This is a genomic window from Candidatus Manganitrophaceae bacterium, from assembly GCA_016200325.1.
Taxonomy (GTDB): Bacteria; Nitrospirota; Nitrospiria; order SBBL01; family Manganitrophaceae; genus Manganitrophus.
Genome location: JACQEZ010000013.1, coordinates 1 through 56,973 on the forward strand (window position 1 = coordinate 1; position 56,973 = coordinate 56,973).

Genomic DNA, 56,973 nt, shown 5'->3' on the forward strand with positions numbered 1-56,973 from the left:
ATTTTGGTAACCGGGGGAGCGGGGTTTTTAGGCTCGCATTTGTGTGAAGCGCTGCTGGGGCAGGGGCATGAAGTGCTCTCGCTGGACAACTACTTCACCGGCAGCAAAGAGAACATCGCCCCTTTCCTGCAGCATCCACGCTTTGAGGCCATTCGCCACGACATCATCCATCCCATCGATTTAGAGATCGATGCCATCTACAACCTTGCCTGCCCCGCCTCGCCTGTACATTATCAGTTCGATCCGGTTCGCACCGTACAAGCCAACGTACTGGGGGTGACGAACATGCTGGAGCTGGCCAAGCGGACCAAAGCGCGCATTCTGCAGGCATCGACCTCGGAAGTCTACGGAGACCCCAAGCAGCACCCACAGACCGAAGGGTACTGGGGACATGTCAACCCCATCGGCATTCGAAGCTGCTATGATGAAGGGAAAAGAGTAGCCGAAACCTTGATGATGGACTATCATCGGCAGTATCGGATCGATATTCGCATTGTGAGAATCTTCAACACCTATGGGCCGCGCATGGCGCCGGATGACGGCTCCTTCTGTTATGTCAGCGATATGATCGACGGACTGAATCGAATGATGGGAAAAGCGAATTTTATCGGCCCGGTGAATCTCGGGAATCCGGAAGAGTTTACCGTCTTAGCATTGGCCGAGAAGGTCATCGCGCTGACCGGGAGCCGATCCAAAATCGTCCATAAACCGCTCCCGCAAGACGATCCAATCAAGCGCCGCCCCGACATCACCCTAGCAAAGGAAAAGCTGAAATGGGCGCCCCTGATTCAAATCGACGAAGGCCTGCAGAAGACGATTTCCTACTTCGATAAACTCCTCTCGGAAGGGAAGTGATGCGCTTACAGAACATCCTTCTCTCTCGGAGAGGTCGGCGGTCTAAAATGTGGGGGCTTCTTCTCTTCTCGCTTCTGCTGATGATCTCTTCGATTGAAGCCGGTGAGACGATTTCAATCCCTCCCGTCTCGCATCATCTGCCGAACCCCGCTTTCGCGCCGGGCGAGCGGCTTGCGTATGAGATCAATTATATGGGAGCGGTCGCCGGAACCGCCGTCTTGGAGGTCCTGGAGAAGACCCAATTAAAGGGCCGGGAGGTCTACCATGTCGTCTCGACGGCTCAGTCGAATGATTTCGTCTCCCTCTTTTATACGGTGGATGATCGGGTCGAGTCGTACATCGATTGCGAGGGACTTTATTCTCACTACATCAAGTTAAAGCAACACCAGGGAAAGAAAAAAAGGGAGAAGATCATCTCGTTTGATCAGGTGCAGCATCGGGCGGTCCAATTGAAGCGCGATCAGCAGAAGGTTTTTGAGATTCCGCCCCAGGTTCAAGATTCATTGAGCTCGCTTTATTATTTCAGGATCAAGAGCCAGATTGAGGTAGGGAAGTCGGTCTTCATCGACGTCCATGAAAGCGAGAAAAACTGGAAATTGGAGATCCGCGGGTTGGCCCGGGAGCGGGTCACCACGCCGGTCGGCACATTCGATACGATCAAAGTCCAGGCGATGGCCCAGTATGAAGGGATCTTCCTAGACAAGGGAGACGTGTTTATCTGGTTTACCGAGGATGAGAAGCGGATTCCGGTCATGATGAAATCGAAGGTCAAAATCGGAACGATCACCGCCGTCCTCGCCTCGAGAAGGGATGGAAACGCGACGAACACCGTCCTCTCGAAGATTGAATCGAACGGGCCTCGCCTTAACAAATAGTTCATTTGCTCCTCTTCTGCGACTTCCCCTCGCTTCTCTTTATTGATATATTGATCTGATGAAAGCACTCTGTCCGATTTGTAAAAAAACGGTTGAATGGGAAGGAAACAGACATCGCCCGTTCTGTTCCGAACGGTGTAAGCGGGTCGACCTCGGCCAGTGGGCCAGCGGCACCTATCGCATCCCTTCCCCCCCGGAAGAAGAAACCGAACCGTCGGGCGAGACCGACGAGGAAGAGGGTTCTTCCGAGGGGAAAAACGGCAGACCCGGTTCGTGAGGGGCAGGACAGATCACGGAACCGCTGCCGGGATCACCCTTCCCGTTGATTTCAACGGATCGATCGGTTATAATGCCGCTTGTTTTCTCTTCAAGACGGGACATGCCGAAGGTTACCTTTTACCCATATAATAAAAGCGGAGAGATTCCGGAGGGAACGAGTCTCCTCGATGCGGCCGAAAAGCTCGGTCTGGAGATGCGCCACGACTGCGGTGGGTTTGCGACCTGCAGCACCTGCCGGGTCTGGGTGGTGGAAGGGATGCCGAACCTGACCGAGATCGACCTCGACGAAGAAAACATGCTCGAGGAGGCGCATCTGCCGCAGCCGTTCCGTCTGTCGTGTCAGGCAAAGATCAAAGGGGAGGTTGCCGTCCGCGTCCCCAACGAAGAGATGGAATGGAGCCGGGGAGCGCTTCGGGAGCTGGAGGGACATCCTCCCGCCATTCGGGAGATCATCCGGATGATCGTGGAGAAGCGGGCCCGGAGCCAGGGAATCTTGGTGATCCTTCCCGACACGGCGGTCCCCTTTGTTGCAGAAGCGAGCAAAGAGGTCGAGGCGATTGCCGACGATCCGGTCGGTCTCGCCGCGATGGTCAAACAGCTTTTCGAATCGGCTTAAATCACAATTAGACATCGCTTCCCGACGATGTCTCTTCATGCTATCAGGAGTAGAGCGCATTTCTTCGACCGTTCCAGGAAAACCGGAAAACAAACCGTCCCCATTCGGCCGATTCGATACCTGGCTGGGATTGAACCGACTTGACTTTCCCGTTCCCGAACATGGTCGCTCCGTTCTCTACTCCTTCGGCGGGATCGTCTTCATCGGCTTCGTGCTGATGGTCTTGACCGGCTTTATCCTCTCGCAGCTATACAATCCCCTCCCGCAGCAGGCCTATCAAAGTCTCGAGCAGATCCAAAAGATCGGCTGGGCCAGTTATCTGCGCGCGCTTCATTTCTGGTTTGCGCAAGGGGTCCTCGCCGTCCTCATCCTCCATACCACACGCGTATTCGTCACCGGCGCCTACAAGCAGCCCCGGCAGGTGACCTGGTGGATCGGCGTGGCGCTGTTGGCGACGATGATGATGGGATCGTATTTCAGCGGGACGGTGCTGAAGTGGGATCAGGAAGGATCCGACGCGCTCGGCCATTACAAAGAGCTGCTCCGGATGCTGGGGCCGCTCGGCGCGCTGATGACCGAATGGCTTCCCGGCAGCACCGTGATGAATCTCCGGGTCTATGTTTCCCACATCACTATCTTTCCGGTGATCATCGTTCTCCTCATCGTCGTGCATTTTTATCTGATCCATGTTTTGAACCTGTCGCCGACCTTTTGGGGGAAGTGGTCGAACGCGCCGTCCGTCCCCGAGCCGGAGGTGCGGGGGAAATTCAGCGAGCATGCTCGGACCATCGTTTTGGCATCGGTTTTCTACTATGGCGCCCTGGCGGTGTTGGCGATTTTTTTCCGCGCTCCCTTGCTCGGCGCCCCGTCGGGACAGGAGGCGGCGATCAAGCCCCCCTGGCCGTTTCTCTGGATGTATTGGTTCGAGAATGTCTGGGGCATCGGCGCGGTCCTCTATATCACCACGGCGCTCTTCGGTTTTCTCCTCTTGGTTCCCTTGATCGATCGCGGACAGGAGCGAAAGCTCGACGCCCGGAAAGGGATCTTGGGCCTCGGCGGCCTCATCGCCCTCGCTCTGTTCGGCCTGACCCTTTATGGTTGGATCATCCCCCCCCAACTCCATCAACATTCGCACTCCCATGAAGAGGGTGCCGCGGAGGGGACAATGGATCATGAAGAGGAAGACCATCATCACGATGAAGGCGATCATCCCCACGCGCCCGCCGCTTCTGAATCGACCTCCGAAGATCATCATCATGATGACGCTCCGGCCGATCACCACGATTAATTTCCTCCATTTGTGAGCTTCCTTTCATTCTTTTTTCATTCCTTCCCGATTCGTTGACTTCTATTTTCTCATTGTGCTAGGTTTAATTTAATCTAATTAGGGAAGCCGGTTCGAAAGATTTTTAATCGGAGTCGCCGAGCGATCGGCGCTGTGAAGAGATACTCGATTCAGCAGGCGGCAGTGCTCTTCCTGCCAAGGAGAATGAAGATAGGTAAGAGCGAAACGAAGGAGGAAAGCTCCATGATAAACGGACGTGTCAAATGGTTCGACGCCAACAAAGGGTTTGGATTCATCACTCGCGATGATGGCGGCGATGTGTTTGTCCACTACACAGCGATTCAAGGTGAAGGTTACCGGAAGCTTGAAGAGGGTCAAAAAGTTCAATTCGATGTTGAACAGGGGAAGAAAGGCCCGCAGGCGGTGAACGTCAGCCTCGCTGCATAGCGGAACGACAATGAAAAGGCCCCGGGGAAAAACCCCGGGGCCTTTTTTGTTTTTAACCACCGCCCTTGACCTCCGTGACAGTATATGATAATAATAATCACTTTATTCAAAACCAACAGAGGCCTTGTGATGTTATCGGAGAAACTTCAAGAGGGATTGACCTTTGATGACGTCATCCTTGTTCCCGCCCGCTCTTCCGTCTTGCCGCGCGACGTCAACCTTCGGACCCACCTTACACGCCACATCGAGATCCAGATTCCGATCCTCAGCGCGGCCATGGATACCGTCACCGAATCTCGGCTTGCGATTGCCGTGGCGCGGGAGGGGGGCATCGGCATCATTCATCGCGCCCTTTCCGTAGAGGCGCAGGCGGCCGAGGTCGACCGGGTGAAGAAATCGGAAAGCGGCATGATCGTTGATCCGATCACGATCTCCCCCGACCGGCATCTGCACGAAGCGCTGAAGCTGATGAATCAATATCGGATCTCCGGCATCCCGGTGACGCAGAGCGGCAAGCTCGTCGGCATTCTGACCAACCGCGATATCCGCTTCGAGAGCCGGATGAACCTGAAGGTCTCGGAGGTGATGACCAAAGAGCCGCTGATCACCGCGCCCGAAGGGACCACCCTGGAAGAGGCCAGGAAGATTCTCCATAAGAATCGGATCGAGAAGCTCCCGGTCGTGAATGATCGGTTCGAGCTCAAAGGGCTGATCACCATCAAGGATATCGAAAAGAAGATTAAATATCCGAACGCCTGCAAGGACAGGTTCGGCCGGCTCCGCGTCGGCGGGGCGGTCGGCATCGGCGGCGACTCCAAAGACCGAGTCGATGCGCTGATCCGGGCGGGGGTCGATTTGATCATCGTTGATACGGCCCACGGTCACTCGGTTGCGGTGCTCGACACGATCAAGGCGATCCGCAAACGCTATCCCGATGTGGAGATGGTCGGCGGCAATGTCGCCACCGCCGATGCAACGGTCGATCTGATCAAGGCGGGGGTCGATGCGGTGAAGGTCGGCGTCGGTCCGGGATCGATCTGCACCACGCGGGTGATCGCGGGGGCCGGAATGCCGCAGCTGACGGCGATTTCACAATGCGCCAAAGGGGCCAAGAAATATAAAATTCCGATTATAGCGGACGGCGGAATCAAATACTCCGGCGACATTACGAAAGCGATCGCCGCCGGCGCCCACTCGGTCATGCTCGGCGGCCTTTTCGCCGGCACGGAGGAGAGTCCCGGAGAGACCGTTCTGCTCCAAGGACGGAGCTATAAAGTCTACCGCGGAATGGGATCGCTCGGCGCCATGCAGCGCGGCGGAAAAGACCGCTACTTCCAGGAATTCGAGCCGGAGTCCAAGCTCGTTCCGGAAGGGATTGAAGGACGCGTTCCGTATAAAGGGACCCTCTCGGCGGTGGTCTATCAGCTCGTCGGCGGACTGCGGGCCGGAATGGGATATTGCGGGGCGCGAAACATCGGGGAGCTTCGCGAGAAGACGGAGTTCATCCGGGTGACCCATGCCGGGTTGCGGGAGAGCCATCCCCACGATGTGATCATCACGAAGGAATCTCCTAATTATGAGCGCGGCGGGGACGTGTAATGGCGTCCGCCTCCCCCGCGCCGCGACACAGGTCTGATGTCATCCGCCACGGCTAAAATCCTCATCCTCGATTTTGGATCTCAATATACCCAATTAATCGCCCGCCGGGTTCGCGAGAGCCATGTCTACTCCGAAATCGTCCCCTATCATTTTCCGCTTGCTCAGATCGAGGCGCAGCGGCCGGCCGGTCTGATCCTCTCCGGCGGACCGGCGAGCGTCTACGACAAAAATGCCCCTCTCTGCGATCCTGGAATTTTTAAGCTCTCCATCCCGATTTTAGGGATCTGTTACGGCATGCAGCTGATGACGCACCTCTTGGGCGGCCGGGTCGCCCGCGCGGCGAAGCGCGAATACGGCCGGGCCGATCTGTGGGTCGAAGAGGCGTCCGACCTCCTCAAGGGGCTGCCCGATCGAAACCCCGTCTGGATGAGCCACGGCGATCGAATCGAGACGCTTCCCCCCGGTTTTCAATCGATCGCACGGACCGACAACTCTCCCGCCGCAGCGATGAGAGACCCCCGGCGTCACTTCTACGCGCTTCAATTTCATCCGGAGGTGGTTCATACCGTCCAAGGGATGCAGATCCTTCAAAACTTCCTTTATCGGGTCGCCGGCTGTAGTCCGACCTGGGATATGGGGTCGTTCCTGAAGGAAGCCGAGAGTACGATTGCGGCGCAGGTGGGGGAGGGGCATGCGCTCTGCGCGTTGAGCGGCGGGGTCGATTCCAGCGTGGCGGCGGTCTTGGTTCAGCGGGTGATCGGGAAACGGCTCACCTGCATCTTCGTCGATAACGGGCTGTTACGAAAAGGGGAGGCGAAGCGCGTCCTCGACACCTTTAAGAAAAACCTCAAGCTCAATATTCGCTTCGTCGACGCCTCGGATCGGTTCCTCCGACAGCTCTCCACCAACAGCCACCCCGAGCGGAAGCGGAAGATCATCGGAAGAGAGTTCATCCGTATCTTCGACGAAGAGGCGAAAAAAGTCGGTCGGGTCGACTTCCTCGTTCAAGGGACCCTTTATCCCGACGTGATTGAAAGCGTCTCGGTGAAAGGGCCGTCGGCGACGATCAAGACCCATCACAATGTCGGCGGGCTGCCGAAGCGGATGCGGTTGAAGCTGGTCGAGCCGCTTCGGATGCTCTTCAAAGACGAGGTCCGGCGGCTCGGTGTCGAGCTCGGCATTCCGGAGGTCCTCCTCTACCGCCATCCTTTTCCCGGACCCGGTCTGGCGGTCCGCGTGTTGGGAAAGGTCACGCATGAAAAACTCGATCGGCTCCGCGACGCCGACGCCATCTTCGAAGAGGAGATCCGTGCCGCAGGATTGTATCAATCGATCTGGCAGGCGTTTGCCGTTTTCCTTCCGGTGCAGAGTGTCGGGGTGATGGGGGATGAGCGGACGTATGAGAACGCCATCGCGCTGCGCGCCGTGACCAGCCAAGACGGGATGACGGCCGATTGGGCCGATCTCCCGCACGATGTTCTCAAGCGGATCTCCAGTCGGATCATCAATGAGGTCAAAGGAATCAACCGCGTTGTCTATGACATCTCTTCCAAACCTCCAAGCACGATCGAGTGGGAGTAGGGCGGAATGACCGAGCGGTCCGTTGCCACGGCAGGCTCTCTATTGCTTGCGAAATAACCCGGTCTTTTCTCGTCTGACTTCCATCCCCGTTCGTTCCGTTATTCCGGTCACCCACCTCCTGGAATTGATTCAGTCGATGAAAACAGATTCAGGGGACATCTCCCGTCATTCGGGTGCAGGAACCCGATAAAGAGGGTTTCGGCTCACGTTGCATCGAAGGAGATGCATCAATAACAGGTCTCGCCTTTGCAAGCGTCTGCAGGGGGAAGAAGCGCGCCGGGTTTCAGTCGGTTGATTCCGCCCGCATCGAGAGGCAAGAGGCGCTCAGGAAAGCTCAACATGATTCAAAAGTCTTATCGGGCGAAGTTGATCTTTGTGGTCTTGCTCCTTCTCTTCTCCACGACGGTCTCTTTTTTCTTTCTCGACTCCCATATTGAACGGAGCATGCTGATCGATCAGATTCAGCAGCGCGCCCTTCTTCTCGGGAAAACCCTCCAGATTAATCTGACGCAGCTGATTTTAAAGACCCGCCAAACCGATCTGGCCCATATCTCGGACACGGAAAAAAATCAGATCCGCGATTTTATTAGGCAATTCGGGGAAGAAGAGATCCGCCTCGACCTCTACAATGAAAATGAGGGATTTCATGATCTCTTTATTTTCGACGAAGATCACCGGGTGATCATCGATTATCCGGTGTCGAAAGAAGGGCGGGTCCTCCCCAAAAGCGAACGGCTGAGCCGGCAAACCCTCGATAAACTCCAACACAATGAAATTTATGCGGAGATTAAGGAACTCCAGGGGGGGACCTACCTCTTTATTACCCTCGCCCTATTCAATGAAAAGGTTCCGTTCGGCTTTGCCAGAATCGAAATGGCCCTCGACGAATCGCTGACGCTGATCCGAAAAACCCGGGTCATCAGCCTTCTCGTCGCCGGGGGGCTTTTCTGTGTCGGGACCGGAATTGCAATCGTTTTGGCGAGGAACCTGACCTCTCCGATCAATCAGCTCGCCGAGGCGGCGGCCCTGATCGGGAAAGGGGAGTTCGGGCTCAAGCTCCAGGAAGGAAGGCGAGATGAGATCGGTCAGCTGATGATCGCGTTCAACCGGATGGGGGAGGACCTAAAGCGGTTCGAGGAGACCCGCAAGCGGATGGAGACGCTGGAGATCGCGAGCCAGTTCTCCGCCAAGATGGCGCATGAAATCCGCAATCCGCTCAACTCGATCGGCCTAATTATCGATCATGTGAGGGACTCTTTCCGACCGAGAGAGGGAGAGCGGGCCCAAAAATTTATCGGACTGATCGACGACATCAAAGGCGAGGTCGGCCGGCTCAATAAGATTGTCGAAGATTTTCTCCGCTTTGCCGGGCCGCGCCGACTGGAGCTGCAGTCGACCGATCTTCGCGAAGTCATCGGCGAAGTGGTCCGGCTCACCGAGACGGAGGCGTTGAATCATGGAATCGACGTCGAAGTACGGCACGATCCCTCGCTTCCGATGATCAAGGCCGATTATAGTCAGCTACGGCAGGCGATCTTGAACCTCTTCATCAATGCCATTCAGGCGATGCCGAGCGGAGGGCGGTTAAAGATATCGACCCGTCCGGAAGCCGTTCAGAACGGAAGGGAGGTGGTCGCGGTGGAATTCAAAGATACCGGCATCGGGATTGCACCGGAAAATCTTCCCCATCTTTTTGAGCCGTATTTCACCACCAAAGTAAACGGCTTCGGATTGGGATTGGCCATCGTCTCCAGGATCATCGAGGCGCACGGCGGGAACATCCGGGTCGAAAGTCAGCTTGGCGAGGGGGCGCGCTTTATCCTCACCTTGCCCATTGAAAGAGAGGCGGTCCATGTCTAGGCACCAAGTTTTGATTATCGACGATGAAAAGGTTCAAGCGGCGATTCTTCAGGAGATCCTCACCAGCGAAGGAATCGGCGTGACCGCTCTTTCCGATTCGGCCAAAGCGCTTGAGTTGGTCAAAGAGGTTGACTTTGATCTGGTCGTCACCGATTTGCGGATGCCCCGTATCGGCGGGCTGGAGCTGTTAAGAAGCATGAAGACGCTGAAGCCTTCGCTCACGGTGATCGTCATGACCGCCTATGGAACGATCGAGACGGCGGTTCAAGCGATGCGCGAGGGGGCCTATGATTATGTGACGAAGCCCTTTTCCAAAGACGAATTTGTCATGACGGTCAAACGGGCCTTCAAGAGCATCGAGATGGAGAATGAGAACCGCTATTTGAAGGGGGAGCTCGGTTTAAAATACCAGGCGGGGAATATTCTGGGGAAGAGTCAAGCGATGCAGAATGTCCTCCGGATGGTCCGCCGGGTCTCTTCGGACGACAAAGCGACCATCCTCATCACCGGCGAGACGGGGACCGGCAAGAGCGTCGTCGCCCGGACGATCCACTACAACAGCGCCCGGAAAGAGGAGCCTTTTGTCGAAGTCAACTGCGCGGCGATTCCGGAAGGGCTCTTAGAGAGTGAATTCTTCGGCCATGAGAAGGGGGCGTTCACCGGTGCGACCGCCCACCGGGTGGGGCGGTTTGAATTGGCCGACCGGGGTACCCTCTTTCTCGACGAGGTGGCCGAGATGAATGGACAACTGCAGGGAAAATTCCTTCATGTCGTCGAAACCCGCGCCTTTGAGCGGGTCGGCGGGACCAAGACGGTCAAAGTCGACGTCCGCATTATCGCGGCGACCAACCGGGACCTTCAGGAAGAGGTCCGGACCGGCCGATTCCGAGGCGATCTTTTTTATCGGCTCAATGTCATCCCGATCCATCTCCCACCGCTTCGAGAGCGGCTCGAGGACATTCCGATTCTGGTGGAGCACTTCTTGGAGAAGTTTCGGCAAGAAGGAAGACGGCATGTCCAAATCTCTCCGGAAGCGACGCAAAAGCTGATGGAATATGATTATCCCGGAAATGTACGGGAGCTCGAGAATCTCTTGGAGCGGGCGGTGATCCTTTGCGACGGCGGGATCATCAGTCCGGACGAGCTTTACCTGATGCCGAAAGAGAAGTCCGTTTCAGCCGAACCGTCGCCCCGGACCTTTAAGATGGTCGGCCGCCAGGCGATCGAGAATGCCGAGAAGGGGGTGATTCTGGAGGCGCTTCGAAGGCATCACTGGAATAAATCGCGCGTTGCGGAAGAGCTCCAGATAGACTATAAAACCCTCCGGTTGAAAATCAAGCGTTACGAAATCGACCGAGAATATTAGGGGTAGGGGCTCCCCTTCCGATTTTCGGTGCTTTCCACCCGAACCTACTTTGCCAACAGCAGATCTGCTTCGAAATTACGGCACTCGGCCACTCATTCCGTGAATCGAGGTCGGCATATCCCTTGCAAACAGTTGCACGATGTGGTCGTGAGAAAAATGCCTTCCTATATACAGCAGGCCGTTTGTGCTTTCGTTGTCCTCTGGGTGCTCCTCTCGGGTGAGGGTCGGGGGTTCGCGGAGGCGCCGACGTTACGGCTCACGCTGGAGGATTCAATCCGGCTGGCCCGCGAACGGAACTTCGCCGTTGCAACCGCGCGCTTGAACATCGCCGCGAGTCGGGCCGACCGAATCAGCGCCGGGCTCCTTCCCAATCCCGTTCTGAGCCTGAACGATACTTTTGTTGATCTTCAAATGCCTCGCAACGGCTCGCAGGTGACGGCCCGGATCGACCAGCCGATTGAGACCTTCGGGAAGCGAAGGTATCGGATCGAAGCCTCCGAACGTGCGGTCGAGTCGTCCGACTTTCAACACCGCCATCAGGTTCGGCAGCTCACACTGGAGGTGGAGACCACCTTCTATCGGATCTTGATGCTGCAGAAAAATCTCCGCCTGGCTGAAGGGAGCGCGGAGCGCTTTGCAGAGATCCTCCGGGTGAATACGCTCCGTTATCGGAAAGGAGATATTTCGGAGGCCGAGCTGATCAAGATCCGGCTGCAACAGCTCGATTACCAGAACGACATTCTCTCGGTCCGGTCGGAAATTCAGGAGCAGGAGAAGAAGTTAAAGGAGCTTCTGGTCCTCGATCCCTCCGCTCCGGTCGAACTGGCCGGGGAGCTGGAATATCAGGAGCGGAGGGTCGATTTAGAGAACCTTAAAAAAGAGGCGGTCCTGTCACGGCCCGATATGCAGGAAGTGGAAAGCGAATTGCGGCGGGTGGAGAGCGAAGCGAGGCTGGCGCGGGCGATGCGTTATCCGAATGTGTCGGTGGGGATGGAATACGATACCGTCGGTCCCGATTATCACGGCATGGTGGGGGCCGGGTTGAGCGTTTCGCTCCCTCTTTTTGATCGAAACCAAGGGGAGGTTCGAAAGGCCAATGTCCGGGTCGAGACAACGAGACTCTCCCGGCAAGAAAAGGAACATCAAATTCTCCTCGATGCGGAGTACGCTTATCGCGATTTTCTTCAGAAGCGCCTTCAGGTCCTCTTCTTCGAATCGCAGGTCCTTCGCGATGCCGCCTCTTCGAGGGAGATTGCCGAGCGGGCCTACACGAAGGGGGGGGCGAGCCTCCTGGACCTCTTCGACTCGGAGCGAACGTATAACACCACGCAGCGAAATTATCACGAAGCGCTCTTCCAATATCAAATCAGCCTCTTTCAACTCGATTTTGTTTCTGGGAAGGAGATTCTTCGATGAAGCGAAATGATCTTGTTATCCTGTCGGTTTTCCTCGGAGCGCTCCTCTTGCTCTTTTTGCTCTCCTCGTGCGGCCGAACCCCGGCAAGCACCGCTGCCGGCGAAGAGCTTCCCGTGGAGGAGAAGAAGCCGCCCAAATTGACCGAGAGCGCCGCCAAAGGGGTGATGATCCGAGAGGTGGTCTCCCGGCCGGGCCGGATGGAGATTCTCGTCTCCGGAAAAATTCAATATAAAGAAGATCGGGTCAGCAAGGTCTCTTCTCCGGTATCCGGCCGGGCGTCCCGGATCGTCGCAAAATTAGGAGATCGGGTCTCCGAGGGGGCCCCGCTGATCGTTATCGAAAGTCCGGATGCGGTCTCGGCCTACTCCGATTTCCTTCGAGCCCGTTCCGACCTCGCCTTTTCGGAAAGGGGTTTTCATCTGGCCGAAGATCTCTTCGAGACCAAGGCGATCTCTCAGAAAGATCTGCAGCAGGCGAAGAACGATTATCTCAAGGCGCAGACCGAGCTCAACCGCGCCAAATCGCGCCTCGTGATGTTTTCGCTCGATCCGGAGCGAATTGCAGAGAGCGGCAATCCCTCGGCGCAGGCGCTCTTTGAGTTGAAGGCGCCGATCTCCGGCGTCATCGTAGAGAAAAATATCACGCGGGGCCAGGCGGTCGGGACCGATCCGGCACAGATCCTCTTTACCGTCGCCGATCTTTCCACTGTCGACTTTGTCGGCCAGATTTTTGAGAAAGATGTCGCGCGGATCGCCCTCAACGCGGAGGTGGCTGTGACGGTCGACGCTTATCCGAACGAGCGGTTTATCGGAAAAGTCCGATATATCGGCGATCAGGTCGACCCCGCCACCCGAACCATTCAGGTCCGAGGAGAGGTTCCGAATCCGGGCGGACGCTTGAAGCCGGAGATGTTTGCGCGGATCGCTGTTCAGGCCGCCTCCGCGGAGAAGATCGTGACCGTCCCCTTCAGCGCCGTTGTGGAGGAGGGGGGCAAAAGCTATGTGTTTCGGGTGGCCGCCGATCAGACGTTCGATCGCAAAGCGGTCACCCTCGGTCCGCAATGGGGCTCTGAAGTTCAGATATTGGAAGGGTTGAAGAGCGGTGATCGGGTGGTCATCAACGGGGTGTTGCTATTGAAAGCAGCCTTCGACGCCGGCTCTTGAGCCGGTGAGCAATCTCAGTATCGACCGCAGTCCATCTGGAGAAAAATAGGTTTGGTCAGACGGATTATTCAATTTGCATTGCAACAGCCGCTCTTGATGGCTTTGTTGACCGTCTCTTTTATCGCAGCGGGGATCCTGGCGTTTCGGTCCCTTCCGATCGAGGCCTTCCCCGACGTCACCGACGTTCAGGTGACGGTCATCACCCTCTTTCCGGGCCATGCGCCGGAGGAGGTGGAGAAGCAGATTACGGTTCCGCTGGAGACCGGACTGAGCGGTCTCCCTCACTCCGTTAAGATGTTCTCGCATACCCAATTCGGTCTCTCTTACATTATCCTGACCTTCGATGATCAGGTTACCGATTATTTCGCCCGGCAGCAGGTGCTGGAACGGCTTCAAGGGGCCGACCTCCCCCCCGGCGTCCAGCCGGGTCTGGCCCCCCTCTCCACCCCCATCGGGGAGATCTACCGATATCGGGTAAAAGGGGAGAATGCTTCTGCGACCGAGCTCAGGTCGATTCAGGACTGGGTGATCACCCGCCACTTGAAGATGATCCCCGGCGTCGCCGATGTCGTGAGCCTCGGCGGGTTTATCAAACAATATGAAGTCGAGCTCGATCCGCTTCGGATGAAGGCCTACCACGTTTCGCTGCAGCAGGTCTATGCCGCCCTCGGTCAAGGGAACAGCAACGGCGGAGGAAACTATCTGGAGCAGGGAGAGCAGCAGTTTTTGATCCGCGGGATCGGTCTGCTCCGATCGAGCGAGGACATCGGAAATGTTCTGGTGGCGGAGCACGACGGCACCCCGCTGTTCATCCGGGACCTTGCACGAATTCGTGTCGGTGCGGTTCCCCGCCAGGGGATCGTCGGCCAGGATCAAGAGGACGATATCGTCACCGGGATCGTGGTGATGCGAAAAGGGGAGAATCCCTCCGAGGTCCTTGCCGACGTAAAAAATAAAATGGAGACGCTCAACCGGTCGATCCTTCCCAAAGGGGTTCAGATCGTCTCCTTTTATGATCGAAGCTGGCTGATCAATACAACGCTGAAGACCGTCTTTAAAAATTTGATCGAGGGCGCCGTTCTGGTAACGATCGTTCTCTTCCTCTTCCTCGGCCGTTTCAGGCCAGCGCTGATCGTCGCGGCGATGATTCCCCTTGCATTACTTGCGACCTTTATCGGCCTGAGGTTAAGGGGGATACCGGCCAATCTGCTCTCCCTTGGAGCGATGGATTTCGGGATCATCGTCGACGGCGCGGTGATCGTGGTAGAGAATATCTTCAGCGCCCTCTCCCACCAGACGGGAAATCGAGACCGGGATTCGGCACGCGCCGCGGTACTGGAGGCGACCGCGCAGGTCGGACGACCTACTTTCTTCTCGATGGTCATCATCATCCTAGCGCATCTGCCGATCTTTACCCTTCAGCGGCAAGAGGGACGGATTTTTGCGCCGATGGCCTACACCATTATTTCGGCATTGGTCGGATCCCTTCTCTTCTCCCTCACCCTCGTTCCGCTCCTTTCATTTTTTCTGCTTCGCGCGGGGGAGGCGGAAAAAGAGAACTTGCTTCTCCGGACCTGCAAGCGGATCTACCGGCCGTTATTGACCTCGGCATTGCGCCATAAAAAAGCGGTCCTTGGCGTTGCCATTGGAATGTTGGTGATCAGTCTGCTCTGCGTGCCGCGACTCGGGAGCGAATTTCTTCCGGAATTAAATGAGGGGACCCTCTGGGTCAATGTCAATCTTCCCCCCGGCATTTCAGTCACTGAAGTATCGCGGGTCTGCGCCTTGATCCGTGAGACGATCCGAAAGGTGCCGGAGGTGAAGACGGTCATCTCAAAAGCGGGCCGGCCTGAGGATGGAACCGATCCGAAATTAATCAACATGGCCGAGTTCTTCGTCGATGTAAAACCGCCGGCGGAATGGCGGGCGGGGATGACAAAAGAAAGCATCATTTCCGAGATCGAGCAATCGATGAAACCGTTGCCCGGAATCGAGCCGAGTTTCTCTCAGCCCATCCGCGACAATATCTTGGAGAGCATTTCACAAATCGACGGGCAGATCATCATCAAGGTTTTCAGCCAAGAGAGAGAAGGACTGCAAGAGAAAGCACAAGAGGTCCTGCGGACGGTCGCCGGCGTGCGAGGGGTGGCGCGCGCCTTCATCGACCGGGCCGGCCAGATACCTCAATTGCAGATCGAGGTTGATCGGGCGCGGGCCGGCCGCTATGGGCTGAACGTCTCCGAGTTCCAGGACTTTATCGAAACGGCGCTCGGCGGACGGGTCGCCACGGAAATCTGGGAAGGCGAGCGGCGCTTCGGGGTCGTCGTCCGGCTCCCTGAGGAGGGCCGCAGCAATGTCGAAGCGGTCCGCAACCTCCTAATCGACACCCCCAACGGGCTACGCATCCCGCTCGATCAAGTCGCCACGATCCATGTGGAGCGGGGAAGCATGAACATCAGCCGGGAATCGGGAACACGGGTGGCGGCGGTCGGCATCTTCATCCGAAACAGGGATATGGGGAGTGTCGTTCAGGAGATGCAGGAGCGGGTCGGACGGCTTTCTTTCCCCCCCGGTTATTGGTTGACCTGGGGGGGAGAATTCGAGAATCAGCAGCGGGCGATGGCGCGCCTTCGGGTGATCGTTCCGGTCAGCATTTTTTTAATTTTTGTGCTATTATTCAATGCTTTTAAATCGGCCAAACATGCATTGTTGATTCTGTTGAACGTTCCGTTTGCCCTCATCGGCGGCATCTTCGCCCTGCTAATCACCGGCATTCCGCTCAGCGTGTCGGCGGCGGTCGGCTTCATCGCGCTCTTCGGTCAAGCGGTTCTCAACGGGGTGGTCATGGTCAGCTATTTTAACGAGCAGCGGCGTCCCGGGGAGAGCCGGTTCGAGACGGTGGTGCGCGGGGCCCTCGATCGCCTTCGGACCGTCTTGATGACGGCATTGCTTGCGATGTTGGGGCTCCTGCCGATGGCCCTCTCTCACGGGATCGGGTCGGAGGTGCAGAAGCCGTTGGCGGTGGTCATTATCGGCGGACTCCTTTCGGCGACGCTGTTGACATTAATTGTTCTCCCTGTGTTATATTTGCTGGTCGAACGGGAAAAGGGGACGCCGCGCCTGGAGGAACAGCGGGCCGATGCGGCGGTGGAACCGGAGCGGGTGAAGGTTCATTGACGGGATGGTTTTTGCGGCGAAACGCTGCGCCCTAATGACCGATCTCGATTGACTTATTTCGTTGACTCACATTCATTGGACCACCGGGGAAGGGATCAGGATGCTGCATTGCTTCTGTGATTTTGATGGAACAATCACGGTTCGGGATACGACCGATGCGGTGCTCGAGCAATTCGCCGATCCGAAATATTTGGAATGGGAGCAGAAGTGGGAGGCGGGGGAGATCTCCGCGCGAGAGTGCATGGCGCAGCAAGTCCGATTGATTCGGGCGACACCGGAAGCGGTTCGCGCTTTTGTTCGGGAGATCCCGGTCGATCCGGGAATCCATGCGTTGGTCCAATCGTGCCGCCTCCTGGGAGGAACGTTCACGATTGTGAGCGACGGGATCGATTTTCTCATGGAGGAGATCTTGCGCGTCCACCGTCTCGATTCGCTGCCGCACTATGCGAACCATCTTCGTTGGGAACAGCCGATGCAGCAAGTGCTGACCTTCCCTCACGGAAAAGACGACTGCCGGGGGGGCTGCGGACTCTGCAAATGCGCTCAGATGGATCAGCATGCCGGCGCGGAGGGCGCGGAGAGGTGGACGGTCTATGTCGGCGACGGCCTCTCCGACCGCTGCGTCGTCCATGAGGCCGATCAGGTTTTCGCAAAAGGGAAGCTGCATACGTATTGCTCCGAGAAGGGGATTATTCATACCGAGTTCGAGTCGCTCAGCGAGGTGGCGGCGGCGCTGGCCCAGACCGCCCGCGTATAAAAGCGCGTATATAAAGAAGGAAAGGGGAGATTGTGGGGAACCATTCGGAAGAGGAATTAAGACGTCTGGAGGAAAAATATTGCTCCTACGGCGACACGGTTCATTACGCCGCGACGCCGAAGTTTTTCAAGTCGGCCGAGGGAAGCTTCCTCTACGACCGGGAGTCGCATCCGTATCTCGATCTGCAGATGTGGTACTCCGCGGTGAACTTCGGATACCGGAATAAGGCGATCGCCGATTCGTTAAAGCAGCAGATCGATACCCTTCCCCAGCTCGCCTGTCAGTATCTTCATGAGGAGAAGGTCCTTCTGGCCGAGGAGCTGGCCGAAGAGTGCGCGAGGGCGTTCGGCATGGAGGGGCGAATTCAGTTTAACGTCGGCGGCTCTCAGGCGGTCGAAGATTCGATGAAGTTGGTCCGGAATGCCACTGGGAAGAGCCTCTTCATGGCGTTCATGGGAGGGTATCACGGCCGGACGCTGGGGGCGTCGGAGATCACCTCCAGCTATCGATATCGACGGCGGTACGGCCATTTTTCAAACCGCGCCCATTTCGTCCCCTTCCCTTATTGTTTCCGGTGTCCCTATGGGAAAACGTTGGACAGCTGCGACTATTATTGTGTTCAGCAGTTCGAGCGGCTCTTCGACAGCGAGTACCATTCTTTCTGGGATGCCAAAGCGCAGGAGCCCGAGTTCGTCGCCTTCTACGTCGAGGCGGTGCAGGGGACCGGCGGGTATGTGATTCCACCCCCCGAATACTTTCCCCGGTTGCAGAAAATCCTCAATGAGCGTAAGATTCTCCTCGTGGACGACGAGATCCAGATGGGTTTTTTCCGGACCGGAAAGTTTTGGGCGATCGAGCACTTCGGCGTCAAGCCGAACATCGTCGTGTTCGGAAAAGCGATGACCAACGGCATGAACCCGATCTCCGGTGTCTGGGCCGAAGAGAAGCTGATCTCCCCGGAGCGGTTTCCTCCCGGCTCGACCCATTCGACCTTCGCCTCCAACCCGCTCGGCACGACCGCGGCCTTGGCGACGATGGAGTGGATCCGGGCGCAGGATTATGAGAAGACGGTTCGGGAGAAGGGGGCTCATTTCCTCGCGCGCCTTCGGGAGTTGAAGGAGCGTCATCAGACGATCGGCGATGTCGATGGGCTGGGACTCGCCCTGCGGATCGAAGTCACACAGCCGGATCGGTATACTCCGAACCGGTCGCTGACCGATCGCATTTTCGAGGCCGGCATGGAAGGGGGAATTCCAACCTCCCTGGGACCGATCGGTTTGGTCCTCGATGTCGGCGGCTATTATAAGAATGTCCTGACCCTCGCCCCTTCCCTCGAAATCAGCTATGAGGAGATCGATTTGGCGTTTGAAGCGCTCGACTACCTTTTTAAGAAATATTCGGCGGAGTGAGTCGGATGCATCTGCTGGAGGGGAAGGAGAGCGCGCTGGCGCGGATGCCGGGGGCGAGATCGACCGACATTCTCCTTGCCGCGCCTTCGTCCGAAACGTTGATCTACCTCATTCACGGTGTGACAGGGACGCCGCTGGAGATGAAATACCTCGGACGGAGGCTTTTTCGGCACGGCTGGAACGTCTATCTTCCGACCCTTCCGGGACACTGCTCGCGCTATCGCGAGATGGTCGATTCGGATGAAAAGGAGTGGCTGAGCCATGTCGAGATGCAGTTGTCCTATGCGCGCCTGCACTGCCGGAATTTGTTCGTGGCCGGGCTGAGCGCCGGGGCGCTCCTGGCGCTCGAAGCGTCCTTGCGGGTTCCGGTGGAGGGGATCGGCGTCTTCTCTCCCACCCTTTTCTACGATGGATGGAATGTCCCTTGGACATTGAAGCTCCTCCCCTTTGGAATTAAATGTCTCCCGAATTTTCTGCAGCGGTGGTTCTTTCACATCGACGGGGCCCCTTATGGAATCAAGGACCCGGCCCTTCAGGGCCGGATTCGGGAGGCATATCATCCGGTGGCCTTAATGAAGGGGACGCTGGGGCGGTATTTTCCCCGTGCCCATGGATCGGTCCAGTCGCCGGAGCGAAGCCGCTCCTCCGAGGCGGTCGGTTATCCCCTCTTTTCGCTCAAGACGCTGGCCGATCTGGATCGAATGTATGCTCAGGTGCGCGACCATCTCCATCGGGTCACCGCTCCCACACTGATTCTTCAGGCGAAGGAGGACGATTTCACCAGCCCGAAAAATGCGGAGTTTATCTATCGAGCGATCGCGTCGGAGGAAAAAGAGCTCATCCTTCTCGACGATTGCTATCATGTCATCACGGTCGACAAGCAGAGAGACCGGGTGGCGGAAGAAATGGCGCGGTTTGTCGAGAGACAGAGCCGCCCGTCGGAAAACGATGACTTGGACGTTTAAAAAAGGAGGGGGGAGATGACACCGCGTCGTGTGGTGGTGACCGGTCTCGGAATCGTCTCCTCGGTCGGCGTCGGAAAGGACCTGTTCTGGTCGTCCCTCCTGGAGGGTCGATCGGGCATCCGGCCGATTCAACGCTTTGATGCGTCCAACTATTCGAGCCGGATGGCGGGCGAGGTCTCGGGATTCGACCCCTTGAACTATCTTACTGCGCGGGAAACCCCCAAGATGGCGCCGGTCACGCAATATGCGATGGCCGCTGCAAAGATGGCGGTCGGAGATGCGCAGCTCGATCTCACCCAAGCGCCGGGAGAGCGGGTTGCCGTCGCGATCGGGACCGGGCTGGGGGGGATGGGGGTTTATGAAGAGCAGCTCCGGATCTTAATCGATACCGGCAATCCTCGCCGAATTCATCCTTGGGCGGTCCCGTTGGCGACCGCCAATGCCGCCGCGGCCGAGATCTCGATCGCCTTTGGCATTACCGGGCCGAACATGACGATTTCAACCGCCTGCTCCTCGGGGGCCCATGCGGTTGGCTATGGCCTCGACCTGATCCGGCTTGGACGGGCCGATAAAGTGATCGCCGGCGGGGCCGAGGCCTGTCTCCTTCCGGGTGTCTTCGGCGCGTTTTGCTCGCTGCGTGTTCTCTCTTCTCGAAACGATGCCCCGGAGAGGGCCAGTCGGCCGTTCGACCGAAAACGGGATGGCTTCGTCATGGGAGAAGGGGCCGCCGTCTTGATTTTGGAAGAGTACGACGCGGCCCGACGGCGGGGGGCGCCGATCTATGCTGAAGTCGCCGGCTACGGGTTGCTCTCCGAGGCGGCGCACATGGTCAGCCCCGATCTTTCGGGGAGCGGTCAGGCGCGGGTCATGTCGGATGCCCTTCGCGACGCGGGGCTCTCCCTGGACGAGGTCGATTACATCAACACGCATGGAACCTCCACCCTGACGAACGACCTGGTGGAGACCCGGGCGATCAAGATGCTCTTTGGCCAGAGGGCCCACCAGATTTCAGCCAACGCGACCAAGTCGATGCTCGGCCACACGATCGGCGCGGCGGGGGCGATTGAAGCGGTCGTCTGCGCGCTCACTTTAAAGCACGGCCTGATTCACCCGACGGTCAACTTGGAAGAGCCCGATCCGGAATGCGATTTGGACTATACGCCGAACAAAGCACGGGAGCGAAGGGTCAAGCTGGCCTTGTCCAATTCGTTCGGTTTTGGAAGCAACAACGCCTGCCTGGCAATGAAGGCGGTTTAAAAGGGGAATAAAAGAATGGAAGGAATCGATCAGATTGAAGGACAGATCAAAGCGGGGCTGGCAAGCAAGCTCGGCCTGAAGTCGAAGGACGTCGTGAACAATGCCCGGTTGGTCGAGGATCTCGGACTCGACTCCCTCGACACCTTCGACCTCCTGTTTGATCTGGAGAAGGAGTATGGGGTGGAGATCCCGAGCGTCGATGCACTCGGCTTTGTGACGGTCGGGGACGTGGTCGCCTATGTTCAAAAGCGGATCGGCGCGACCCCGGCCGAAGGCGCCGCCTGATCGGACGATCCGCTCCAGCGGTGCCGTCGAATGCTTCCCGGCCTGCGTGACGGCCCCCGTTTCTTCCTGCCGATGGAGAGAACCTTTTGAAGGCCGATATCGTTTTAAAGTCGCCTGCCTCTGATGTGCAATTATTTTTAAATCTAATTGAACCGCATTTTTTGGTTGAGGCCTTTCTCGATCATCCGCCGGTGGGATTTTCCCCGCTCCGGTTCGGGGCGCCCGCCCGGCCGACGCCGGCCTTCCTGATGTCGTTTGGTCTTCTCACCTCGCTCGACTCTTCTAAAAAACGGCTGCTCCGATCGCTCCCGCTCCTGAGAAATCTAGAGAACCTGCTTCGGATGCCGGCCCTCTTCGTCGGGACGACCGTTTCGGAATATGCGCTCTATCCGCCGTCGCTCGATCCGATCCCTTGGATCGAGGCGCTCCTTGAAGCATCGAAGCAGCGGGGGAGCCGACTGATCATCCTCAAGGACCTCCCCTCCGACTCGCCGCTTCTTTCCGAGGAGGAGAACCGCTTCGCGGCCGATCTTCTCTCCCGTTGCGTCGAGCGCGGCTTCTTTCCGCTCTGGGGACAGGCGCTCGCCTATGTGAAGGTTGATTTCGACTCGATGGAGAGCTATCTTCAACGCCAGTCGGCCGCGCGGCGGAAGAACCTGCGGCGAAAGCTGAAGGCATCCGCATCAATCGAGGTCGAAGCGCTGCCGACGGGAGACGAGCGCCTCTGCGATCCGGCGTTTGTCGAAACGCTTTTCACCCTCTATATGGACGTCTATAGGCAGAGTGAGATTCACTTCGACCAATTGACCCTCCCGTTCTTCCGAGCGATTTTACAAAGCGGTGAGGCAAACGGCGTCGTCTTTCTTTATCGACAGGAAGGGAAGCTCATCGGCTTCAACCTCTGTTTCGTTCAGGGGGGAAATCTGATCGACAAATATATCGGATTTCTCTATCCGGAGGCGCGTGCGGCGAACCTCTATTTCGTCAGCTGGTTCCACAATTTGGAGTATGCCATCCGGCATCGGCTGAAATTTTATGTTGCCGGATGGACCGATCCGGAGGTAAAGCGTTTCCTGGGGGCATCTTTTACTTTCACGCGACATGCGGTCTATCTCCACAATCCGCTCCTTCGAGCGCTCTTGAAGCGGGTGGGTCGACTGTTCGAAGCCGACAGCAATCAACTGAGGGCGCAGCGCGGGCCCTCGGCCCTCGAAGCGGACAGCGAAGAGCGGGGTCGATGACGCCGCTGGCGACCCTCTTCTGGGCGTTGAACCTTCTCTTCGACACGGTCGGGCAGCTCTCTTTCAAGGAAGCATCGGTCCGGCGGGGAGACCGGGAGGGGATCGCCGGCTGGAGACAGATGCTCTCCGCGCGGTGGATCTGGATCGGCATCTTTTCTTTTGCAGCTGAATTTCTTCTCTGGCTCGCCTTTTTGTCATTGGTCCCCTTGTCGCTCGCGATCTTAGTCGGGAGCGTGAATATCCTTACGGTGATGATCGGCGGCCGGATCTTTTTTGGAGAGGCGCTGACCCCCCGCCGGATCGGCGCCGCCCTGTTGATTGCCACCGGAATGATCTTTGTGGGGTGGGGGTGATGCGGCGGTTCTATCTCTTCGGTTTTCTTCTTTTAATCTGTTTCGACACCCTCGGCCAGGTCGGGTTTAAGCTCGCGGCGGTCCGGACCGCCCCCGCCACGTTCGATGCCGACTGGCTCGTCCGGATCTTCTTAGAGCGGTGGATCTACCTTTCAGTCGCCGGGTATCTCGGCGCCTTTTTTACTTGGATGACCTTGTTGCGCCATGCCCCCATCGGTCCCGCCTTCGCCGCCTCCCACTCGGAAATCGTTCCGGTCTTATTGATTTCTGTTTTTTTTCTGGGAGAACGCCTCTCCGGCTTGCAGATCATGGGAGGTCTCCTGATCGCCGCCGGCCTCGGCCTGTTGGCGATGCGGCGGGAGGAGGGTTAACTTGAGAGAGCCGTTTATCTGCCGCGAGCTTCCCCCCACTGCGGGGCTTCCGCTCTATTGGCGTGATTTTTTTGGTCCGGAAGGGCGACCCTTGGAAGACGGACTGGTCGAATTTCTGGGGGTGCCGGCCGTCCAGCTGGAGTGCTCCGGGACCTCCGGCTTGGTACTCGCGTTTGAAGCGCTCAAGCGCTGCAGCCCCCGGCGGACGGTGGTTTTGCCGGGTTATACCTGTCCCCTCGTCCCGTTGGCCGCGGCACGTGCCGGACTCCAGATTAAGCTGTGCGATATCCGGCCCGATCGGTTTGACTTTGATCTGAGCCATCTCTCTGCGATCTCCAACTCGGAGACCCTCTGCATCGTACCGACCCATCTCGGCGGCCTCACGACCCTCCTTCCCGGCGTGCTGGAAATTGCGCGGCGGGTCGGCGCATACGTGATCGAGGATGCAGCCCAGGCGTTGGGGGCGACTTGGAACGGCCGTCCGGTCGGAACCTTCGGCGATATCGGGATCTACAGCCTCGCCTGCGGAAAGGGACTGACCCTTTATGAAGGGGGTGTCCTGGTGGCCCGAGATGAATCGATCCGGACGTTGTTGCGCGATATCAGCCGCAAAGAGGTCCTTCCTCACCGGTGGATGGAGTGGCTCCGCCTGGCCCAGCTATTCGGTTACCGGCTCTTCTATAATCCGTTGGGGCTGTGGCTGACCTACGGTCTTCCGCTTCGGCGCTGGCTGAAGCGGGGCGATCCAATCCGGGCGGTCGGCGATCGCTTCGATGAGGATATTCCGATACACCCGCTCGGCGCCTGGCGGAAGGAGATCGGCGCCGCCGCGCTGGAGCGGCTTCCGGCGGCGCTCGCCTCACAGAGAGAGCGGGCACGGGATCGCATTCTGCAATTAAGTAAGATCGCGGGCCTTCGGGTGATCGAAGATCTCCCGGAGGCGACCGGAACGTGGCCTTTCATCATGGTCCTGTTCGATTCGGCGTCGGCCTGCCGCCGCGCCCTCTCCCGCCTCTGGCCGGCCGGTCTCGGGGTCACCCGCCTCTTCGTCCATCCCTTGACCGGCTATCCGCAGTTGGAAGAAATTGTTCCCCGCGCTTCGCTTCCCCACGCCGAATCGTTTGCCGCCCGGTGCCTGACAATTACAAATAGCCCCTGGCTGACCGAACCGGAGTTCCAGTCGATCTGGGAGGTTCTGGCCGATTCTGCGGCGACCCCCGAGCGTCGTTCCTGATCCCTGCCGAACCGAGATCCCGCTCTATGACAGAATGAGCGCGGCGAGTTTTTGATTGAACCGCTGCTGTTGTTGCTGCTGTTTCTCCAGGTCGGTCGGAAGGGGCGGAGATTGGCCGTCGAGCCGCGTCAACATTCTTTTCCAGAAGGTGCGGTAGGTGTAGGAGGAGATCTCTCCGGTGACATCGGCCGCGACGAGGAACGGTTTTAACACGGCCACGGCGGCGAGGAGGCTCTCTCCTTCCAATCGGCCTTGGTCCCAGTTCGTCTGGACCGTTTCCGGGGAGAGCACATCTTTGTCGATCGAGAGATAGACCGGGTGTCGATCCGACTTGAGGAGATCTTCCATCAATCGACGGAGGGTATCGACATCGCTCTCGGACGATTGGATGGAGGAGAGGCCGAGGAGGCGTGCCAGCCGGGGAGGGGGAGAAAAGCAGACGTAGCGAAGCTTGCCGGAGTAGAGCGGACGGAGATAGTTCTCCAGCAGGTGGCGCGATTGAATGTCGTTTGAGGTGATACCGATCACCACGACCCGGGAGACAAACGGCAGCCGGCAGACGTGACGGACCCAGGAGCCGCAGTGAATGCCCCAGGGGTAGCGCATGTTGTCGGGGTGATTGTCGAAAACGATCACCTGCATCGGCCCGAGCGCTTCAAGCCGCTTGATTAGAAGATAGCTGACATGATGAAAGTCGCCGCTGCCGAGGAAGGTCAGTCGCGGAAGGCCGAGCGGCGCCGACTGGAGTGTCGCTTCGAGCTCCTTCAGGTCGCGCAATGTGCAGCCGTACCGAATCCGCTCCTCCCAGTCCTGAAGGGAGAAGGAGCGGACGTTCGGGAGGGGGAGTACCGAGCGGTCGAAATCTAAGAGGGCCGATTGATCCATGTCTCTTCAAAAGGAGGGGGCGAGAAGGCCATCCCGAGAAGGCTATCCCGAGAAGGCTATCCCGAGAAGGCTATCCCGAGAAGGCTATCCAATGTGCATCGATCTTCCGAGGACTATACAACAGCCCGGCCCCGCTTGCAATCTCACCCCCCCCGGCGTGTCGCCGCTGCGAAGAGAGAGAAGATCCCGAAAAGAAAGAAGAGGCCCGCCGCCGTCCGCCGAATCCATTGGGTCTGAACTCTTTCGGAAAATTTTTCCCCAAAAAAGACGGCGAGCCCATCGCTTGCCAGCATGCCGAGGGTCGTCCCGACGGTGACAAAGAGGACCGATTGATATTTCGCGGCCAATGCGGCGGTGGCGAGCTGGGTTTTGTCGCCGATCTCGGCCAGAAAGAAAAGAGAGGCGGTGGTGACAAAGGTCCCGAAGCGGGTGGGCCGCTCCGTCTCTTCGAAGCGATCGGGCTTCAACGCCCAGACGCCGAAGAGAAGAAAGCTGACCCCGACCGCTCCCGACAGAAATGAAGGGGATATCCGCTCGGCCATCCAGGCGCCGAGCGAGGAAGCGAGCGCATGATTCAAGACGGTGGCAACGAGAATTCCGGCCATGATGCTCCATCGGTCTCGAAATCGGGCGGCCAGGGAGAAGGCGAGGAGCTGCGTTTTATCCCCCATCTCTCCGAGCGCAACCAATAGAAAAGAGATGAAAATGATATTAATCAATCAAGGCTCCGTCTCCTTCTCCCCTTCGATCGGGCCGACAGAAGCGGCCGCCTGCCGCGCTTGTTCCCCGTGGGGGGAATATGCGATCATAGAGTATCATTCTATTTGTCTTTTTCATCCTTCTTGAGAGAAATTATCACGGGAGGCGTTTGAATTCAATCGGAGATTGACCCGGTCGGTCGATCTTACAGGAGCAGGTAGGAGATGTCGCAGAACGAACCGCTCAGAGAAGCGCAGATCGATTCCTTTGTCGGTGAATGGATGGAGCGCTTGTCCCAAAGAGAGATCGGTCCGACCTCGACGTATCGGATCCAATTCAACCATCGCTTTCGGTTTCAAGATGCGACGGCGATGATCCCCTATCTCGCCGATCTGGGGGTGTCCGATCTGTATGCCTCCCCCTACCTGCAGGCCCGGCCGCAGAGCCTCCACGGTTATGATATCTGCAATCACAACGCGCTCAATGCCGAGATCGGAAGCGAGGCCGACCATGCCGAGATGATCGCCGTCCTCCGGTCGCACCGGCTCGGCCATCTCCTCGACATCGTTCCGAACCACATGGGGCTGGCCGAGAATCAGTGGTGGCTCGACGTCCTTGAGAACGGCCAACGCTCGCCGTATGCCCACTACTTTGATATCGATTGGCATCCGATTAAAAAGGAGCTCGACGGCAAAGTGCTCCTCCCGGTGCTCGGCGATCAGTACGGGCGGGTCTTGGAAAGCCAACAGCTGAAGCTCGTCTTCTCGGAAGGGGCCTTTCGGATCGGTTACTATGACCATCGCTTTCCGGTGTCGCCTCGGACCTATCCGGCCATTTTAAGATGCCGGCTGGAGCAGTTGGACGAGGCGCTCTCCGACGATCCGGAGAACCTCCAGGAGTACTACGGGATCACGCTCGCATTGCTCCATCTGCCGGAAGAGATTCAATCCGACCCGAAGCGGGTTGCAGAGGAGCGCCGCCAGATCGACTGGATCAAGCGGCGGCTGGAAAAACTTTATCGGACGCATGAAAAGATTCGAACCTTCGTCGATGAGAATGTCGCCCTCTTCAATGGGAAGCCAGGGGATCCGCGCAGCCTCGATCCGCTCGATCAGCTCCTCAATGCACAAGCGTATCGGCTCGCTTACTGGCGGGTCGCGGCGGATGAAATCAATTACCGGCGCTTCTTCGATGTCAATGAGCTCGCCTCCATCGCGATGGAGCGAAAGGAGGTCTTCGAGGAGACGCATCGCTTGATCTTCCGGCTGATCGAAGAGGGGAAGCTCGACGGGCTTCGTCTCGATCATCCCGACGGCCTCTACGATCCGATCGATTATTTTCGGCGGCTTCAGAAGCGTTGCTTGATGCTGCAGGGGATGAGGTCGCTCCCCGAAGGGACCTCCGACGAGGTCCGAAGGAAGGTGGAAGAGAAGTTCGCCGAGGCGGCCGACCGCTTTCTCGCCGGCCGGCCCCGCTCGGCCGCGCCCCTTCCGTTTTACGTCGTCGTCGAGAAGATCTTAAGCAAGGGGGAGCGGCTGCCGGAGCGCTGGCCGGTGCAGGGGACGGTCGGCTATGAATACCTCAACGCGATCAACGGCCTCTTTGTCGACGGCCAACAGGCAAAACGTTTTCACGAGATCTATTCCCGCTTTATCGGGATGCGGTTACGCTTCTCCGACGTCGTTTATGAGCGGAAGAAATTTATCATGAACACCACGATGGCGAGTGAGATCAACGTCCTCTCCCATCGGCTGAACCGTCTCTCGGAGAAAGACCGCCTCTCGCGCGACTTTACCCTCTACAGCCTGCGCGATGCGATCCGGGAGGTGATCGCCTGTTTTCCGATTTACCGGACCTACATCACCCAGCAGGAACAGTTGGAAGAGCACGACCGAAAGTTCATTCAGGTGGCGGTGACGAAAGCGAAGCAGCGGAGCCCCGCGACCGATATTTCAATCTTCGACTACCTCAAGCGGATCCTCTTGATGCAGGTCCCCGAATATTTTACCGAGGCCGACCGGATGGAGCAGCTCGCCTTTGTTCAGAGGTTCCAACAATGTACCGGCCCGATCATGGCGAAGGGGTTGGAGGATACCGCTTTCTATGTCTACAACCGGCTTGTCTCGCTCAACGAGGTGGGGGGAGACCCGGAGACCTTTGGGGTTTCGATCTCCGATTTTCACCGGCAAAATGCAGAACGGCTGGAGCGGTGGCCTTCCTCGATGCTGACCACCTCGACGCACGACACAAAGCGAAGCGAAGATGTGCGGGCGCGGATTGATGTCCTCTCGGAGATTCCCGACGAGTGGGAGGCCGCCGTCACCCGGTGGGCCGAGCTGAATCATTCGAAGAAGTCCGAGGTGGAAGGGGCGCCGGCCCCCGATGCCAATGAGGAGTATCTCCTCTATCAAACGTTAATCGGCGTCTGGCCGCCGGAGTATTTGTCACCGAGTGAACACGACGCCTTCAAACAGCGGATTCAAGCCTATATGACCAAAGCATCGAAGGAGGCGAAGGTCAACACCAGCTGGATCAGCCCCAACGAGGCGTACGACCGCGCCCTCGCCTCTTTTACGGAAGCGATCCTCGACACCGCCCAGCGAAATCCTTTTTTGGAAGATTTTAAAAAGCTCCAGAAAAAGGTAGCCCACTTTGGGATCTTCAACAGCCTCTCTCAGCTCCTCTTGAAGGTCGCCTCGCCGGGCATACCCGATTTTTATCAAGGATGCGAGCTGTTCGATTTCAGTCTGGTCGATCCCGACAACCGCCGGCCGGTCGATTATACCTTCCGGGCTCAGCTGTTGTCGGCGCTGATGAAAGAGATCCCCTCCGGCGGCCCCTCTCCCTCCTTTATTCAGGCCCTCCTCAGTGAAAAGGGGGATCGGCTGAAGTTGTATGTCGCCTGGCGGGCGCTACAATGTCGGCGCGCGAACCGGGCCCTCTTTTTGAAGGGGGTCTACCTGCCGCATGAGACGATCGGGCCGGCGCGCGACCACCTGCTCGCTTTCTCCAGGCGGTCGAAGGCGGGACGGGTCGTGGCGGCGGTCCCCCGGCTCTTGGTGTCGTTGCTCGAACATCGCCCGGGCGATCCGATCGGCGCGGTCTGGGAGGGGAGCGGCATCCTGATCGAAGACGAACTCCCGGGGAGCCGTTATCGCAATGCGCTTACCGGCGAGACGGTTGAAGTGCGGCGCGAAGAGGGAAAGACGGTCCTTTCATTGTCGGAGGTTTTTTCGACCTTTCCTTTAGCCCTGTTGGTCCGGCAAGAATAAAGACAAGCGCTCCGAAAGGGGATCGCGGATCGTGTTCGAATTCTGATGAAGAATCGAGGTAGAGCGCCATCACCGGATGCGGCCGGCAAGGGACGACGCGCTTCGGGCGTTTCCCTTGACATGGCGTTTAAGATCACAGTACGCTTCTGTCACCCGATCTCACGGATAGGGCTGATTGAGGATCCGATTCGGCGATAGATTTTTATTTCCCGATCAGCCTCTCCCTTAAAGAAGAGAGCGATGCGTGAACGACGTTGGGAGTCTCAATCGACGATCACCTTTGATGAGATGGCCGTCCTCTGCAGCACCCTTCGGGGGTTCGGCCTCGAGGTCAAAGAGATTGAGAAAGAGGTCTCCTGCTATTTTGAAGAATTTTGGATTGATGCGCTGGAGGAGATCGATCGACTCGAGGAGTGGACCGTCGATGAGGTGACGCTGGTCCAGGTCGATTCCCAATGGAAGGGAGACTTCTTCGTCCTGTCGGCGCACCATTACGATCTCTTCCGTCGTTATCTTTCGATGGAAGCCTATCTCTCGCTCTGCCATCCCTGGCAGGTCCCGGCCGATCTGAAGGCAAAGCTGCATCACGCGGAGGCGATGTTCTGGATCGGGTTCCGGCAGGACCACGGCTTCATCCGCGTCCGCCTGGTTCCAAATGAAGTCATTACGCCGGGTGAGAAGCGGGGAGAATCAAAGCGGTTCACCTGGATGAGCGAGCGGGCGGCCCTCTTTTCCTCGGCCATTGAAGCGCTCGACCTTCCCCTCTTCGTCGACTGGGAGAAGGGGGCGCTGTCGATCTCCTCGGAAGATCCCGCCACGCCGATCTCCTGCTCCTGGCCCGATGCGTTCGGACCGTGTCAATTCGAGTTCATCACCGCCGATCCCTATGAGCTGTTGGTCCCAGCGGCGCGGCTGGTCTCAAAGTTCGGCGCCCGTCCGGCGACGATCCGGACTTTCTTTTCCGGTTTCTCGCGCGAGGTCCTCCAGATGTTCCACCGCCTTCAACCCGAGGGACGGCTTCTCTATCGCGGCTATGTCCAGGCGCCGCTGAGCGACCTTCCGAAAATCGTTCAGGCGGTCGAGCCGAGTGGACGGGTTTTGGCGAACCTCTGCGAGTTTAGAACGACGCAGCTGCTGCCGAAGGGGGAGGAAGCCTATGCGGTGATCGGGGTGATCGGAAGCGGATTGGGATTTAAGATTGAGATCCGTCTCAACCGCGCCCCGCTCCCGGAAGAGCGGATGGAGGAGTGGCTGGAAGGTTTAACGGGGCTGGCGATGCGCTATGCGCCGCTCTCGTCTTATTAAAAGCGCCGGATCTGCCTGAACAGACCGATGGCCGAAAGCGCCGCTAAGCGCTAAGCAAGATAGACCCGGTCAGAAGGTCCTTTCCGAACCCGCCGCACCCTTACAGCGTTTGCGAAAATTCTTCGATCCGCTTTTGGAGCATCTCGCGGACCTCTTTGAATGCGATCTGCTTTCCTTCCGTGTTGCTTTTGAATCCATAGTGGGTGGTCATCATCACCGGATCGGGGACCGGCCAGTGAAGCCGCTGGACGGTCGGGGGGAGGGCCGGGAGACTCTTTGCGGAGGTGTTGCAAAGGGTGACGATGATGTCCATCTCTTTCCATGGCACATGGTTGATCGATTTGGTTTTCTGCTGGGAGATGTCGATTCCGATCTCGGCCATCGTTTTGACGGCGAGCGGATTTACCGCCATCGGCTGGATTCCGGCGCTGTGGACCTCGAACCGGTCGCCGAGGGTTTTCTTCACCATTCCTTCCGCCATCTGGCTTCGGCTGGCGTTGGTCGCACACAAAAACAAAATCTTTTTCATTTCTATCCTTTGGTCAAGGAGGCTGACGAAAATCAGTTCGTACCCCGATTTTCATCAGCCGCAATAATGAGGCTGGTCAAAAGAATAGCCTGGTTTCGGGGTCGGGTCAAGAAGAAAGTCGGTCCCTTCCGGCTGGAAGCGGCGTGGCGGATGTGGTATGATGCCGAGGGCTTAAACGAGGCGAGGCAGGTTGGTATAGAGGAGGGCCATGGGCGGGGCGACGCAGCAGAAGATTGAACGGAAGATGAAAGAGGCGCTGGGGGCGGTTTTCGTCGAGGTGATCGATGAGAGCTGGAAACACGCCGGACATGCCGGGGCGGCCTCGGGGGGAGGCCACTTTATCCTTCAGGTCGTTTCCGACCGGTTTGAGGGGGTCTCTCTTCTTAATCGAAACCGGCTTGTCTTCTCGGTCTTAAAGGAAGAGATGGGGGCCGAGATCCATGCGTTGTCGATCAAGGCGATCACCCCTCAAGAGTGGAAGGGGATCTCATGATCGGCCTGCGCCGAAGTAGACAAATCCGGCATGCCGAATCGGCCGCTCAATCCATTGACTTTTTTTGCCGGAACTGTTACGGTACCTCCTCCGTAAGATGAAAATCGGCGTACCCAAAGAGATCAAAGATCACGAATATCGCGTCAGCGTCATCCCCGCCGGCGTCGGTATGCTTCGAAGAGGGGGCCATCCGGTGTGGGTCGAGGCGGGGGCCGGGGAGGGGAGCGGGATTCCCGACGCCGCTTATCGAAAGGCCGGCGCCCGGATCGTCACCTCCAGGGAAAAGCTCTTTGATGAAGCGGAGCTGATCGTCAAGGTCAAGGAGCCGCTCGCGAGCGAATATGATCTCTTTCATCCCGGCCAGATCCTTTTTACCTATCTTCATCTGGCGGCGGAGCCGGCGCTCCTAGAGGCGTTGCTCAAGGGAAGGGTCACGGCGATCGCATATGAGACGATCGCGCTGGCCGACGGCAACCGGCCGCTGCTCCGTCCGATGAGCGAGGTGGCCGGTCGAATGGCGGTTCTCGTCGGCGCACATTATCTTCAGCGGCCGTCGGGCGGCATCGGGCTTTTGCTCTCCGGGCTGGCCGGGGTTGAAAAGGGACGGGTGACGGTTCTCGGCGGCGGCGTGGTTGGAAAGAACGCAGCCCAGGTGGCGCTCTCTCTCGGCGCGGTTGTAACGGTGATCGATGAGAACGCGGCGCGCCGGGCTTCTCTCGACGATTTTTTCCGAGGGCAAGTAACGACACTTCCTCCCTACCGGGATGAAATCGCCGCGCACGTTGCGGCGAGTGATCTGGTCATCGGGGCGGTCGCCCGGTCTGCGGAGAAGGCCCCGCACCTGGTCACGCGGCAGATGATCTCCAAAATGAGGAAGGGATCGGTCGTCGTCGATGTCTCGATCGATCAGGGAGGCTGCTTCGAGACCTCTCGGCCGACGAGCCACTCGAAGCCGACCTACGAGGTGGACGGCGTCATTCATTACTGTGTCGCCAACATGCCGGGCGCGGTGCCGAGGAGCTCGACCTTTGCATTGGCCGGTGTGACCTTTCCCTATCTGGAAGCGCTGGCCCGGTTCGGCTTGAAGCGGGCCGTTGCATCCGATCCGGCTTTGGCAAACGGCGTCAATCTTTATGACGGCAAGATTGTTCATCCGGACGTGGCAAAAGTTTTTGGTAAGAAAGCAGTCTCATTAAGTGAGTTTTTCGGGGCGTAGCGCAGACTGGTAGCGCACACGGTTCGGGACCGTGGGGTCGGAGGTTCAAATCCTCTCGCCCCGACCACTTTTGATAACAAATCATCCGCCATGATCGATCCTCTCCATACACTATGTCGGAGATCCTCTCAAGCCACATCTATGTCAGCGGAAGGGTGCAGGGGGTCGGATATCGAGATTTCGCGCAACGACAGGCGGTTTCTCTCCACCTCAACGGCTATGTTCGAAACCTAACCGACGGACGGGTCGAGCTCGAAGTGGAAGGGGAGCGGGGCCAGATCGAACAGCTCATCCAGGCCCTCCGGAGAGGTCCTTCCCGGTCGAAGGTGACCGCCGTCGATGCGACATGGGCTCCCACCTCAAGGCGATTTTCAGATTTCTCGATTCGGTATTAAAAACCGCTTGTCTTCCCCTTTGTTTCTACTATAATAAAAGAAACCTCCGAGGGTAATCGTATGAACGAAGAGTGGGTAGAAGAGGAGAAAGAAAACGCCGACGACGAGGCCGAAGAGGCTGAATCGGACCTCCCTGGGGCGGAAGGGACTCCCTCGTATGAAGAGGAAGAAGAGGACCGGTACGCCCCGCCGGCCGATGCGGTGAAGACCTATCTCCGGGATATCCGGCGGTCGACCCTCCTGACCTTCAAGGACGAGGTGATGCTCGCCAAGAAGATCGGAAAGGGGGATGAAGCGGCCCGGCAGCGGATGATCGAATCGAACCTTCGCCTCGTTGTCAGCATCGGCAAACGATATATGAACCGCGGGCTTCCCTTCTCGGACATAATCGAAGAGGGGAACATCGGCTTGATTAAAGCGGTCGAGAAGTACAATTACCGGAAGGGCTTTCGGTTCTCGACCTATGCATCGTGGTGGATTCGTCAATCGATTGAGCGGGCGATCATCAATCAAAGCAAGCTGATCCGTCTGCCGGTTCACGTGGTGGAGCGGGTCAATCATTACCTCTCTCACGTCGAAGATTTGGTTCAGGAGCTCGGCCGAGAGCCGGGACAGGAAGAGATCTCCAAGAAGATGCGGATTCATCCGGAAGATGTCGATCACCTTCAGCAGCTTCTCCGGAAGACCTACTCGCTCGACAGCCCGATTGCGGCGAATAAAGAGACGGCGCTCCGCGACGTGATTGAAGATACCAGCCAGATCTCTCCGATCAACAAAGCCGAGGGGGTCCGCCGAAGGGAAGACATTCTCAGCTGGATGACGAATTTAAAAGAGAACGAGCGGCAGGTGCTTGTGCTTCGATTCGGTCTGGAGGGGGACGAGCCGCACACGCTCGAGGAGATCGGAAAAGTCTTCGGGCTGACGCGGGAGCGGGTCCGCCAGATCGAGTCGAGCGCCCTCCGAAAGCTGAGGACCATTATTGCCGAGAAGACGATCGGCCCCGATGAAATTCTGTAGAGGCCGCCTATTCCGCAGCGTGAGGAAGCGACGATGGACTTAAAATCAAAGATTCGCGAAGTTCCGAACTTTCCCAAAGAAGGAATTCTCTTCTACGACATCACCACCCTTCTCAAAGATCCGCTCGCCTTTCAAGAGGTGATTCGACAGCTCGCCGCCCCCTTTATCGATAAGAAAATAAAAAAAGTGGTCGGGATCGAATCGCGGGGGTTTATCTTCGGCGCGCCGCTGGCCGAGCGGCTCGGCGCCGGATTGGTCCCCGTTCGCAAGCCGGGGAAACTTCCCGCGGCCAAGATCGAAGAGAAGTATAATCTCGAATATGGCTCCGACAGCTTGGCGATTCACAAAGATGCGATCTCACCCGGAGAGCGGGTGTTGATCGCAGACGACCTCCTCGCCACCGGCGGGACGGCGCTGACCACCGCCAATCTGATCCGGCAGCTGGGGGGGGATATCCAAGGAGCGGTCTTCGTCGTCGAGCTTGCCGGGTTGAAAGGACGCGAGAAGCTAAAGGGCTTTCCAATTACTTCGCTGGTCGTATACGACTGAGCGATCCCGCCGACCCTGACGCCGTTCTCACTCCGATAAAATTTTAGATCGAGTTTTTCGGGGGCACTTGCATCTTTGTGCTTTTATGTTATCCTTAGGTACGTTTTGGAAAAGGGGGATTCATGAAGAGATCGCTCTTATTTTTTCTTTTGGGATGGGCGCTCGTCGGATGCGGCGGGGGAAATAGCGGAAGCGATGTCACGATCACCCTCGCTGGGACGGTCACACAAGGGGCGACCAGCGGTGGACAAGGGAACCCGGCGCCTTCCGCAGTCGTCACCATCAACGAGACACACCAGAGCGCGACGATTACCTCGGCGAATAATGGAACGTACAGCATCGGGAGTGTCCCTGTGGGCGGCACCTTTACCGTTCAAGTAACCGAGCCGAACAATGCGTTGATCAACGTCAGCTGCGGTATCCGGATACCCGATTCGACCACGATCCAGGTCACCAGCAGTCCCGATGTATGCAGCGCCGGCACCTCGCCGGCGATTGGAACACTCATACTCAATATCACCCTTCCGTAATCCCAGGAGGCAGATGAGCGCAGCTCAAAAGCGGGTCTTTATCATCGACGATTCGGAGACCGTTCGAAAAAACCTCACCGGCATATTAACCCGGGGAGGATATCAGGTCTTTGATGTGTCCGACGGCTCGCAGGGGCTCAAGCGGCTGTCGCAGGAGCGGTTCGACGTTCTGTTGCTCGACATCGAAATGCCCGGCCTCAACGGCTTTGAGCTCCTTCGGATCATCCAGGCGGGAAACTTGGCCCAGGGTGCGCCGATTTTGGTGATCACCGGAAAACAAAATGACCTCTCGGCGGTCCATGAGGTGAAGAAATATGGCGCCGCCGGATTTATCGACAAGTCTGCTTCTCCAGAAGACCTTCTCTTCCGTATTTCTCGCGCGTTGTCTTCCTAAAATCGAACCGCTCCGTGAGAATCAACCTCTTGGGTGGTTCTTGAGGTGGGTCTCTTTCAACTTCTCCCGCGCCACGTGGGTATAGATCTGCGTGGTGGAGATGTCGGCATGGCCCAGCATCATCTGCACCGAGCGAAGATCGGCCCCCCCTTCCAGAAGATGGCTCGCAAAGGAATGCCGGAGCATGTGGGGGGTGATCGCGCGCCGAATGCCGGCCTTTCTCGCATACGCTCTCAGCTGCATCCAGAAAGCCTGGCGGCTCATCCGCTTCCCTAAACGATTTAGAAAAAGAAAAGGGCTCTCCTTGCCTTTCAGCAGAAGGGACCGCGATCCGGCTAAATAGCCGTTGAGCTTCTCCCGCGCACAGCGGCCGATCGGGACGATCCGCTCTTTTGATCCCTTGCCGCGGGTGATCAGGTAACCGGTTTCCAAATTGATCCCGTCGATCGGAAGCGAGACCAACTCAGAGACGCGGAGGCCGGTGGCATAGAGGAGCTCGATCATCGCATCGTTTCTCAGCCCGATGGCGTCGGCCCCCTTGGAGAGGTTGAGGAGGGCGTCGACCTCGGTCGTATGGAGGACCTTGGGGAGACGAAAGGCCTGGCGAGGGGAGTGGATATGCGCCAGCGGCTCATGGTGGAGCATCCCTTCCATCGTCAAGAAATGAAAAAAAGTCCGGAGGGTGGAGAGGAGCCGTGCCGTCGACGACGCCGAGAGTCCTTGCCGCTTCAGCTCGGAGAGGAAGAGAAGGCTCTCCTTTCGCTGAACTTGGTCGAGGCGGGAGAAGGAGTGGCGCCGAAGGAAATCGGAGAATTTCTGGAGGTCGAGCGAATAGGCCGACAAGGTATTGCGGGAGAGCCCTTTTTCGACGGAGAGGAAGTTGAGAAATCGATCAATGAGGTCATCCATCTTCGAGATTCTAACCAAAAACGCCTTTCTTGACAACCCTTACCGATTCTTCTATCATCAGGAGGCCTGCCGGAGGCCGCCAGAGACGGCCCCGTGACGGCGCTTCCGGGGGTGGGGACCTTTACCAACAGCACCCTGTCTTGAACGAATTTCCCGGTTCATCTCAGCGGATCGCCGGCCCGTCTTAAGTTTTTCTTGCCGATCCGGTCTTTGAGGAGCGCTCTTTTGAAGAGAAGTTTTTTTTTGAGCTTCATATCGATTCTTTTTTTATCCGTCTCGGTCGGATCGGCCGAGAACCCCGCTAAAACGACGCCGGTCCCTCCCCCCACCGCGCAGACGCCAAATCTGCCCGCGGTTGTACCTCCACCCAGCATCTCCTCGGAAGAGAAATCACTCTTTGAGCAGGCCAATACCGCCTCCGCTTCGGGCAACACCGAGGCGGCCCTTGGTCTTTTCGATCAATTTATTTTGAAATTCCCCAACAGCCTTCTTCTTCCCGACATCTATCTTGAATTGGCGAAGATCTATGCCGACCGGGGGGAGATGAAACGGGCGATCGAGACGCTCAAGACGGTCTTGGATCGCTTCCCTACCTATTTTCGCGTCAACGATGCCCGGCTTCAATTGAGCAATCTCTATCTCACGATGGGGGAGTTGAAGGAGGTGATGGGGCTCTGGTCCGAGCTCCCCGATCAAGAGGCGTCGAAGGTTGAGATCTATGAGCGGGTCGCTCAGGCCTATTTGGAACAGAGAGAGTTTGTCGAAGCGCTCCAAGTATTGATGCAGAAGCGGCAGTTGGTGATCGATCCCGATGCGGGGGGCGCGGTCCGCGAAGAGATTGTCTCGATCGTCAAGGAGAAACTGCCGGAGAGAGAGCTGCAGGCGATCATCAAACAGTTCACCCCCTCTTTTCCGGCCGACGAAGCGCTCGTCCGTCTGATTGCGCTTTATGACGGCCGCGGCGATTACTACCGTGAGGAGCGGGAGATCAAGCGGTTGCTCTCCACTTTTCCGAACCATCCCTTTTCGACCGAAGCAAGACGTCTTTCCACCCAGGTCCGCGAGAAGATCAAGGCGAATCGATATCTCATCGGGGTGGTCCTCCCCCTGTCGGGAAAATTGGCCCCGTATGGAAACAATGCGCTGAACGGCGCCCAGCTGGCGGTCCAGCAGTTTAAAGAGCTGCTGCCGGGGGCCTCCGTCGGGGTGGTCGTTAGAGACCTCGACGAAGAGCCGTCCCGCTCGGTCAGCGCGCTGGAGCAGTGGCTGGATGATTTCCGCCCCGTGGCCCTGGTCGGTCCTCTTCTCAGCAAAGAGGTCGATCGGATGGTGCCGGTCATCGAAAAAACCGATCTTGCGCTCATCACGCCGGGGGCGACCTCTTCTCGGCTCGCCTCCCTCGGAAAATCGGTTTTCAGAAATGCGATGACCTCCCGTTTCCAGTGCCGTGCGATCGCCGCTCATGCCGTCACCGGAATGAATCTCAAGCGTTTTGCCATCCTTTTTCCGAATGAGAGTGCTGGGAAAGAATGGGCGAAGTGTTTTTCCGAAGAGGTCGGCCGGTTGGGAGGAGAGATCGTCCATGCCGAGCCGTATTCGTTGAGCGACACCGATTTCTCCCCGACGATCCGCCGCATGAAGGAGGCCGATCTTAAAAAGAACGGGGTCGCGGAGGTCGTTCAGGAGGGGAGGAAAAAAAAGGAGCTGACCTATTTCCCCGGTTTCGATGCGATCTTTCTGCCGGGGGATGCCGACAAGGCGGGATTGATGATCCCCCAGCTCGCCTTCCACAATATCCGAGACATTCCCCTTTTAGGGACGAGCGGGTGGGATACCCCGGAGTTTTTGAAGTTGGTCGGCTCTTACGCCGAAGGAGCCACCTTTGTCGATGGCTTTTTCTTGGAGAGTGTCGACCCGGCGATTCGTAAATTCGTCGCACAGTACCGAGCAAAATTTCAACAGGAGCCCGATCTCTTCGCAGCCCAGGCCTTCGATGCGACCCATCTGATCTTGGCGACGCTGGAGGGGGGCGCGCTGACCCCCCGCGACGTGAAGACGATGCTTGCAAAGACAAAAGACTTCCCCGGTGTTTCGGGATTCATCGCCGAAATACGGGATGGAGAGGCGGTCAAGAAACCGTTTTTAATTCAAGTGCAGCGAGGAAAGCTGGTACAGCTGAATTAACCCTCCTATCTCCGAGGATCTATGTTTAAAAAAGTGCTGATTGCCAATCGAGGGGAGATCGCCCTTCGGATCATCCGGGCCTGCAAAGAGCTCTCGATCCCAACCGTTGCGATCCACTCGGAGGCCGACGCGACCACCCTCTATGTGAAAAAGGCCGATGAGTCGTGCCTGGTCGGCCCCGGTCCGATCGAAGGATATCTCAATATCTACCGCATTATCGATCTCGCCAAGCAAAAAGGGGTCGATGCGATCCATCCCGGCTATGGATTCTTGGCGGAAAACGCCGAATTCGCTCAAGCCTGCCAAGAGAGCGGCTTGGCCTTTATCGGGCCGCCGGCTTCCGCGATCCGCGCGATGGGGGACAAGGTCTCCGCGCGACAGAAGATGAAGGAGATCGGCGTTCCGATCGTCCCAGGCCTGATCGAGCCGATTACTTCTTTGGCGGATGCCGTCCGATTTGCCGAGGAGATCGGCTATCCGGTGATGCTGAAGGCCTCGGCCGGCGGAGGGGGGCGCGGCCTTCGGATCTGCAAGGAAGGGGAGGAGCTGAAAAAATTCTTCCCGATCGCACAGGCGGAGGCGAAAGCGGCCTTCGGAAAAGACGCCGTCTATCTGGAGAAATACATCCATGCCCCCCACCACATCGAATTCCAAATTTTGGCCGATCGACACGGGAATGTGATTCACCTCGGCGAGCGCGATTGCTCCATCCAGCGGCGGCATCAGAAGCTGATCGAGATCGCCCCGTCGCTTTTATTGGACGAGCGGCTTCGTCGGGAGATGGGGGAAGCGGCGGTGGCCGCGGCGCGGTCGGTGAATTATACCAGCGCCGGAACGATCGAATTTTTGGTCGATACCAGAGGCCGCTACTATTTTCTGGAGATGAACACGCGGATTCAGGTGGAGCACACCGTCACCGAGGAGATCACCGGCGTCGATATCGTGAAGGAGATGATCCGGATTGCGGCGGGGGAGCCGGTCTCCCTTCGGCAGGAAGAGATCTTCTTAAGAGGGCATGCGATCGAATGCCGGATCAACGCCGAAGACCCTCAGAAGAATTTTGTCCCGACCCCGGGAAAGATCACCGCCTATTATTCGCCGGGGGGCATCGGCGTCCGAATCGACGGAAATGTTTATTCGGGATATGTGGTCCCCCCCTACTATGACTCGCTTCTGGCCAAGCTCACCGTCCGGGCCCGCACCTGGGACGGGGCGGTGCAGCGGATGCGCCGGGCGCTCGATGAGTATGTGATCCGGGGGGTCAAAACGACGATTCCCTTCTACAAACGGATCATGGAGGACCCCGATTTTCGGACCGGCCGGTTCGACACCACCTATATCGAATCGCATATCGAAAAGTTAAATATCGAAACCGAGTACAACCGAATGGACAAAGTGGCCGCCATCGCCGCGGTGATCGCCGCCCATTCGAAGAGATGAAGGAGAGCCATGCCGCCGACTGCGAAACCTAAGCCGATTCGAATTATGGACACCACCTTGCGCGACGGACATCAGTCGCTGATCGCGACCCGACTGCGGACCGAAGACATGCTCCCGATTGCGCCGAAAATCGATCAGGTCGGATATGCCTCCGTGGAGATGTGGGGGGGGGCGACGTTTGATGCCGCCATCCGGTATCTTCGTGAAGATCCGTGGGAGCGGGTTCGCCAGCTGAAAAAGTTGATGCCGCGGACGCCGTTCCAGATGCTTCTTCGCGGCCAGAACCTGGTCGGATACCGGCATTATGCCGATGACGTCGTCGAGCGATTCGTCGAGCGGGCCATCGCCAACGGCATTAACATCCTTCGGATCTTCGACGCCTTAAATGACCTCAGAAACTTGAAGGCCGCGGTCAAGGCGACGCTCAAATATGGGGGGAAGGTCGAAGGGACGCTCTGTTATACCCTCAGCCCGGTCCATAACAACGATCTCTTCGTCGAGATGTCGAAACGGCTGGAAGACATGGGCTCCGATGCGATCTGCATCAAAGACATGGCGGGGCTCCTCTCCCCCTATGCCGCGTATGATCTGATCACCAAGATGAAGCGGGCGGTCAGCGTGCCGATCCACCTCCACAGCCACGACACCAGCGCGATGGCCCTCTCGACCTATCTCAAAGCGATGGAGGCGGGGGTCGATATCATCGATACCGCGATCTCGTCGATGGCCTCCGGGACCTCCCATCCGCCGGTCGAGACGATCGTCAATGTGCTCCGCGGGACGGAATACGATCCCGGTTTTGACCTCGTGATTCTGGCGGAGATCGCCGACTACTTCAAAGTGGTTCGAAAGAAATATAAAGAGTTCGAGTCCGATTACACCGGCGTCGATCCGCATGTCTTGATCTATCAAGTGCCGGGGGGGATGATCTCCAACATGGCGCTGCAGCTCTCCGAGCAGAAGGCGCTCCACCGGATGAACGAGGTGCTGCAGGAGGTCCCGAAGGTCCGTGAAGATTTCGGTTTTCCCCCGTTGGTCACGCCGACCAGCCAGATCGTCGGAACCCAGGCGACCCTGAATGTCTTGACCGGCGAGCGCTACAAGGTGATTACCACCGAGACCAAAAACTATCTCAAGGGGCTTTACGGAAAGCCGTCGGGGGTGGTCAACGAGCAGGTCCGGAAGCGGGCGATCGGGGAGGAAGAGGTGGTCACCGGCCGGCCGGCCGACCTGATTGAGCCGGAGCTCGACCGCGCCCGAACCGAAATGAAGGGGGTCTCGCAGGAGATTGAGGACCTGATTACCTATACCCTCTTTCCTAAAGTGGCACTTGACTTTTTTGCAAAGAAGACCGATCTTATGAGTAAGGCCGAGACCCCAAGTAAAGAGAAGCCCCTCGCCGCCGTGCCAGCCCCCTCCCCTTTACTGGCCCCCAGCGAGTACAACGTCAAGGTGCACGGAGAAACTTTCCATGTGAAGGTCGGAGGAATGGGACATCCTGCGGAAGGGGGGCGACCGTACTTCATCTACATCGACGGACAGCTGGAAGAGGTGATGGTCGAGTCGCTCTTGGAGGTCGTCCCGAGCGCCGAGGGGCGGATTGACGCGAAGGCGGGGGGACGCTCGACCCGTCCGAAGGCGGCGCATGAGGGGGATGTGACGACCCCGATGCCGGGGGCGGTCGTCGGGATTAAGGTGAAGGTCGGCGATCGGGTGAAGGCGGGCCAGACCGTTTTGATCGTAGAAGCGATGAAGATGCAGAGTGAAGTTCATACTCCGATCGCAGGGGAGGTCAAAGCAATCTATGTCTCCGAGGGAGACCGCGTCAACCCCGATGAGGTGTTGGTCGAAATTCGGGGAGAAGGAGAAATCACGGCGTGAACCATATCATTCAGCAGATTTCGATCATGGCGCTGCCGCTTCTCTTTGCCATTACCCTGCATGAGGCGGCGCATGCATGGGTGGCCGATAAGAAAGGGGATGCCACCGCCCGGATGCTGGGACGGATTACGCTCAATCCCTGGATCCACACCGACCTTTTCGGGACGATCATCATCCCGATGCTTCTTTTTGTGACGACCGGTTTTATCTTCGGCTATGCCAAGCCGGTGCCGGTCAATGCCCTCAATCTCCGCCGGCCGAAACAAGACATGGCCTGGGTGGCGGTCGCCGGCCCGGGGATGAACCTGCTTCTCGCCATTGTCAGCGGCATCCTCTATCGGGCGATCCTCCTCCTCTATCCTCAGCTACATACGTTGGCAGGTGGAAATTTCTCCGGCTCGGACGGGTTGATCTCTTCGATTTTGGTTCCGCTGCTTTTAATGCTCCGATTTTCGGTCGATATTAATATCTTGTTGATGGTCTTTAATCTGATTCCCATCCCTCCGCTCGACGGCGGACGGGTCTTGGTCGGCATCTTGCCGGATCGACAATCGCGACTGATCGGCCGGATGGAGCCTTATGGAATGTTCTTTTTGATGGTTCTGGTTTTCTTCGATCCGTTCGGAATGATGCGGCGCTTTGTTTGGCCGCTCGTCTCTATCTTTTCAGGATATATCTTCGGCGAGTGGGTCGTTTAAAAAAAAGAAGCGGGCCGAATGGCCCGCTTCGCTGCCTTCTTGATTCCCTGTCTCTCCTGCTTTTATAGATCTGCCGCTGAGATTAAAAAACCCGGGTCAGCAATAGCCAGATCAAAATGAGACTAAAGGGAACTCCTAAAAGCCACGCGACAAAGTATCTCATTGTCTCTCCTTTCGATGATCAAGCGCTTCTTTGGAGCCGGTCCTCTTTCTGTGTCGGAGGGGAAGGTCTTTTCGAGAAAACCTCCGCCGAGGCCGACTCCGTTTCCTTGCGCCGGAGCGCAAAGAAATTTTCTTTGACGACGGAATCGAGCAAGACATCCAACATATCCGATTCCTTCGCCTGCTGCACTGCACGATAGGTGATCATCTCGCCTTGTTGCAAGATCACATTGTCCAACGGATCGAGGATGGTTCGGGCGACCCTGCGGCCGACCGCCTCCTTGATCCGATAATGCAATCTCCGCTCGTGAAGCCAAGCAAAATAGGCCTCTGTCTTGAGCCGGATTCTTTCCAACTCCTCCGAGAGGGCCCCCTGGAAACGGGAGGCGTTTCTTCGGCCCCGCTCGAATCCCGATTGGCTCCGGATCCGGAGCTGTTCAATCTGCTCCTGGGCCGATTTTCCCCAGGAGTCCTTTTTCTCCCGAGCCGTGGTGCCCCACAAACCCGATCTCCCCCGGGCCCGCTCGAGAGACTCGGCGCCGGCCTCTTTTATATTTTGATAAGTGGCGGCCAGCCCCCCTTTTTGTGTGGAAACGGCTCCGAGTCCTTCTTCCGAGATGACGACGGCATGTCGGCCGATCTGCTTAATATGGCCGTAGTCGAGATATTTTTTGCCCTCAGCCGTGTCTTGAAAGAGACCCTGGGTGATATCGACGCCGAGCACCTCGCCGGTCTGCGCGTCGATCTCCAGATCATAAACCGTCCCTAAATCGTGTCCTTTCTCGGACATCACCTTTTTGCCGGTCAGATTAAAGCTTTCCTTTAAGAACTGGGGATCGAACGGCTCCGATGTTCCGATCGGCCGTCCTCTTTTTAGAACGATCGCATCCGGACCGATGTTTTCGACGTTTTCAAAGGGGATGATCTGCGGCTTTCGGAGAAGCCCCCCTTCCTTCAGAACCAGGCCGATCACCTTTCGTTGGCTCGGATCGAGGATCAGATTTTTGACTTCACCGATCTTCTCGCCCCGGTCCAAGGAGTAGATCGGCCTTCCAATCAGCGCTCTTCCAGAAATCATGAAAACCTCCTCTGCCGTGTGTAAGGAACGGCTCTAAAATAACCTCTCTCCCGCGTCAATGCCCGGATCAGAAGGGGAGAGAGCAGGATTAAGAGGAGGATCAGAAGGGTCACTCCGGTCGCAAAGGGGGTCAGGGAGAGAAGAAGTCCAGCGCCGGACCGATTAAACCATCCGTGGATTTGGCTTTTTGGAGGCGGTGTCGGTGCACTGTTCGATTCCGGATTGGACGGATCGCCATTGCGCTCTATGGAAGGGGTTGCGTTCGGCGCCGTCTGGGCGGCCACCTCTCCCCAGGCGACCGTTGTCCCAAGCCATACCAAAAGGAGCAAGGCCGGGATGAAAGCCCGCGGTTCATCTAAAAACCATCTCTTCATACGATCTCTCCAAACCTCTATTGGCCCCTTCAGCGTCTTTTAGCCGACCCCACGGAGGAGGACCCTCGGGAGTCTCTAAGCATCGGATCGACCATCGGACGTTCTGAGGTGCCGTTTTGCGACGCGTTCATTACCATCTATGACTATCGTAGCAAATCAGGGGAAAGGCAAACAAGGGGATCGGCTCAGGGCCCTCTCGATGTCATACAAAGAGGGGTGTCGGGCAAGAGACAGGGAGGGGTTCAATAGGATCTTGTTCGAACGATCTTGTTCGAAAAAGTTAAAGAAAAAGGTGAGGATGGAGGGTTTATCGCCTTCGGGCAGGTATCGCCGTCCGGCGTTAGTCGGCTTCGGGCTCGCTGCCCCCTTGGCGATGGACGACCTTGTCCTCATCGAACATCTCGCGGAGGTCTTCTTCGAGTTCCTCGCTGTCGTTTCGAATTAATCGAAGGGGGATGTGGGTTGCTTCTTTTTTCTCTTCGGGTTTCTTTACTTCAGGCTTCTTATCTGATTTCTCTTCTTTCTCTTTCTCATCGCTCATGACAACCTCCTCAAAGGCTTGTATTCAACTTATTATACATCGATTCGGACCCTCTTGGCATCAAGAATGTGAGGGAAAAAAGAAAGGTAAGCAAAGCCGGATGAAGGGGTGACGTTCAGGCGCTTAAAAAAGAAACCCGGAAGCAGATCTTGCGATCTTAATGCGGCTACAGCTTCCGCGCTTCCGGGTTCGGTGGCGCCGGGGACCTGCGTCCCTAGCATCGACCAACTGTTAGGCGTGACGCGTCTATCAGGACGCCGCCACCTCACATGCCGTAGGGTTCATACTGCCCACTGGACCACCTCCTTCCACCGGCGCGCCGCACATCGACAGGGCCCAGACCCCGTCCCCCCTCCGAAGGGCACGCCGATTGCCGCCCGGAGAGTCGCCCCCCCATGCGTAAAACCGCCGGGGACTTGGAAAGGTGTGTCGCCTTTCCTTAGTCGTTACTATAACACAGAAAAAATCGATTTGCACCCCCCCAAGGGGTTCTCCTGATCGGTCTTAAAAGGTCTTCCAGTTCATGAACGTTTTTTCCCGATAGAGTCGCTCCGGATCGAGGGGAACGGCGATCCGCCGACTCTGCAAAAAGGAGACGATCGGCCTGAGCGGCAGCCCAACGGCGGCAAGATAATCCCCCTCCAACCGTTCAATGAATCGACGTCCTTCACCTTGCAGAGAGTAGGCCCCCGCCTTGTCGAGCGGCTCGCCGGTGGCGACATACGCCTCGATCTCCGCCGTCTTCATCGGCTTAAGGGTGACATCGATCGTCTCGACTGCCATTTGCGCCGGAGGCTGAAGCGGGTCGATCAGGCAGACGGCGGTCCAGATCCGATGCGTCCGTCCACTCAAAAGCTGCAAGATCTGTTTCGCCTCTTCGGTGTCGCGCGGTTTTCCGATCTTTTTCCCCTCACAGTCGATGAGGGTGTCGCTTCCGATGAGAATGCTCTCCGGAAATTCGTCCAGCACCGATCGCGCTTTTCCTTCGGCGAACGCCGTCACCTCTTCCATGATCGACCGGTGGGCGCTTAGGATCTCCTCAAAGCGGGGGGAGACGGTTTGGAAGGGAAGCCCAAGGAGGGTGAGGATCTCTTTTCGGCGGGGCGACGTGGAGGCGAGAACGATCGCTCGCGTCCGGCCCGAATCGGAGGTCATCGACAGGAGACTTCGCTGACAAAGGGGGAGAGGAGCGCCTCGACTTCATCGGCGCTCCGAACCCGCACCAGCTTCTCGCGTAATTGGCTGGCGCCGGGGAAGCCCTTGCAGTACCAGCCGAGGTGTTTTCGCATCTCGGCGAACCGGGAGGGGAGACGGATTTCCTGAAAGAGACGGGCATGCTCCAGCGCAGCATGAAGTCGTTCCAAAGGGGAGGCCGGAGATTCCGCGATCGGCTGGAGAAGTTCCTCCGACAGCGCGGCGCGCAGGGCCGACTTGTATTTAAAGATCCAAGGATTGCCGAGGGCCGCTCGGCCGATGAGGACCCCGTCGACGCCGCTTTCCTGAATGCGCCGGGCCGCCTCGTTCAATGATCGAAGGTCGCCGTTTCCCAAGATCAACGTTCCGGAGCCGCGCGCGGTGGCGGCGGCCCGGCCGATGGCCCCCCAGTCGGCTGCGCCGCGATAGCCCTGGTTCAGGGTCCGGCCGTGGATTGAAATCGCCGCCGGTTTTTCTTCGAGGAGTTGCTCGACCCATTCCTCGATGACGATCCGGTCGACCCCAAGCCGGGTTTTGACCGAGATCGGGAGGGGCCGCCGCGCCGCCGGAGGGGATTGCCCCGCCGCTTTTCTGGTTAAGAGCCATGCTTCTATTTTAGGCTGCATTCCGAGAAGGGCGAGTGGCGCGCCGTCGACCCAATCTGCGATGCCGGCCCGCGCCGCTTGCAAAATGGCCTTGGCGCGGGCAGGGTCTTTAATCAGGCCGGCGCCGCAGCCGCGGGAGGAGACCGCTTTCGCCGGGCAGCCCATGTTGATGTCGACGCCGTCGAAGCCGAGCTCACAGACGAGCTGTGCGATGGCGTAAAACGACTCGGGTCTGGCGCCATAGATCTGTGCCACGATCGGCCGCTCGACGTCATCGAAGATCAACCCGCCGAGCTCGCTCTCCGCGCCATGGAGAATTCCCTCGACGCTGGTGAACTCTGTCACAATTAAATCGGGACGGCCGTGGGTGGCGACAATCCGGCGGAAGCAGGCGTCGGTGACGCCGTCCATGGGAGAGAGGGCGATGATCGGTTTGGGGGTGGTGTTCCAGAAGTTCAAGGAGAGGCTCCGATTTGGATCTTCTTTTATACCACAGTCGGGGGTTGGCTTCAAATGAAGAGTGGATCGAGCATCCGCCCCGGACCGTCCTACCGGGGCAGCCTCTTTCCTGCTGTTTCCTCTCGTTTTAGGGAAGGGTGCGAAGAAAGGGCATGACAAGGGAAAAGGGAGTGAGATAGAATAGCCTCTTCGAATTGGGTTTCAACAAGGGGGGAACATGCAAGGGGGGAGTATGGAGGGTTTTCTTTTTTTGGATGGGTTGACGGCGCTGCAGCGGCGGCTGATCGATATCTGTCGGGCGGAGGCGGCGAACGACCGGGTATTCATTAATGCGAAGGACATCCTCCGGGTCTTGGCGTTGCAAGATTGGAAGATGGATGAGAGCGACTTCGAATACGATTCCGATAACCTGAGCGCGAATGTCGAACCGATCGAATCTTATCCGCCCCGGAGTATCGGCTATGCTTATCGAATGATCCAGCAGATGGGGCTTCCATGGCGCTGCCGCTACCCCCAATTCGAGCTGCGCGGGATGTATGGCGATTCGCACGATGAGGTGCCGCAGGGACCGGAGTATATGGAGGTTCGGCTGTCGCGCTTTTCTCATATCGTCATGCCGGTCGGGAAGCCGCCGCTTCTTCCCCTCTCCCTGCTCAACGGGGCGATCCTCCCCGACGGGACGCAGATTCCGGCGCATCATCTGGAAGAGCTTTGGACGGCGTTTGAGCAGGTCCGGCAGGAGCCGACCCTCCCTCTCGAGACGTTGATGGAGTTTATTCCCGGCCCCGACTTTGCCTCCGCCGGCGTGGTCGGGGGTCCGGAGGCGATTCGGTCCCTCTATGCAAATGGAAGAGGCGATCTGGTCCTCCGAGCCGATGTCCAAACCGAAATGGAAGGGGCCCGGACGCGTCTCTCGATTCACTCCCTCCCTCCCGGTGTTTTGGTGAAGACGGTGATCGAACAGCTCCGCGCGTTGGTTGAAGAGGGAACGCTTCAGCTCTACTCTCTCAAAAACGGGTCGGAGCGAGACCGGATCCGGATCATTCTCGACGCACCCGGGCGCTCGTCTCCGGAGGCCCTCAAGGAGATCCTCTTTAACAAGACCGATCTCGAAAAGCGGATTCTCTTTCACTGCTCCGCCTCCGACGCGGCCGGCTGGAAGGGGGGAACCTCCTTGGTTGAGACGCTCAGGCAAGCGGCCGCCCGCTGTACCCTCTCTTGGCAGCGCAACGATGACGAACCGATCGAGCATGTTCCGCTGCTGAAGGAGATCCAGGAGTTCGGCGGCTATAAGAGCCCCTTGAGCGACCTGATCGATTCGCGACGAAGCCGGCTCTTACGCCTTTCGTGAGCAATCGGACCCTGTTTGTAGGGAGGGGGCTTTCAAGTTTAATCAAGCGACCGCAGAGGATGTCTCGATCGTGACGGCGCGGGGAAAGGCGGAGTGGCTCCTCTTTGCCACGACCTTTATTTGGGGGGGAACCTTCGTCATCATCAAGGCCGGTCTGGCCGACATCTCTCCACTCCTGATGATCGCGCTCCGATTTACCCTGGCCACCCTGGTGCTTCTCCCGTTTTGTCTTCGCGCCGCACTGAAGACCGACCGCAAGACATTCCTGTGGGGCTTCATTCTGGGGTTTCTCGTTTTTCTCGGCTTTCTCCTTCAGACGGCCGGTCTGGCCGAAACCACCGCATCGAACTCGGCTTTCATCACCACCCTGATGGTCGTCTTTACCCCCCTCTTTCAGTTTCTGATTCTAAAGCGGCGTCCAAGAGGGGCGAGCCTGATCGGCGTGCTGATCGTCTGCGTCGGTCTCTGGCTTCTGACGGCGCCGGCGGGAGGGGCCTTAAACCGGGGGGATCTCTTCACCTTTTTCTGCGCGCTCGATTTCGGCCTCTTTATCGTCTTGCTCGATTGGACGACCCGGCGCCATGATCCCCTGCTGCTGACCTTTTTCCAGATCCTCGGGCCGGCGCTGTATGGCTGGGCGACCCTTTTTCTTCTGGAAGTCCCCCGCTTTCGGCCGACTCCCGCCGTCTGGATCGCGCTCGGCTACACCGCCGTTTTGGCGACGGTCGTCACCGGCTATATTCAGACCCGGTATCAGCGCGACACGACGCCGACCCGGGCGGCGCTTCTTTTTTCGCTCGAGCCGCTCTGGGCGGCGCTCCTCGGATTTTTTTATCTTGGAGAGAGAATGGGGGGAAGGGGGATGGTGGGGGGCGCACTGATCTTGGCGGGGATTTTATTCTCCGAGCGCTCCGAGGCGATCCTTTTACGGGGCGAGCAGCTGATTCAGTGGATTCGGAAGCGTTAATGAAAGAGGGTGAGCGGTTAACGGCCGATTTCGGCGAGCGGCTCTTCGGTCACGACCAGCGGCCCGCGCGGGTTGGGGAGAAAGGTGTTGGCGGTCGGGAGCGCCTCCCGGTCGGGGGTGGTATCGCACTCCGGCGTTGTGACGAACCCCCAATGTTGATTGTCGCGGCAGACATTTTCCAGGACCATCGCCTCGGCATGATAAAACATCAGCATGCCGCTGAGCATGTTGTTCCGGCAGAGATTGCGGACCAGATCGGGCCGGCTCTCCGGGTCTCGGACGGCGATGCTGAAGTGGTGGTTGGCGTAACATTCATTTTTAGAGAGATACGGACGGGCCCCGGCGAAGATGAAGATCCCCGATTCGCGGTTGAAGCAGACCTCGTTCTCGATGAGCGTCGGACGGCATTGCGGACCGTAGATCACAATGCCGGAGAGGACCCCTTCCATGATCCGGCACCGGGTGAGGGTGCAGACCGAGTCGAGGATGTTGATCGCCGAATGGGGATCGCTGCCGATGTATCGAAAGGTCATGCCGCTGATCAGCCCCTCCGGAAGATGTTGCAGATAGAGCGGCCCGCCGCGGCGGCTGAAGATTTGGACCTGATCGAGCCCGGCGCCGATCAGCCGGACCGGTTTGTGCGTTAGGAAAATCTTATCCTCATAGAGGCCGGGCCGAACGAAAACCTGATCCTCCGCCCGCGCCTCTTTGAGCGCGGCGCTCGGCCTCGGAAAGGCGCCCGGATCGGATGAGTCGACGATGAGCGTCCTCCCCCCGGCCGGATTTTCCGGCGGCTCTCCGTCCGACGGCGGGGCGGCCGCCGGATCGGCCGAGAAGGGGAGGCGCCGGTCGTTTGCGGCCTTCGGGTCTCGTTCGTCTACCGGTTCCTCTTCTTCTTTCATTTTGATGGGACTCATGGTTTAAAAGGTTTTCATCGGATAGAGGCAAAATAATGCAATCTCCTCCCCTAAAGCAAGAGAGAAAAAAAAGAGAGGACAATCAAAAGTGGGATACGCTGGCGGCCTACACGGCGCAGGCCGATCTCTATCTTGCGGAATGGGACCGCAGAAAATACCGCATTCCCCCTCTCCTCGAGGTCTGGGCGCGGGCGCTTCCGGAGGGAGCGCGGCTTCTCGATCTCGGATGTGGGCCGGCCCAAGACAGCCGTTATCTTCGGAGCGTCGGATTCCGTCCGGTCGGTGTCGACGGCACCTGGCCGTTTCTCCTTCGCGCCCGCCGGCATTCGCGCCGGCTCTCCCTGGTGCAGGCCGATTTCGAGGCGCTGCCCTTTCGCATCGACACGTTCGACGGCCTCTGGGCGGCCGCTTCGCTGATCCATCTTCCGAAAAAAAGACTCCAGGGTGTGCTGTCCGCGGCGAGAGCGCTGACGCACCGCGGCGGAACGCTGGCGGCGACCTTTGCCCATGGAAGCGGGGAGGGTCCGCTGCGTCAAGGGTGGATTCCAGGAAGGTATTTTTCTTATTGGGAGAAAGAAGCGTTGGCGGAGGCGGTCCGAAAAGCCGGATGGAAGATCCTCTTTCTGAAGACGGTCCGCCATCAGGAGCGAAGAGGCCGCTGGCTGAACCTGATCGCCGAAAGAGGCTGAAGAACCCGGCGCTTTTTCTTGACAGTTCGGTGTGAATACGTTAAGTCTTAGGAAAACAAGAGGAGGTTCGGTGTCGCATTTTCAGAATGATTCGAATTTGGTTTGGCTGGACCTTGAAATGACCGGGCTCGACCCGGACCGCTGCACGATTATCGAGATCGCGACGATTATCACCGACAGCCAGTTGAACATCATGGCGGAAGGGCCGTCGATCGCGATCGGTGAAGGTCCGGAAGCGCTCAGCACGATGGAGAAGTGGAGTCGCGACACGCATACGAAATCGGGTCTGCTCAAGCGGGTGCAGTCCTCAACGATTTCGATGCGGCAGGCGGAGGAGTCGACGATCGAGTTCATCCGTCATTACTGTCCCGAGCGAACGTCCCCGTTGTGTGGAAATTCCATCGGGCATGATCGGCGCTTTCTCGAGCGCTATATGCCGACCTTGTTCAACTACCTCCATTACCGGAATATCGATGTCAGCACGGTAAAGGAATTGGTCCGGCGGTGGTATCCAAACGGACCCCCGCCGCCCATGAAGAAAGGTAATCATCTCGCCTTAGACGATATTCGCGAATCGATTAACGAGCTTATTTTTTATCGGAACTACTACTTTGTTAAGCAGTAGTGAAGAGGTGGGCTACATCATGATCAGGAGGGGTGCGCCTCTTTCTCAATCTTCAACCTCGACAGAAAGGATCCGCTCCTTTTCTTTGTAAAAACGCATCGCATCTTCCGCATGTAGGTCTTCAACCGACACCCGCACTTCTCGCCATTCTCCCTCTGCATGAGGTTGATCAATCGAATGACTGCAAGGCTGCGACGGATCGTTGACGACGGCCCCTTCTACAAATCCTTTCGGCTGTTCGATATCAATCCAAGCATCATCGCCGAGTGTTCCAGAGATATCCAATTCTAACCAGAGTTTTTTCAAAAGCCCCTCCCTTTCTACCAACGCCATCAAGCAGGATCTTTCGGAACGCTTGAGAGCCTACAAGATTTTCATTCATCTTTCAAGAAAAAAATAGAAAAAATCCCTCAAAAAAGAGTTTGCTGCAGCGGCTGAGAGGAACGAAACGCATCGGTCGAGAGCGCCGGCCCTCGGCCCGCTATCCCGTTTTTGCGACACGTCATCTCAAACAGATTGCGAATCTGCGCTGCAAAAATTCCCTCTCCCTCCATTCGGGAGTTGAACTGAGGGTCGTTCAGTTTTCCGCCGCGCACCGATTGAATCCGATGGAGTACCTTGTTCTTTCGGTCGGGAAAGTGTCTCTCGAGCCACGCCTCGAAAAGAGGGGCGACCGCGTAGGGAAGGCGAAGCGGAACCATTCCGGCAAAGCGGGCGCCCGCTTTTACCGCCGCGCCGATGATGTTTGGAATTTCGTGGTCGGTCAGACCGGGAATGACCGGCGCGACGAGCACCCCGCAGGGAATCCCCCCTGCGGCCAAGATCGAAAGCGCTTCAAGCTTCTTCTCGGGGGGCGAGGTTCTCGGCTCCAGGACGTGGCAGAGATCCGCGTCGAGCGTCGTGATCGATAAAAAGACCGCCGCCGCTCGATGTTGCGCGAGGGCGGACAACAGATCGAGGTCGCGAACGACCCGCCGGTTTTTCGTAATGAGGACCACCGGGTTTCTGAACTCGAGAAGGACCTCCAGACATCGACGGGTCAGCTGAAGCTTTCCTTCGATCGGCTGATACGGATCGGTCACCCCGCTCATCGCGAGCACTTGCGGCTTCCACTTCTTCTGTTCAAGCTCTTTCCGCAGCAGAAGCGGCGCGTCTTCCTTTACCATGATCTTCGTCTCGAAATCGAGACCGGCGGAGTAACCGAGGTACTCGTGCGTCGGCCGCGCGTAGCAGTAGGCGCATCCATGCTCGCATCCCCGATAAGGATTCAGGCTCGCATCGAAGCCAACATCGGGGCTGTTGTTGTATGCGATGATCGTCCGGGAGGTATCCCGGATGAACTCCGTTGCCGGTGCGCGCGCGCCGGCCTCCTCCTCACAGATCCGGTGAAGGGTCTCAAACCGGTTCGGAGGATTGTCGGCGCTCCCGCGGCCTCGAATCGTCCGATTGATGATCGGAAGGGTCTCGTCCATCGGTTTCCTGGCATAGGGTATAAATAAAGCCTACCCTTCTTGTCGGAAACTTGTCAATCATAATTGCAGTGTTGGCAATCTCGGCGAGATTCTTTAGATCCACCCTCGAACCGCATCATCGGAGAGGCGCAACGACGGGGATCCGGGCCGGATCGCGCGCCCGGCAGGCGCGTCGAATTCAAGATCGTTCGACGGATCGAACGGCGGCAAATGGCACTGCGGACGGACCGGTCAAGCGGCCACCTTGACGTGTCTTCCTCTTCCCTGTAGAGGTCGAGTCGGGTGGGTTCTGTTGTAAGCAATCACCGGATCGAGAATCTCTCCGCAGGAGAGACAGCGGTAGCCGAAGAAATGGATGACCCCTGTATCGTCGGCCAAATCTTGAAATCGCTCTTCAATCATGACACTTTTGCAGCGTGGACATTCCATTGTATTCCTCCTCCCCTCGCGTAGATCCGTTCATTGCGTCAGCGAATTCCGGGGCCTCTAATGAGGCATTCCAGACTTTTCATGCAATGCCGATAAACCTGCCCCGACTTTTTGGTTTTTGCCAGAAGGATCCCCCCTTCCAAAACCGCGACGACGAAGGTGGCCATCTGTTTCGGATCGACCGATTTTTTGATCTCCCCTTCCTTCTGTGCCTCTTTTAAGAGCTGTTCCACCTCTCGCGCCCAGGCGTCAAAAATGGCATCGAGCTTCCGTCGAAAGCCGTCGTGATGATCGGCCAATTCAAGGGCGAGATTCCCCAGCGGGCAGCCCCCTTTGAACCGGGCGCTTTTTAAGCGTCTTTCCTGCGCTTGAAAGAGCCCGAAAAGGCGGCTTAGCGCGCTTCCCTTTCCGCGGAGCGTCTCCTGGAAAAACGGAATCATCACCGACCCGTACATATCGATGACGGACAGCCCGAGCGCCTCCTTGCTCTTGAAATGAAAGTAGAGATTCCCCTTTTTCACCCGGCACGCCTTAAGAATATCGTCAATACTCGTGCCGTGGTACCCTCTTAAATAAAACAGGTCGCACGCGGTTTCAAGTATCTTTCTTTTCGTTTCGTCGCCCTTGGCGCCCATAAAAACTGACCGGTCGGTTTATTTTCTGCCAATGTACAGGAAGGTCCCGGGGGATGTCAAGAGCCGGCCCGCGCCCGGCCCACGTCGGATTGCGGCGGAGAGGAGTCGGGGCCGGCACCTCGGCGCCGGGCTTCTTTGCCGTCCATCCGCCGGCGCCTGCCCGCCGGGGTGAACCCCGCTCCCTCGGCGGTCGAATGCTGCGCGACCCTGCAAGGTGAGCGCGTCTGCGCACGCGCACCCGCTCCATCTTCTGGGAGATCGAACCGTCCACCTGAAGCGGTCGAGAATAGGTCTCATTCTGAAAACAGACGCAGGGGTTCAAGGCCCTAGACGCGCCGTTCTCTTATTCGGCTGAGGAAGGGGAGATTTGCCGTTCGCCGCCGTGCCAGCGGTCATGGCGGTCGATGAAGGATTTGAGGCTTTCGAGCTGCTCTTTGAAGGGGGAAGTGTGCTGGAGCTCTCGTAAGGGGGAGGGGAGGCGGAAGCGCCAATTATGGCGGCCGACGGTGGCGGGGATATTGATCTGGTCCGGCAGCCCCAAAATATCTTGAATCGGAAAAACCACCAGGCCCGAGCCTGCATCGAGAAGTCGGGCCAGGATCGCCTGATGGAGGCGTTCCGAAAATGGATCGGCTGGGGAGAAATCGTTTTCTCCATTCAGCATCGCCAAAAAAGCGGCCCGCTCTTTCGGTGAGATTTCGTTCCACCAGCGAAGGAGGGTGCTGGTATCATGGGTCCCGGTGGTGGCGAGCGAGACAAAGGGATACGCTTTCGGATCACGATAGCGCAGATCGTCTTTCTCCCATCGGAGAATCTTATGCCCGGCGATTCCGAATGCGGTGAGCGATTCACGGACGAAGTCGGGGATGACGCCGAGATCTTCGGCGACCGGAATACAATCACCCGCTTCTTCGATGATGGCGTTTAAAAACGCCGCGCCGCGCCGAATCTGCTCCGGCTCCTCGCTCGGCTCGAAATAGGGTTTCCCCTTCTGCGGGATCACCCAGACCCGATAGAATCCGACCACATGGTCGAGGCGAATCAGGTTGAAGAGTGCGCGGGCATGGCGGATGCGAAGACGCCACCAGAAGAAGTCTTTCCGCTCCATTTCTTTCCAATCAAAGAGCGGAAGGCCCCAGTCTTGTCCTTGGTCGTTGAACACATCGGGGGGGGCGCCGACCGAGTCGACCGCGCTGAACGCGTCGCGATGGGTCCAGATGTCGGCGCTGTCTTGGCTGACCAAGAAGGGAAGGTCCCCCATCATTAAGACATTTTTCTCGCGCGCGTACGCCCGGACCTGTTTCCACTGTTCCCAGAGTGCCCATTGGAGATATTTAAAAAAGAGAAGGCGCGTTTCGTTCTTCTGCTCGAGCGCTCGCATCGCCGCCGCATCCCGGTCTCGATAAACAAGGGGCCATTCCTTCCAATACCGCCATCCCTGTTGTTCTTTGAGCAGCCGAAAGAGAACATAATCATTCAGCCATTCTGCATGTTTTTCGATGAACTGTTGGAGCAATCGGGCGCGCTCGCTTTTTTTAATCCATTCCTCCCGAAGAAAGGAGTCGAAGCTCTGCTCCAGAAGCGGGGCCTTGAGCGCCCGGATCTCCTCATAGCAGATCTCCTTGCTGTCGCGCAGGCGGCCGAGTTCCTGCTGAAAGGAGGGAGCGGTCAGGGTGTGAGCCGCTTCGCTTTGATTAAAATCGTCCCAGGCGAGCAGGGAGAGGTAGATCGGATCGAGCGCGAAGCCGCTGAGCGCCTGATACGGACTGGTCTCATAAGGAGAGGTTTCATAAATCGGAAGGATCTGCAAGAGGTGGAGATGATGATCCGACATCCAGTCGATGAGGGGGAGGAGATCGAGGATCTCCCCGACGCCGAAGCTCTCCGCGCTTCGAATCGAAAAAAGCGGGATCATGACCCCGCAGACCCCTTTATTTAAGAAAGGCGATCGGCGGTTCGCACCAAATGATTTTTTGTCGGCGATTGAGACGTCCATCATTATTAAAGGGTGATTAAACTGTTTTCAGCATAAGAAAATGAAGGAAGGAATGTCAAGTGCAAGGATCACGAAAAGGGTCCGCTGATCCTCCCCTCGATTGCGTCGCGTTGCCGTAATTGAATATACTATAGAGAAGAAGAGGAACAACTGTCATCAGATTCTGTTCCGCTGATATATGGATAGCGTGATTTAACATGAGCATAAGCATAAACATAAGGAGGATAAGATGATAGAGACAATCGTTGTGATCTTGCTTGTGTTGTGGCTCTTGGGGGTCATCGGCTCGTATACGTTGGGCGGGGCGCTCCATATTTTATTGGTCGCCGCCCTCGTGCTGATTGTGCTCCGATTGGCCGGCGGCCGAAGGATCGCCTGAATCGGCGTCCTTCTCGACCTCGATCGGTCGGTTTGGACGTGAGGGACGGTGCAGCCGGATCAGGCCGCCTTTTGTTGGTCCTCGGGATACCGGCGTGGGAGAAAGATCTTAAAGGTGGTTCCTTCTCCAAGGTGGCTTGAGACGCTGATCTCTCCCTTCAACACTTCGATCGAGCGTTTTACGATGGCCAGGCCGAGCCCGCTCCCTTTTATCTGGCGCGAAGCCTCTCCTTTTCCTTGCCAAAACGGTTCAAAGATGTGGGCAAGGTCGGGCTCGGCAATTCCGACCCCCGAATCGCTGATTTGGATCAGGA

57 protein-coding genes and 1 tRNA gene (1 of these 58 only partly in view) are annotated in these 56,973 nt (G+C 57.7%); 42 read left to right on the plus strand and 16 right to left on the minus strand.

The window, feature by feature from the left end:
- The 22 genes from HY282_11300 to HY282_11405 all read left to right on the plus strand — a co-directional run bounded on the left by HY282_11300 (position 1) and on the right by HY282_11405 (position 24,391).
- Positions 1-855: an SDR family oxidoreductase gene (locus tag HY282_11300; GenBank protein MBI3804334.1), complete on the plus strand. Its 855-nt coding sequence runs from the start codon at positions 1-3 to the stop codon at positions 853-855.
- Positions 855-1,730 carry a DUF3108 domain-containing protein gene (locus HY282_11305; GenBank protein ID MBI3804335.1) on the plus strand — a complete coding sequence of 292 codons (876 nt, stop codon included), beginning with the start codon at positions 855-857 and terminating at the stop codon, positions 1,728-1,730. Before HY282_11300 ends, HY282_11305 begins: the two co-directional genes overlap by 1 nt.
- Before the next feature lie 58 nt (positions 1,731-1,788).
- A complete protein-coding gene (locus HY282_11310; protein MBI3804336.1) occupies positions 1,789-2,007 on the plus strand; it encodes a DNA gyrase inhibitor YacG in 219 nt (72 codons plus the stop codon).
- Between the two features lie 102 nt (positions 2,008-2,109).
- Positions 2,110-2,625, plus strand: a complete 516-nt coding sequence (locus HY282_11315) for a 2Fe-2S iron-sulfur cluster binding domain-containing protein (protein ID MBI3804337.1) — start codon at positions 2,110-2,112, stop codon at positions 2,623-2,625.
- 37 nt (positions 2,626-2,662) lie between these two features.
- Positions 2,663-3,913, plus strand: a complete 1,251-nt coding sequence (locus HY282_11320) for a cytochrome bc complex cytochrome b subunit (protein MBI3804338.1) — start codon at positions 2,663-2,665, stop codon at positions 3,911-3,913.
- 240 nt (positions 3,914-4,153) lie between these two features.
- Entirely contained in the window at positions 4,154-4,357 is a 204-nt protein-coding gene (locus HY282_11325; protein ID MBI3804339.1) for a cold-shock protein, read from the plus strand.
- A gap of 129 nt (positions 4,358-4,486) precedes the next feature.
- Positions 4,487-5,956 (plus strand): IMP dehydrogenase, encoded by a 1,470-nt coding sequence (gene guaB, locus HY282_11330; protein MBI3804340.1) that lies wholly within the window; start codon positions 4,487-4,489, stop codon positions 5,954-5,956.
- A 36-nt stretch (positions 5,957-5,992) separates the two neighbouring features.
- Positions 5,993-7,537, plus strand: coding sequence for a glutamine-hydrolyzing GMP synthase (guaA, locus tag HY282_11335; GenBank protein ID MBI3804341.1), 1,545 nt, complete (start codon positions 5,993-5,995; stop codon positions 7,535-7,537).
- Between the two features lie 339 nt (positions 7,538-7,876).
- Complete coding sequence (locus tag HY282_11340) at positions 7,877-9,397, plus strand: HAMP domain-containing protein (GenBank protein ID MBI3804342.1); 1,521 nt, start codon at positions 7,877-7,879, stop codon at positions 9,395-9,397.
- Positions 9,390-10,763, plus strand: a complete 1,374-nt coding sequence (locus tag HY282_11345) for a sigma-54-dependent Fis family transcriptional regulator (GenBank protein MBI3804343.1) — start codon at positions 9,390-9,392, stop codon at positions 10,761-10,763. Before HY282_11340 ends, HY282_11345 begins: the two co-directional genes overlap by 8 nt.
- Positions 10,764-10,919: 156 nt before the next feature.
- On the plus strand, positions 10,920-12,179 hold the full coding sequence (locus HY282_11350) for a TolC family protein (protein ID MBI3804344.1): 1,260 nt from the start codon (positions 10,920-10,922) through the stop codon (positions 12,177-12,179).
- A complete protein-coding gene (locus HY282_11355) occupies positions 12,176-13,342 on the plus strand; it encodes an efflux RND transporter periplasmic adaptor subunit (protein MBI3804345.1) in 1,167 nt (388 codons plus the stop codon). Before HY282_11350 ends, HY282_11355 begins: the two co-directional genes overlap by 4 nt.
- Before the next feature lie 96 nt (positions 13,343-13,438).
- Positions 13,439-16,519, plus strand: coding sequence for an efflux RND transporter permease subunit (locus tag HY282_11360; GenBank protein ID MBI3804346.1), 3,081 nt, complete (start codon positions 13,439-13,441; stop codon positions 16,517-16,519).
- 100 nt (positions 16,520-16,619) lie between these two features.
- Complete coding sequence (locus tag HY282_11365) at positions 16,620-17,276, plus strand: MtnX-like HAD-IB family phosphatase (GenBank protein ID MBI3804347.1); 657 nt, start codon at positions 16,620-16,622, stop codon at positions 17,274-17,276.
- 32 nt (positions 17,277-17,308) lie between these two features.
- Positions 17,309-18,685, plus strand: coding sequence for an aminotransferase class III-fold pyridoxal phosphate-dependent enzyme (locus tag HY282_11370; GenBank protein MBI3804348.1), 1,377 nt, complete (start codon positions 17,309-17,311; stop codon positions 18,683-18,685).
- 5 nt (positions 18,686-18,690) lie between these two features.
- The gene (locus HY282_11375; protein ID MBI3804349.1) at positions 18,691-19,650 is read left to right on the plus strand and encodes an alpha/beta fold hydrolase; all 960 of its coding nucleotides are present in this window, start codon (positions 18,691-18,693) and stop codon (positions 19,648-19,650) included.
- Between the two features lie 15 nt (positions 19,651-19,665).
- A complete protein-coding gene (gene fabF / locus HY282_11380; GenBank protein MBI3804350.1) occupies positions 19,666-20,907 on the plus strand; it encodes a beta-ketoacyl-ACP synthase II in 1,242 nt (413 codons plus the stop codon).
- A 33-nt stretch (positions 20,908-20,940) separates the two neighbouring features.
- The gene (acpP, locus tag HY282_11385) at positions 20,941-21,192 is read left to right on the plus strand and encodes an acyl carrier protein (protein MBI3804351.1); all 252 of its coding nucleotides are present in this window, start codon (positions 20,941-20,943) and stop codon (positions 21,190-21,192) included.
- A 161-nt stretch (positions 21,193-21,353) separates the two neighbouring features.
- On the plus strand, positions 21,354-22,433 hold the full coding sequence (locus tag HY282_11390; GenBank protein ID MBI3804352.1) for a GNAT family N-acetyltransferase: 1,080 nt from the start codon (positions 21,354-21,356) through the stop codon (positions 22,431-22,433).
- Entirely contained in the window at positions 22,430-22,786 is a 357-nt protein-coding gene (locus HY282_11395; protein ID MBI3804353.1) for a hypothetical protein, read from the plus strand. Before HY282_11390 ends, HY282_11395 begins: the two co-directional genes overlap by 4 nt.
- Positions 22,786-23,157 carry an EamA family transporter gene (locus HY282_11400; protein MBI3804354.1) on the plus strand — a complete coding sequence of 124 codons (372 nt, stop codon included), beginning with the start codon at positions 22,786-22,788 and terminating at the stop codon, positions 23,155-23,157. The genes HY282_11395 and HY282_11400 overlap by 1 nt, the downstream gene beginning before the upstream one ends.
- Position 23,158: 1 nt before the next feature.
- Positions 23,159-24,391, plus strand: a complete 1,233-nt coding sequence (locus HY282_11405; protein ID MBI3804355.1) for a DegT/DnrJ/EryC1/StrS family aminotransferase — start codon at positions 23,159-23,161, stop codon at positions 24,389-24,391.
- 24 nt (positions 24,392-24,415) lie between these two features.
- Here the strand turns inward: HY282_11405 and HY282_11410 are convergent, their stop codons facing one another.
- Together HY282_11410 and HY282_11415 are read right to left on the minus strand one after the other, a co-directional pair.
- Positions 24,416-25,276, minus strand: a complete 861-nt coding sequence (locus tag HY282_11410; protein MBI3804356.1) for a hypothetical protein — start codon at positions 25,274-25,276, stop codon at positions 24,416-24,418.
- Positions 25,277-25,419: 143 nt separating this feature from the next.
- Complete coding sequence (locus HY282_11415; protein ID MBI3804357.1) at positions 25,420-25,992, minus strand: TMEM165/GDT1 family protein; 573 nt, start codon at positions 25,990-25,992, stop codon at positions 25,420-25,422.
- 264 nt (positions 25,993-26,256) lie between these two features.
- Between HY282_11415 and treY the strand changes: the two genes are divergently transcribed.
- On the plus strand, positions 26,257-29,247 hold the full coding sequence (gene treY / locus HY282_11420; protein ID MBI3804358.1) for a malto-oligosyltrehalose synthase: 2,991 nt from the start codon (positions 26,257-26,259) through the stop codon (positions 29,245-29,247).
- A 240-nt stretch (positions 29,248-29,487) separates the two neighbouring features.
- The gene (locus HY282_11425; GenBank protein ID MBI3804359.1) at positions 29,488-30,552 is read left to right on the plus strand and encodes a hypothetical protein; all 1,065 of its coding nucleotides are present in this window, start codon (positions 29,488-29,490) and stop codon (positions 30,550-30,552) included.
- A gap of 100 nt (positions 30,553-30,652) precedes the next feature.
- Here HY282_11425 and HY282_11430 read toward each other — a convergent pair whose 3' ends face one another.
- On the minus strand, positions 30,653-31,087 hold the full coding sequence (locus tag HY282_11430; GenBank protein ID MBI3804360.1) for an arsenate reductase ArsC: 435 nt from the start codon (positions 31,085-31,087) through the stop codon (positions 30,653-30,655).
- A gap of 202 nt (positions 31,088-31,289) precedes the next feature.
- Between HY282_11430 and HY282_11435 the strand changes: the two genes are divergently transcribed.
- From HY282_11435 to HY282_11470, 8 genes are all read left to right on the plus strand, one after another.
- Positions 31,290-31,574, plus strand: a complete 285-nt coding sequence (locus HY282_11435) for a BolA family transcriptional regulator (GenBank protein MBI3804361.1) — start codon at positions 31,290-31,292, stop codon at positions 31,572-31,574.
- 97 nt (positions 31,575-31,671) lie between these two features.
- Positions 31,672-32,790 (plus strand): alanine dehydrogenase, encoded by a 1,119-nt coding sequence (gene ald / locus HY282_11440; GenBank protein ID MBI3804362.1) that lies wholly within the window; start codon positions 31,672-31,674, stop codon positions 32,788-32,790.
- A tRNA-Pro gene (locus tag HY282_11445) sits at positions 32,781-32,857 on the plus strand. Before ald ends, HY282_11445 begins: the two co-directional genes overlap by 10 nt.
- Positions 32,858-32,903: 46 nt before the next feature.
- Positions 32,904-33,185, plus strand: coding sequence for an acylphosphatase (locus tag HY282_11450; protein MBI3804363.1), 282 nt, complete (start codon positions 32,904-32,906; stop codon positions 33,183-33,185).
- A gap of 60 nt (positions 33,186-33,245) precedes the next feature.
- A complete protein-coding gene (locus tag HY282_11455; GenBank protein ID MBI3804364.1) occupies positions 33,246-34,202 on the plus strand; it encodes a sigma-70 family RNA polymerase sigma factor in 957 nt (318 codons plus the stop codon).
- Between the two features lie 33 nt (positions 34,203-34,235).
- Positions 34,236-34,751 carry an adenine phosphoribosyltransferase gene (locus HY282_11460; GenBank protein ID MBI3804365.1) on the plus strand — a complete coding sequence of 172 codons (516 nt, stop codon included), beginning with the start codon at positions 34,236-34,238 and terminating at the stop codon, positions 34,749-34,751.
- Positions 34,752-34,873: 122 nt separating this feature from the next.
- Positions 34,874-35,281, plus strand: coding sequence for a carboxypeptidase regulatory-like domain-containing protein (locus tag HY282_11465; GenBank protein ID MBI3804366.1), 408 nt, complete (start codon positions 34,874-34,876; stop codon positions 35,279-35,281).
- Positions 35,282-35,294: 13 nt separating this feature from the next.
- Positions 35,295-35,675 carry a response regulator gene (locus HY282_11470; GenBank protein ID MBI3804367.1) on the plus strand — a complete coding sequence of 127 codons (381 nt, stop codon included), beginning with the start codon at positions 35,295-35,297 and terminating at the stop codon, positions 35,673-35,675.
- 21 nt (positions 35,676-35,696) lie between these two features.
- Here HY282_11470 and xerD read toward each other — a convergent pair whose 3' ends face one another.
- The gene (gene xerD, locus HY282_11475) at positions 35,697-36,584 is read right to left on the minus strand and encodes a site-specific tyrosine recombinase XerD (protein MBI3804368.1); all 888 of its coding nucleotides are present in this window, start codon (positions 36,582-36,584) and stop codon (positions 35,697-35,699) included.
- A 225-nt stretch (positions 36,585-36,809) separates the two neighbouring features.
- On the opposite strand from xerD, the gene HY282_11480 reads away from it, so the two are divergent.
- Genes HY282_11480 through HY282_11495 form a run of 4 tightly spaced genes read left to right on the plus strand, consistent with a single transcriptional unit; the run spans position 36,810 to position 42,787 of the window.
- Positions 36,810-38,768 (plus strand): penicillin-binding protein activator, encoded by a 1,959-nt coding sequence (locus tag HY282_11480; GenBank protein ID MBI3804369.1) that lies wholly within the window; start codon positions 36,810-36,812, stop codon positions 38,766-38,768.
- Between the two features lie 21 nt (positions 38,769-38,789).
- Positions 38,790-40,208, plus strand: coding sequence for an acetyl-CoA carboxylase biotin carboxylase subunit (gene accC, locus HY282_11485; GenBank protein MBI3804370.1), 1,419 nt, complete (start codon positions 38,790-38,792; stop codon positions 40,206-40,208).
- Positions 40,209-40,217: 9 nt separating this feature from the next.
- A complete protein-coding gene (gene oadA, locus HY282_11490) occupies positions 40,218-42,089 on the plus strand; it encodes a sodium-extruding oxaloacetate decarboxylase subunit alpha (GenBank protein MBI3804371.1) in 1,872 nt (623 codons plus the stop codon).
- A gap of 26 nt (positions 42,090-42,115) precedes the next feature.
- Positions 42,116-42,787: a site-2 protease family protein gene (locus HY282_11495; protein ID MBI3804372.1), complete on the plus strand. Its 672-nt coding sequence runs from the start codon at positions 42,116-42,118 to the stop codon at positions 42,785-42,787.
- A 181-nt stretch (positions 42,788-42,968) separates the two neighbouring features.
- On the opposite strand, the gene HY282_11500 is transcribed toward HY282_11495, so the two are convergent.
- The 5 genes from HY282_11500 to HY282_11520 form a co-directional block, all read right to left on the minus strand.
- Positions 42,969-44,027, minus strand: a complete 1,059-nt coding sequence (locus HY282_11500; GenBank protein ID MBI3804373.1) for a PRC-barrel domain-containing protein — start codon at positions 44,025-44,027, stop codon at positions 42,969-42,971.
- Entirely contained in the window at positions 44,024-44,401 is a 378-nt protein-coding gene (locus HY282_11505) for a hypothetical protein (GenBank protein MBI3804374.1), read from the minus strand. Before HY282_11505 ends, HY282_11500 begins: the two co-directional genes overlap by 4 nt.
- Before the next feature lie 340 nt (positions 44,402-44,741).
- Entirely contained in the window at positions 44,742-44,942 is a 201-nt protein-coding gene (locus HY282_11510; GenBank protein MBI3804375.1) for a hypothetical protein, read from the minus strand.
- A 504-nt stretch (positions 44,943-45,446) separates the two neighbouring features.
- A complete protein-coding gene (gene maf, locus HY282_11515) occupies positions 45,447-46,097 on the minus strand; it encodes a septum formation protein Maf (GenBank protein ID MBI3804376.1) in 651 nt (216 codons plus the stop codon).
- Positions 46,094-47,200, minus strand: coding sequence for a tRNA-dihydrouridine synthase (locus HY282_11520; protein MBI3804377.1), 1,107 nt, complete (start codon positions 47,198-47,200; stop codon positions 46,094-46,096). The genes maf and HY282_11520 overlap by 4 nt, the downstream gene beginning before the upstream one ends.
- A gap of 217 nt (positions 47,201-47,417) precedes the next feature.
- Here HY282_11520 and HY282_11525 point away from each other — a divergent pair, with 217 nt between their 5' ends.
- Positions 47,418-48,551, plus strand: a complete 1,134-nt coding sequence (locus tag HY282_11525) for a hypothetical protein (GenBank protein MBI3804378.1) — start codon at positions 47,418-47,420, stop codon at positions 48,549-48,551.
- A 70-nt stretch (positions 48,552-48,621) separates the two neighbouring features.
- Positions 48,622-49,518, plus strand: a complete 897-nt coding sequence (locus HY282_11530; protein ID MBI3804379.1) for a DMT family transporter — start codon at positions 48,622-48,624, stop codon at positions 49,516-49,518.
- Between the two features lie 17 nt (positions 49,519-49,535).
- Here HY282_11530 and HY282_11535 read toward each other — a convergent pair whose 3' ends face one another.
- Positions 49,536-50,420, minus strand: a complete 885-nt coding sequence (locus tag HY282_11535) for a right-handed parallel beta-helix repeat-containing protein (protein MBI3804380.1) — start codon at positions 50,418-50,420, stop codon at positions 49,536-49,538.
- Positions 50,421-50,470: 50 nt separating this feature from the next.
- On the opposite strand from HY282_11535, the gene HY282_11540 reads away from it, so the two are divergent.
- The gene (locus HY282_11540; GenBank protein ID MBI3804381.1) at positions 50,471-51,124 is read left to right on the plus strand and encodes a class I SAM-dependent methyltransferase; all 654 of its coding nucleotides are present in this window, start codon (positions 50,471-50,473) and stop codon (positions 51,122-51,124) included.
- A gap of 118 nt (positions 51,125-51,242) precedes the next feature.
- Positions 51,243-51,749: an oligoribonuclease gene (gene orn / locus HY282_11545; protein MBI3804382.1), complete on the plus strand. Its 507-nt coding sequence runs from the start codon at positions 51,243-51,245 to the stop codon at positions 51,747-51,749.
- Between the two features lie 45 nt (positions 51,750-51,794).
- Here the strand turns inward: orn and HY282_11550 are convergent, their stop codons facing one another.
- The 4 genes from HY282_11550 to HY282_11565 form a co-directional block, all read right to left on the minus strand.
- Positions 51,795-52,055, minus strand: a complete 261-nt coding sequence (locus HY282_11550) for a hypothetical protein (GenBank protein ID MBI3804383.1) — start codon at positions 52,053-52,055, stop codon at positions 51,795-51,797.
- Between the two features lie 104 nt (positions 52,056-52,159).
- Positions 52,160-53,221 (minus strand): PA0069 family radical SAM protein, encoded by a 1,062-nt coding sequence (locus HY282_11555; GenBank protein ID MBI3804384.1) that lies wholly within the window; start codon positions 53,219-53,221, stop codon positions 52,160-52,162.
- Positions 53,222-53,452: 231 nt separating this feature from the next.
- Entirely contained in the window at positions 53,453-53,650 is a 198-nt protein-coding gene (locus HY282_11560; protein MBI3804385.1) for a hypothetical protein, read from the minus strand.
- 38 nt (positions 53,651-53,688) lie between these two features.
- Positions 53,689-54,285 carry a TetR family transcriptional regulator C-terminal domain-containing protein gene (locus HY282_11565; GenBank protein ID MBI3804386.1) on the minus strand — a complete coding sequence of 199 codons (597 nt, stop codon included), beginning with the start codon at positions 54,283-54,285 and terminating at the stop codon, positions 53,689-53,691.
- A 53-nt stretch (positions 54,286-54,338) separates the two neighbouring features.
- Here HY282_11565 and HY282_11570 point away from each other — a divergent pair, with 53 nt between their 5' ends.
- Positions 54,339-54,503, plus strand: coding sequence for a hypothetical protein (locus HY282_11570; GenBank protein ID MBI3804387.1), 165 nt, complete (start codon positions 54,339-54,341; stop codon positions 54,501-54,503).
- A gap of 125 nt (positions 54,504-54,628) precedes the next feature.
- Here HY282_11570 and HY282_11575 read toward each other — a convergent pair whose 3' ends face one another.
- Positions 54,629-56,200, minus strand: a complete 1,572-nt coding sequence (locus HY282_11575; protein ID MBI3804388.1) for a 4-alpha-glucanotransferase — start codon at positions 56,198-56,200, stop codon at positions 54,629-54,631.
- A gap of 310 nt (positions 56,201-56,510) precedes the next feature.
- On the opposite strand from HY282_11575, the gene HY282_11580 reads away from it, so the two are divergent.
- Positions 56,511-56,660, plus strand: a complete 150-nt coding sequence (locus HY282_11580) for a lmo0937 family membrane protein (GenBank protein MBI3804389.1) — start codon at positions 56,511-56,513, stop codon at positions 56,658-56,660.
- A gap of 59 nt (positions 56,661-56,719) precedes the next feature.
- On the opposite strand, the gene HY282_11585 is transcribed toward HY282_11580, so the two are convergent.
- On the minus strand, positions 56,720-56,973 hold the 3' portion of the coding sequence (locus tag HY282_11585; GenBank protein ID MBI3804390.1) for a GAF domain-containing protein. The gene runs 2,380 nt beyond the window's last position; the window shows 254 of its 2,634 coding nt (coding positions 2,381-2,634); its start codon lies beyond the right edge, outside the window; the stop codon is at positions 56,720-56,722.

Excerpts from the sequence above, each read along its gene's own strand:
- HY282_11345 (MBI3804343.1), top strand. The coding sequence starts at position 9,390 with ATGTCTAGGCACCAAGTTTTGATTATCGACGATGAAAAGGTTCAAGCG.
- HY282_11580 (MBI3804389.1), top strand. The coding sequence starts at position 56,511 with ATGATAGAGACAATCGTTGTGATCTTGCTTGTGTTGTGGCTCTTGGGG.
- fabF (MBI3804350.1), top strand. The coding sequence starts at position 19,666 with ATGACACCGCGTCGTGTGGTGGTGACCGGTCTCGGAATCGTCTCCTCG.
- HY282_11400 (MBI3804354.1), top strand. The coding sequence starts at position 22,786 with ATGCGGCGGTTCTATCTCTTCGGTTTTCTTCTTTTAATCTGTTTCGAC.
- oadA (MBI3804371.1), top strand. The coding sequence starts at position 40,218 with ATGCCGCCGACTGCGAAACCTAAGCCGATTCGAATTATGGACACCACC.
- accC (MBI3804370.1), top strand. The coding sequence starts at position 38,790 with ATGTTTAAAAAAGTGCTGATTGCCAATCGAGGGGAGATCGCCCTTCGG.
- HY282_11340 (MBI3804342.1), top strand. The coding sequence starts at position 7,877 with ATGATTCAAAAGTCTTATCGGGCGAAGTTGATCTTTGTGGTCTTGCTC.
- HY282_11320 (MBI3804338.1), top strand. The coding sequence starts at position 2,663 with ATGCTATCAGGAGTAGAGCGCATTTCTTCGACCGTTCCAGGAAAACCG.
- HY282_11350 (MBI3804344.1), top strand. The coding sequence starts at position 10,920 with ATGCCTTCCTATATACAGCAGGCCGTTTGTGCTTTCGTTGTCCTCTGG.
- HY282_11425 (MBI3804359.1), top strand. The coding sequence starts at position 29,488 with ATGCGTGAACGACGTTGGGAGTCTCAATCGACGATCACCTTTGATGAG.
- HY282_11360 (MBI3804346.1), top strand. The coding sequence starts at position 13,439 with ATGGCTTTGTTGACCGTCTCTTTTATCGCAGCGGGGATCCTGGCGTTT.
- HY282_11510 (MBI3804375.1), bottom strand. The coding sequence starts at position 44,942 with ATGAGCGATGAGAAAGAGAAAGAAGAGAAATCAGATAAGAAGCCTGAA.
- HY282_11395 (MBI3804353.1), top strand. The coding sequence starts at position 22,430 with ATGACGCCGCTGGCGACCCTCTTCTGGGCGTTGAACCTTCTCTTCGAC.
- HY282_11355 (MBI3804345.1), top strand. The coding sequence starts at position 12,176 with ATGAAGCGAAATGATCTTGTTATCCTGTCGGTTTTCCTCGGAGCGCTC.
- HY282_11455 (MBI3804364.1), top strand. The coding sequence starts at position 33,246 with ATGAACGAAGAGTGGGTAGAAGAGGAGAAAGAAAACGCCGACGACGAG.
- HY282_11500 (MBI3804373.1), bottom strand. The coding sequence starts at position 44,027 with ATGATTTCTGGAAGAGCGCTGATTGGAAGGCCGATCTACTCCTTGGAC.
- HY282_11565 (MBI3804386.1), bottom strand. The coding sequence starts at position 54,285 with ATGGGCGCCAAGGGCGACGAAACGAAAAGAAAGATACTTGAAACCGCG.
- HY282_11540 (MBI3804381.1), top strand. The coding sequence starts at position 50,471 with ATGCAATCTCCTCCCCTAAAGCAAGAGAGAAAAAAAAGAGAGGACAAT.
- HY282_11315 (MBI3804337.1), top strand. The coding sequence starts at position 2,110 with ATGCCGAAGGTTACCTTTTACCCATATAATAAAAGCGGAGAGATTCCG.
- HY282_11495 (MBI3804372.1), top strand. The coding sequence starts at position 42,116 with ATGGCGCTGCCGCTTCTCTTTGCCATTACCCTGCATGAGGCGGCGCAT.
- guaA (MBI3804341.1), top strand. The coding sequence starts at position 5,993 with ATGTCATCCGCCACGGCTAAAATCCTCATCCTCGATTTTGGATCTCAA.
- orn (MBI3804382.1), top strand. The coding sequence starts at position 51,243 with ATGACCGGGCTCGACCCGGACCGCTGCACGATTATCGAGATCGCGACG.
- HY282_11375 (MBI3804349.1), top strand. The coding sequence starts at position 18,691 with ATGCATCTGCTGGAGGGGAAGGAGAGCGCGCTGGCGCGGATGCCGGGG.
- HY282_11465 (MBI3804366.1), top strand. The coding sequence starts at position 34,874 with ATGAAGAGATCGCTCTTATTTTTTCTTTTGGGATGGGCGCTCGTCGGA.
- HY282_11325 (MBI3804339.1), top strand. The coding sequence starts at position 4,154 with ATGATAAACGGACGTGTCAAATGGTTCGACGCCAACAAAGGGTTTGGA.
- HY282_11450 (MBI3804363.1), top strand. The coding sequence starts at position 32,904 with ATGTCGGAGATCCTCTCAAGCCACATCTATGTCAGCGGAAGGGTGCAG.
- HY282_11365 (MBI3804347.1), top strand. The coding sequence starts at position 16,620 with ATGCTGCATTGCTTCTGTGATTTTGATGGAACAATCACGGTTCGGGAT.
- HY282_11435 (MBI3804361.1), top strand. The coding sequence starts at position 31,290 with ATGGGCGGGGCGACGCAGCAGAAGATTGAACGGAAGATGAAAGAGGCG.
- HY282_11525 (MBI3804378.1), top strand. The coding sequence starts at position 47,418 with ATGCAAGGGGGGAGTATGGAGGGTTTTCTTTTTTTGGATGGGTTGACG.
- maf (MBI3804376.1), bottom strand. The coding sequence starts at position 46,097 with ATGACCTCCGATTCGGGCCGGACGCGAGCGATCGTTCTCGCCTCCACG.
- HY282_11470 (MBI3804367.1), top strand. The coding sequence starts at position 35,295 with ATGAGCGCAGCTCAAAAGCGGGTCTTTATCATCGACGATTCGGAGACC.
- HY282_11505 (MBI3804374.1), bottom strand. The coding sequence starts at position 44,401 with ATGAAGAGATGGTTTTTAGATGAACCGCGGGCTTTCATCCCGGCCTTG.
- HY282_11410 (MBI3804356.1), bottom strand. The coding sequence starts at position 25,276 with ATGGATCAATCGGCCCTCTTAGATTTCGACCGCTCGGTACTCCCCCTC.
- HY282_11305 (MBI3804335.1), top strand. The coding sequence starts at position 855 with ATGCGCTTACAGAACATCCTTCTCTCTCGGAGAGGTCGGCGGTCTAAA.
- treY (MBI3804358.1), top strand. The coding sequence starts at position 26,257 with ATGGAGCGCTTGTCCCAAAGAGAGATCGGTCCGACCTCGACGTATCGG.
- HY282_11310 (MBI3804336.1), top strand. The coding sequence starts at position 1,789 with ATGAAAGCACTCTGTCCGATTTGTAAAAAAACGGTTGAATGGGAAGGA.
- HY282_11575 (MBI3804388.1), bottom strand. The coding sequence starts at position 56,200 with ATGATCCCGCTTTTTTCGATTCGAAGCGCGGAGAGCTTCGGCGTCGGG.
- HY282_11555 (MBI3804384.1), bottom strand. The coding sequence starts at position 53,221 with ATGGACGAGACCCTTCCGATCATCAATCGGACGATTCGAGGCCGCGGG.
- HY282_11535 (MBI3804380.1), bottom strand. The coding sequence starts at position 50,420 with ATGAAAGAAGAAGAGGAACCGGTAGACGAACGAGACCCGAAGGCCGCA.
- HY282_11460 (MBI3804365.1), top strand. The coding sequence starts at position 34,236 with ATGGACTTAAAATCAAAGATTCGCGAAGTTCCGAACTTTCCCAAAGAA.
- ald (MBI3804362.1), top strand. The coding sequence starts at position 31,672 with ATGAAAATCGGCGTACCCAAAGAGATCAAAGATCACGAATATCGCGTC.
- HY282_11570 (MBI3804387.1), top strand. The coding sequence starts at position 54,339 with ATGTCAAGAGCCGGCCCGCGCCCGGCCCACGTCGGATTGCGGCGGAGA.
- guaB (MBI3804340.1), top strand. The coding sequence starts at position 4,487 with ATGTTATCGGAGAAACTTCAAGAGGGATTGACCTTTGATGACGTCATC.
- HY282_11560 (MBI3804385.1), bottom strand. The coding sequence starts at position 53,650 with ATGGAATGTCCACGCTGCAAAAGTGTCATGATTGAAGAGCGATTTCAA.
- xerD (MBI3804368.1), bottom strand. The coding sequence starts at position 36,584 with ATGGATGACCTCATTGATCGATTTCTCAACTTCCTCTCCGTCGAAAAA.